Source organism: Streptomyces sp. NPDC057287, from assembly GCF_042667905.1.
Classification (GTDB): Bacteria; Actinomycetota; Actinomycetes; order Streptomycetales; family Streptomycetaceae; genus Streptomyces.
In genome coordinates this window covers 409782-467452 of sequence record NZ_JBHUYV010000001.1, presented here as the reverse complement: position 1 = coordinate 467452, position 57671 = coordinate 409782, and the positions used below count along the sequence as shown (strand labels likewise).

45 protein-coding genes and 1 pseudogene (1 of these 46 only partly in view) are annotated in these 57671 nt (G+C 72.8%); 16 read left to right on the top strand and 30 right to left on the bottom strand.

Annotation, left to right across the window (positions count from 1 at the left end):
- From ACFUNE_RS02005 to ACFUNE_RS01960, 10 genes are all read right to left on the bottom strand, one after another.
- On the bottom strand, positions 1 to 729 hold the 5' portion of the coding sequence (locus tag ACFUNE_RS02005) for a helix-turn-helix domain-containing protein (RefSeq protein ID WP_383561193.1). It extends 234 nt beyond the left edge of the window; only the first 729 of its 963 coding nucleotides appear in the window; its start codon is at positions 727 to 729; its stop codon lies beyond the left edge, outside the window.
- Between the two features lie 474 nt (positions 730 to 1203).
- Positions 1204 to 2388 (bottom strand): cytochrome P450, encoded by a 1185-nt coding sequence (locus tag ACFUNE_RS02000; RefSeq protein WP_383561680.1) that lies wholly within the window; start codon positions 2386 to 2388, stop codon positions 1204 to 1206.
- Entirely contained in the window at positions 2286 to 3647 is a 1362-nt protein-coding gene (locus ACFUNE_RS01995) for a cytochrome P450 (protein ID WP_383561191.1), read from the bottom strand. The genes ACFUNE_RS02000 and ACFUNE_RS01995 overlap by 103 nt, the downstream gene beginning before the upstream one ends.
- On the bottom strand, positions 3644 to 4243 hold the full coding sequence (locus tag ACFUNE_RS01990) for an ATP/GTP-binding protein (RefSeq protein WP_383561189.1): 600 nt from the start codon (positions 4241 to 4243) through the stop codon (positions 3644 to 3646). The genes ACFUNE_RS01995 and ACFUNE_RS01990 overlap by 4 nt, the downstream gene beginning before the upstream one ends.
- Complete coding sequence (locus ACFUNE_RS01985) at positions 4221 to 4571, bottom strand: DUF742 domain-containing protein (RefSeq protein ID WP_383561187.1); 351 nt, start codon at positions 4569 to 4571, stop codon at positions 4221 to 4223. Before ACFUNE_RS01985 ends, ACFUNE_RS01990 begins: the two co-directional genes overlap by 23 nt.
- On the bottom strand, positions 4568 to 4990 hold the full coding sequence (locus tag ACFUNE_RS01980; protein WP_383561185.1) for a roadblock/LC7 domain-containing protein: 423 nt from the start codon (positions 4988 to 4990) through the stop codon (positions 4568 to 4570). Before ACFUNE_RS01980 ends, ACFUNE_RS01985 begins: the two co-directional genes overlap by 4 nt.
- Positions 4987 to 6453, bottom strand: a complete 1467-nt coding sequence (locus tag ACFUNE_RS01975; protein WP_383561183.1) for an ATP-binding protein — start codon at positions 6451 to 6453, stop codon at positions 4987 to 4989. The genes ACFUNE_RS01980 and ACFUNE_RS01975 overlap by 4 nt, the downstream gene beginning before the upstream one ends.
- Positions 6454 to 6952: 499 nt before the next feature.
- Complete coding sequence (locus tag ACFUNE_RS01970) at positions 6953 to 7912, bottom strand: cation diffusion facilitator family transporter (protein ID WP_383561181.1); 960 nt, start codon at positions 7910 to 7912, stop codon at positions 6953 to 6955.
- Positions 7913 to 7941: 29 nt separating this feature from the next.
- A complete protein-coding gene (gene tesB, locus ACFUNE_RS01965) occupies positions 7942 to 8817 on the bottom strand; it encodes an acyl-CoA thioesterase II (RefSeq protein WP_383561179.1) in 876 nt (291 codons plus the stop codon).
- 21 nt (positions 8818 to 8838) lie between these two features.
- Positions 8839 to 9996 carry an acyl-CoA dehydrogenase family protein gene (locus ACFUNE_RS01960; protein WP_031092198.1) on the bottom strand — a complete coding sequence of 386 codons (1158 nt, stop codon included), beginning with the start codon at positions 9994 to 9996 and terminating at the stop codon, positions 8839 to 8841.
- Between the two features lie 277 nt (positions 9997 to 10273).
- Between ACFUNE_RS01960 and ACFUNE_RS01955 the strand changes: the two genes are divergently transcribed.
- Positions 10274 to 10711, top strand: coding sequence for an Asp23/Gls24 family envelope stress response protein (locus ACFUNE_RS01955; protein ID WP_383561176.1), 438 nt, complete (start codon positions 10274 to 10276; stop codon positions 10709 to 10711).
- A 51-nt stretch (positions 10712 to 10762) separates the two neighbouring features.
- Here the strand turns inward: ACFUNE_RS01955 and ACFUNE_RS01950 are convergent, their stop codons facing one another.
- The 8 genes and pseudogenes from ACFUNE_RS01950 to ACFUNE_RS01915 form a co-directional block, all read right to left on the bottom strand.
- Positions 10763 to 13090, bottom strand: coding sequence for a glycoside hydrolase family 3 N-terminal domain-containing protein (locus ACFUNE_RS01950; RefSeq protein WP_383561174.1), 2328 nt, complete (start codon positions 13088 to 13090; stop codon positions 10763 to 10765).
- A 27-nt stretch (positions 13091 to 13117) separates the two neighbouring features.
- Positions 13118 to 15052 carry a cellulase family glycosylhydrolase gene (locus ACFUNE_RS01945; protein ID WP_383561172.1) on the bottom strand — a complete coding sequence of 645 codons (1935 nt, stop codon included), beginning with the start codon at positions 15050 to 15052 and terminating at the stop codon, positions 13118 to 13120.
- A gap of 52 nt (positions 15053 to 15104) precedes the next feature.
- Positions 15105 to 16106, bottom strand: coding sequence for a LacI family DNA-binding transcriptional regulator (locus ACFUNE_RS01940; RefSeq protein ID WP_383561678.1), 1002 nt, complete (start codon positions 16104 to 16106; stop codon positions 15105 to 15107).
- Positions 16107 to 16153: 47 nt separating this feature from the next.
- Positions 16154 to 16981, bottom strand: a complete 828-nt coding sequence (locus ACFUNE_RS01935) for a carbohydrate ABC transporter permease (RefSeq protein WP_383561170.1) — start codon at positions 16979 to 16981, stop codon at positions 16154 to 16156.
- A gap of 13 nt (positions 16982 to 16994) precedes the next feature.
- Positions 16995 to 17936 carry a carbohydrate ABC transporter permease gene (locus ACFUNE_RS01930; protein ID WP_383561169.1) on the bottom strand — a complete coding sequence of 314 codons (942 nt, stop codon included), beginning with the start codon at positions 17934 to 17936 and terminating at the stop codon, positions 16995 to 16997.
- A 31-nt stretch (positions 17937 to 17967) separates the two neighbouring features.
- Complete coding sequence (locus ACFUNE_RS01925) at positions 17968 to 19260, bottom strand: ABC transporter substrate-binding protein (RefSeq protein WP_383561167.1); 1293 nt, start codon at positions 19258 to 19260, stop codon at positions 17968 to 17970.
- Between the two features lie 455 nt (positions 19261 to 19715).
- Positions 19716 to 19844: pseudogene (locus tag ACFUNE_RS01920) on the bottom strand (DNA-binding protein); the annotation flags it as partial.
- A gap of 19 nt (positions 19845 to 19863) precedes the next feature.
- Entirely contained in the window at positions 19864 to 20481 is a 618-nt protein-coding gene (locus ACFUNE_RS01915; protein ID WP_383561165.1) for a TetR/AcrR family transcriptional regulator, read from the bottom strand.
- A 154-nt stretch (positions 20482 to 20635) separates the two neighbouring features.
- Here ACFUNE_RS01915 and ACFUNE_RS01910 point away from each other — a divergent pair, with 154 nt between their 5' ends.
- The 4 genes from ACFUNE_RS01910 (at position 20636) to ACFUNE_RS01895 (ending at position 25556) form a co-directional block, all read left to right on the top strand.
- The gene (locus tag ACFUNE_RS01910) at positions 20636 to 21208 is read left to right on the top strand and encodes a hypothetical protein (RefSeq protein ID WP_383561163.1); all 573 of its coding nucleotides are present in this window, start codon (positions 20636 to 20638) and stop codon (positions 21206 to 21208) included.
- Positions 21209 to 21294: 86 nt separating this feature from the next.
- Positions 21295 to 21789 (top strand): hypothetical protein, encoded by a 495-nt coding sequence (locus tag ACFUNE_RS01905; RefSeq protein ID WP_383561160.1) that lies wholly within the window; start codon positions 21295 to 21297, stop codon positions 21787 to 21789.
- Positions 21790 to 21899: 110 nt separating this feature from the next.
- Positions 21900 to 22382: a hypothetical protein gene (locus ACFUNE_RS01900; RefSeq protein ID WP_383561158.1), complete on the top strand. Its 483-nt coding sequence runs from the start codon at positions 21900 to 21902 to the stop codon at positions 22380 to 22382.
- Positions 22383 to 22664: 282 nt separating this feature from the next.
- Positions 22665 to 25556 (top strand): BTAD domain-containing putative transcriptional regulator, encoded by a 2892-nt coding sequence (locus ACFUNE_RS01895; RefSeq protein ID WP_383561156.1) that lies wholly within the window; start codon positions 22665 to 22667, stop codon positions 25554 to 25556.
- 93 nt (positions 25557 to 25649) lie between these two features.
- On the opposite strand, the gene ACFUNE_RS01890 is transcribed toward ACFUNE_RS01895, so the two are convergent.
- On the bottom strand, positions 25650 to 26225 hold the full coding sequence (locus ACFUNE_RS01890) for a M23 family metallopeptidase (RefSeq protein ID WP_383561154.1): 576 nt from the start codon (positions 26223 to 26225) through the stop codon (positions 25650 to 25652).
- Between the two features lie 114 nt (positions 26226 to 26339).
- Positions 26340 to 27797: a PucR family transcriptional regulator ligand-binding domain-containing protein gene (locus ACFUNE_RS01885; RefSeq protein ID WP_383561152.1), complete on the bottom strand. Its 1458-nt coding sequence runs from the start codon at positions 27795 to 27797 to the stop codon at positions 26340 to 26342.
- Between the two features lie 115 nt (positions 27798 to 27912).
- Between ACFUNE_RS01885 and ACFUNE_RS01880 the strand changes: the two genes are divergently transcribed.
- The 7 genes from ACFUNE_RS01880 to ACFUNE_RS01850 all read left to right on the top strand — a co-directional run bounded on the left by ACFUNE_RS01880 (position 27913) and on the right by ACFUNE_RS01850 (position 39223).
- Positions 27913 to 29376 carry a sodium:solute symporter gene (locus ACFUNE_RS01880; protein WP_383561150.1) on the top strand — a complete coding sequence of 488 codons (1464 nt, stop codon included), beginning with the start codon at positions 27913 to 27915 and terminating at the stop codon, positions 29374 to 29376.
- 97 nt (positions 29377 to 29473) lie between these two features.
- Positions 29474 to 30442, top strand: coding sequence for an agmatinase (gene speB / locus ACFUNE_RS01875; RefSeq protein ID WP_383561148.1), 969 nt, complete (start codon positions 29474 to 29476; stop codon positions 30440 to 30442).
- On the top strand, positions 30439 to 32121 hold the full coding sequence (locus ACFUNE_RS01870) for a thiamine pyrophosphate-binding protein (RefSeq protein ID WP_383561146.1): 1683 nt from the start codon (positions 30439 to 30441) through the stop codon (positions 32119 to 32121). Before speB ends, ACFUNE_RS01870 begins: the two co-directional genes overlap by 4 nt.
- 216 nt (positions 32122 to 32337) lie before the next feature.
- On the top strand, positions 32338 to 33222 hold the full coding sequence (locus ACFUNE_RS01865) for a serine hydrolase (RefSeq protein WP_383561144.1): 885 nt from the start codon (positions 32338 to 32340) through the stop codon (positions 33220 to 33222).
- 148 nt (positions 33223 to 33370) lie between these two features.
- Entirely contained in the window at positions 33371 to 37126 is a 3756-nt protein-coding gene (locus ACFUNE_RS01860) for an ABC transporter ATP-binding protein (RefSeq protein WP_383561142.1), read from the top strand.
- Between the two features lie 94 nt (positions 37127 to 37220).
- Positions 37221 to 37664, top strand: coding sequence for a hypothetical protein (locus tag ACFUNE_RS01855; protein ID WP_383561140.1), 444 nt, complete (start codon positions 37221 to 37223; stop codon positions 37662 to 37664).
- A gap of 77 nt (positions 37665 to 37741) precedes the next feature.
- Positions 37742 to 39223 carry a S28 family serine protease gene (locus ACFUNE_RS01850; protein WP_383561138.1) on the top strand — a complete coding sequence of 494 codons (1482 nt, stop codon included), beginning with the start codon at positions 37742 to 37744 and terminating at the stop codon, positions 39221 to 39223.
- Between the two features lie 73 nt (positions 39224 to 39296).
- On the opposite strand, the gene ACFUNE_RS01845 is transcribed toward ACFUNE_RS01850, so the two are convergent.
- Entirely contained in the window at positions 39297 to 41135 is a 1839-nt protein-coding gene (locus ACFUNE_RS01845) for a glycoside hydrolase family 3 protein (RefSeq protein WP_383561136.1), read from the bottom strand.
- A 148-nt stretch (positions 41136 to 41283) separates the two neighbouring features.
- The gene (locus ACFUNE_RS01840; protein WP_383561134.1) at positions 41284 to 42234 is read right to left on the bottom strand and encodes a LysR family transcriptional regulator; all 951 of its coding nucleotides are present in this window, start codon (positions 42232 to 42234) and stop codon (positions 41284 to 41286) included.
- A gap of 98 nt (positions 42235 to 42332) precedes the next feature.
- On the opposite strand from ACFUNE_RS01840, the gene ACFUNE_RS01835 reads away from it, so the two are divergent.
- Complete coding sequence (locus ACFUNE_RS01835; RefSeq protein ID WP_383561132.1) at positions 42333 to 43235, top strand: EamA family transporter; 903 nt, start codon at positions 42333 to 42335, stop codon at positions 43233 to 43235.
- A gap of 1 nt (position 43236) precedes the next feature.
- Here ACFUNE_RS01835 and ACFUNE_RS01830 read toward each other — a convergent pair whose 3' ends face one another.
- The 7 genes from ACFUNE_RS01830 to ACFUNE_RS01800 all read right to left on the bottom strand — a co-directional run bounded on the left by ACFUNE_RS01830 (position 43237) and on the right by ACFUNE_RS01800 (position 50965).
- A complete protein-coding gene (locus tag ACFUNE_RS01830; protein WP_383561130.1) occupies positions 43237 to 44025 on the bottom strand; it encodes a sugar phosphate isomerase/epimerase family protein in 789 nt (262 codons plus the stop codon).
- A 107-nt stretch (positions 44026 to 44132) separates the two neighbouring features.
- Positions 44133 to 44711 carry a GAF domain-containing protein gene (locus ACFUNE_RS01825; protein ID WP_383561676.1) on the bottom strand — a complete coding sequence of 193 codons (579 nt, stop codon included), beginning with the start codon at positions 44709 to 44711 and terminating at the stop codon, positions 44133 to 44135.
- A 4-nt stretch (positions 44712 to 44715) separates the two neighbouring features.
- Positions 44716 to 45597, bottom strand: coding sequence for a S8 family serine peptidase (locus ACFUNE_RS01820; protein WP_383561128.1), 882 nt, complete (start codon positions 45595 to 45597; stop codon positions 44716 to 44718).
- 3 nt (positions 45598 to 45600) lie between these two features.
- Positions 45601 to 48765 carry an adenylate/guanylate cyclase domain-containing protein gene (locus tag ACFUNE_RS01815; protein ID WP_383561126.1) on the bottom strand — a complete coding sequence of 1055 codons (3165 nt, stop codon included), beginning with the start codon at positions 48763 to 48765 and terminating at the stop codon, positions 45601 to 45603.
- Between the two features lie 141 nt (positions 48766 to 48906).
- Positions 48907 to 49152, bottom strand: a complete 246-nt coding sequence (locus tag ACFUNE_RS01810; protein ID WP_383561124.1) for an aroma-sacti cluster domain-containing protein — start codon at positions 49150 to 49152, stop codon at positions 48907 to 48909.
- Positions 49149 to 49883: an iron-containing redox enzyme family protein gene (locus tag ACFUNE_RS01805; RefSeq protein ID WP_383561122.1), complete on the bottom strand. Its 735-nt coding sequence runs from the start codon at positions 49881 to 49883 to the stop codon at positions 49149 to 49151. Before ACFUNE_RS01805 ends, ACFUNE_RS01810 begins: the two co-directional genes overlap by 4 nt.
- A complete protein-coding gene (locus ACFUNE_RS01800; RefSeq protein WP_383561120.1) occupies positions 49880 to 50965 on the bottom strand; it encodes a radical SAM protein in 1086 nt (361 codons plus the stop codon). The genes ACFUNE_RS01805 and ACFUNE_RS01800 overlap by 4 nt, the downstream gene beginning before the upstream one ends.
- A gap of 322 nt (positions 50966 to 51287) precedes the next feature.
- Between ACFUNE_RS01800 and ACFUNE_RS01795 the strand changes: the two genes are divergently transcribed.
- From ACFUNE_RS01795 to lanKC, 3 genes are all read left to right on the top strand, one after another.
- Positions 51288 to 51446 carry a hypothetical protein gene (locus tag ACFUNE_RS01795; RefSeq protein WP_198959660.1) on the top strand — a complete coding sequence of 53 codons (159 nt, stop codon included), beginning with the start codon at positions 51288 to 51290 and terminating at the stop codon, positions 51444 to 51446.
- A gap of 240 nt (positions 51447 to 51686) precedes the next feature.
- Positions 51687 to 53066, top strand: a complete 1380-nt coding sequence (locus ACFUNE_RS01790) for an MFS transporter (protein ID WP_383561117.1) — start codon at positions 51687 to 51689, stop codon at positions 53064 to 53066.
- A 73-nt stretch (positions 53067 to 53139) separates the two neighbouring features.
- The gene (lanKC, locus tag ACFUNE_RS01785) at positions 53140 to 55725 is read left to right on the top strand and encodes a class III lanthionine synthetase LanKC (protein WP_383561115.1); all 2586 of its coding nucleotides are present in this window, start codon (positions 53140 to 53142) and stop codon (positions 55723 to 55725) included.
- On the opposite strand, the gene ACFUNE_RS01780 is transcribed toward lanKC, so the two are convergent.
- Positions 55709 to 57595, bottom strand: coding sequence for a BTAD domain-containing putative transcriptional regulator (locus ACFUNE_RS01780; protein WP_383561113.1), 1887 nt, complete (start codon positions 57593 to 57595; stop codon positions 55709 to 55711). The genes lanKC and ACFUNE_RS01780 overlap by 17 nt on opposite strands.
- Positions 57596 to 57671 lie beyond the last annotated feature (76 nt).

Sequence of the window (57671 nt, the reverse complement as noted above, 5' to 3'; positions counted from 1 at the left end):
GCGCACCGAGATGCCGTGCGCGGCGGCGATCCGTGCGGCGGACAGGTCGGTATCGGCCAGGTGCGCGCGCATGTACCGCGTGATCCGCAGGCCCAGCGTGGCCTCCAGCGGTGCCGCGGCCAGCTCCTGGCTCCCGAGCTGGGTCGCCACGACGGCACGGACGAGTTCGACGCTGGGTTCCGCGACGGCGTCCGCGTACGGGCCGCTGCGCAGCCCCTCGTCGGCGATCAGCCGGGAGAAGTACGAGGACGCGAGGCGTGCCAGCGGATTGCCGGAGCCGAGCGTGACCGCGGTGACGTCCCGGAGCGCCCGCTCGGGCAGCGCGAGCGCCGCGCGGGGGAACCGGAGGAACTGGTGGTCCACTCCCTCACCGAAGAGGAGCGTGTAGGGGGTGACCGTGTCGTAGAGGGCGAAGTCCCCGGGCCGCAGCAGAGCCTGGCGGTCGTTCTGCACCACCAGGCTGGTGCCTGTCACCTGCAGGCCCAGGAAGACGGCCGGCTCCTCGTCCTCCCGTGCCAGGCGCGGGGTCCGCCGTATGGTCATCGAGGTCGCTCGCGCCGAGCAGATGGCCAGGGGTCCGGCGGTGTCCAGCCCGATGTGGACCGCGAGGTTCTCGGGCGGCAGGTGGTGGTCGATGTCGATCCGCACGAGGGACTCCCACACCGCGCTCCGGATCGTCTCCTCACGATCCCGCGCGGGTATGTCCCTGGTGTCCAGGACCGAGCTCACCGGAAGGGCCTTCGCCGGTCCGGGTGGCGAGGCGCACCAGGTCCGTACGCCGCACCAGGACCGTACGGTTCGCCGGAACCACACGGTGCGTCAGGAAAAGCCTCGGCCCGTCTCTCCATGATCCCTCCTGGACACGCATGACCCGGGCAACAGGATGGCAGGGTTCCGCTACCCCGCGCAATGTTGTGGGGGGAACTCCGGCCTCGGTGCGCCGTCATCGGCCGGGTGCGCGCCGGCGACGCCCGGTGGAGCGATCGCCTCCCCGGCCTTGCGCTGCTGACAAAGTTCCGTGCACGACCGGCACAGTGCGTACCCCCTGTCCGGCCTAGGGTCTGTCGGGCAGGCCGCAGCCGGACCGGAGACGGTACGGCCGCGGCGTCGTGGCCGGCCCCGGAGGCGGGCCACAGCTCACGATGCGGCTCCGCTCCACCGGTAACGGGGGTGTGGAGCGCAGCCGCATGGAGCACCACCCGGTCAGGCCGTGGCGGGGCGGCCCAGCGTGACATCTATGCGCTGGGATCCGTTGACGATGAACGACTCGACCTGGGGGAGGTCCGCCGCCGGGGACGCCAGGGCGAGGTCCGGATACCGGGCGAACAGGGTGGTCAGGGCCACATCGGCCTCCAGCCGCGCGAGCGGGGCCCCGAGGCAGAAGTGGACGCCGTATCCGAACGCCAGGTGCTCCCTGCCGAACCGGTCGATGTCGAACCGGTCGGCGTCCGGGCCGTGCTGGGCCGGCTCCCGGCCCGCCGCGGCGTAGGACGCGAGGATCGCTTCACCCCGGGTGATGCGCTGACCGTCCGGGAGGTCGATGTCCTCGACGGCGTAGCGCAGGGGCAGGTGGGCCACGCTCGGCTCCCAGCGCAGGGTCTCCTCGATGACGTCGTTCCAGCGCTTCGCACCGCCCCCGGTGACCTGCTGGAGCTGCTCGGGGTGTTCCAGCAGGGCGCGGACCGCGTTGCCGATGAGGTTGACGGTGGTCTCGAAGCCGGCGCTGATGATGAGCAGCAGTGTGTCGGTCAGCTCGGCTTCGCTCAGACGGGTGCCGTCCTCGTCGCGGGTGGCGATCAGGACGCTGGTCAGGTCGTCCCCGGGGTTCTGCCGCTTGCTCGCGATGAGGCCGCCCAGCATCTGCTGGAGCCCCGCGAAGTTCGACGCGGCGTCCTCGATGGTCGTGTCGAAGACCCTCTCGACCAACTGGGCCATGCGCGGCCGGAGTTCCTCCGGCAGCCCGAACAGATGGCAGATGACCTGCATGGGCAGCGGGTGGGCGTACGAGCCGCGCAGGTCCACCGCGCCGTCGGGCCGGAGCGCCACGTCGTCCAGCAGCCGATCGGCGATCTCCTGGATGACCGGCCTGAGCGCCTCGATGCGGCGCGCGGTGAACGCGGGGGTGATGAGTTTGCGCAGGCGGCGGTGGTCCTGCCCCGCGGCGGTGAACATGTTGGAGACCGCCACCCAGGTGTAGACCCACATGTCCGGGGTGATCTCGCCACGCTGCCAGACGTCCCAGGCGCGGGGGTCCTTGGTCACGCGGTCGTCGGTCAGGAGCTCCTTCAGGAGCGAGTGGCTGCTGACGGCCCAGGCGTCCAGGGGGCCGGGGAGTACGACCCGGGTCGCAGGTCCGCGCTCGCGGAGGAGAACGGACTCTCCGTGGATGTCGCGGCCGGCGGGGTCGAGGACGAGGGGCTGCTCCATGGGGTGACTCCAGTTTTCTGCGGCGTGATGGGACCGAAGCGGGCCGGGAGGTGCGCCAGTGCGCGGTGGAAGGGGCCGGGGCGCCATTGCAGGCTCTCGCGGGGCACGGCGAGTTCGAGGTCCCCGAGGTGGCTGGTGAGCCTCTCGATCGCGGTGATCGCGATGAGCAGGGCGGGCTGCTTGACGGGGCAGGCGTGCGGCCCGGAGGACCAGGCGAGGTGCGCGCCGCCGTCGGTGCGCTCGCCGCCGTCGTGGCCCTCGTGGCCGTCCGGGGTGGTGTTCGCCGCGTGGTACGAGATGAGCACGAGGCTGTCGGCGGGGATCCAGGTGCTGCCGATCTGCATGTTGCGGCGCGGGTAGTGCGCGCTGTAGTTCGCCATCGGCGGCTCGTGGCGCAGCACGTCGTTGATGGCGTCGCGGGCGGTGCGGGCGCCGTTGGAGAGGCTGCTGTAGTAGTCCGGATTGGACAGCATGCGCGACAGGGCGTTCGAGATCAGGTTCGTGGTCGGTTCCTGCCCCGCGGCCATCGTGAGAATCACCTGGTGGGCGAGTTCCTCCGGTGCCAGACCGGCGGGGTGGTCCATGAACCAGCTCGTCAGATCCTCGCCGCGCTCCTGCACCTTGAGCGCGATGAGTTCGTCCATGTACCGGCCGAAGTCCTCGTTCGCCTTGATGGCGTGCTCGGGTTCGGACTCGAACAGGCCGCCCATGGCGGCCACCAGGCGGGGTCCGTCCTCGGGCGGCATGCCGAACATCGCGTTGAACAGCACCAGCGGCAGCGGCCGGGCGTACTGGCCGACCAGGTCGACCTCACCCGTGTCCGCGAAGTCCTTGATCAGACCGTCCGCGATCTCCGCGACCTGTCCGCGCAGGTCGTGCGGCTCGATCCGGCTGAAGCTGTCGGTGATGACCGACCGGTAACGGCGGTGCGCGGCGCCGTCGTTGAACAAGGCGTTGGGCCGCCACCCCATCATCGGCTTCACCGGCGAGTCGGCCGGGAGCCCGCTCTCCCAGGCCCGCGGGTCCTTCGACCAGACGACGGGGTCGTTGAGTACGGCGAGAGCGGCGTCGCGGTCGGTCACCAGATAGCCGCTGACGCCCGGCGACACCTCGACGGGGGCGACCGGCCCGAACGCGCGCAGGCGGGCGTAGACGCGACCGGGATCCGCGGCGAAGTCGGGGCCGTGCAGGGGGACTGCCAGGGGCAGATAGGCGCTCATGAGGCTTCCAGGACGGGGTGGGCGGTGAGCAGGTGGGTCACCAGCGCGATCAGTACGTCCACGGCCGACGTCGTCTCGCGGGCGTCGCAGACCACCAGCGGGGTGTGCGGCTCCAGGTCCAGGTGGTCGCGGAGCACCTCGGGAGGGTGGTCGGGCGAGTCGGGGAAGGTGTTGACGGCCACGGCGTAGGACAGGCCCTGCTGCTCGATCATGTCGATGACGTCGAACGAGTCGTCGAGACGGCGGGTGTCCACCAGGACCACCGCGCCCAGGGCTCCGCGTGCGATGTCCTCCCAGAGCGGCTTGAACCTCTTCTGGCCCGGGGTGCCGAACAGGTAGAGGACCAGATCACCGGGCAGTGTCCTGCGGCCGAAGTCGATGGCGACCGTGGTGGTGGCCTTGTCCCGCACACCGGCGAGATCGTCGACCGTGGCACCGGCCTGGGTCATGACCTCCTCGGTGTGCAGCGGGGCGGTCTCGGAGAGCGTGTTGATCAGCGTCGTCTTCCCGACGCCGAAGGGCCCGGTCACCACGATCTTCACCAGCGTCTGCTCGTCGCTGTCGAGGAAGGTGTTATCGGATACTGCGGAGTCCATCGAGCACCTTCTCTAGCAGCTGGGGATCGTGCGCCTTCGCTTCGGGAATGGGGGCGCGGGCGTGCAGGTGCGAGCTGTCGACGAGGTCCGCGACGAGGACGCGGACCAGGCTCACCGGCAGTACCAGGCGGGCGGCGACCTCGACGAGCGCCAGCGGGCCGCCCTGGAGGAGTTCGACCAGCCGGCGCTGCGCGTGCGTCAGGTCGTCCAGGGCGGTGACGCCGGTGGACGACAGCAGGGTCAGGCGGTCCAGCGTGTTGCGCGTCGGCTGGACGCGGTCGGTGGCCAGGAACGACGGCACGAGCCGCCGGCGGGGTGCCGGCGTCATCCCCGGGCCCGAGCAGGCGAGTTCATCACCTTGTCACCGAGCTTCGAGACCTGCACCTGCATGGCGTGGGCGATGACGCCCATGTCCACGGTCGGCTGTGCGAAGACCGCCATGACCGTGTTGTCGCCCGCGGGGATCAGGAAGGCGAACCCGTAGTTCGTGCTGACCACCACCTGGTGCAGTACGGGGCTCTCCTCCTGCCCCGCCAGCTTCCTGACCAGCTCCTTGCAGGCGCCCTGGACGGCCGACGCCATGGCGGAGGCGCCCTCCCCGGCCTCCCGGGTGAGGGCCTGGGTGGCGCCCTGGATCATCCCGTCGCCGGAGAGGACCAGAGCGTGCAGGACCCCGGGCACCTCCAGGAGCGGCGTGAGCACCCAGGACATGTCCCTGAGAAGGGGGCGCTTGGGAACGACGGTCATGACTGCGTGCCTTCTTCCTGGTCGGTGTGCGCGTCCTCGAATCCGCGCATGGTGCCGGTCTGCCAGGCGCCCCACGTCTCGGCCGCCTGGTCCGGGCTGATCGCATGCGCCGGGTCCGGGCCCTGCCGATCGGCCCGGTCCGTGTCCGCGGTGGCCCGCTGGCGTCGCCGCCGCGGCAGCTCGACGGCGCCGCCGGGCCCGGCGGCCGGAGCCGGCGCGGGGCTCTCCTGCCTGGGCGGCTCCGGCTTGCGCAGGGCGGGGGACATGGCGGACATGGGCTGGGCCACCTCATCCATCAGCATCAGCAGGTGATCGGGGATGAACGCCACGGCCCGCACGCCGCCGTACGACGAGGGCTTGTCCACCGTGACCGTGAAACCGAACTGCTGCACCAGACGGCCGATCGTGGCGAACCCCGCGCGCGGCGGATCTCCCAGATGGGTCAGCAGGACGCCCTGCTGACTGGAGAGCATGCGTGCGGCGAACTCACGCTCCTCGTCCGTCATGCCCACGCCGGGGTCGTCGATCACGACGCACGCCCCTGCCTGCACCTGGTGCAGGCTGACGTCGACGGGCCGCGTGCCCTGAGGGGTGTGGTGCACCGCGTTGGCGAGCAGCTCGGCGACGATCACGGCGAGCGGCTCCACCGCTCTGGCCACCACCCCGACCGGGTCGGAGAGCTGGCTGGTGATCTGGACGCGCTGGTAGCCCGCGATGCGGGACTGGGCTCCGGCAACGATGTCACCCAGGTGGGAGTCGCTCCGTGTCAGCCCCGGCCAGGCCCCGCAGAGCACGCCGGTCGCCTGGATCTGCCGGAGGTTCTCCTCGTTCGTGCGGTCCATCGAGACCAGGCGTTTGGCGATCTCCGGGTCGTCGAAGGCGAACTGCGCCTCCTCGATCATCTCCTGGAGGCGGTAGGACTTGGCCTGGATGTCGGCGGTGGTGTCCCGCAGCACGGCCTGGGCGCCGGCGTCGACCCGCTGCTCGGTGTCGACGACGACCTGGGCGACCTGGTTCAGGGCGCGTTCCAGGAGGGTCCCGACCTCGGTGTGGGCGAGCGCCGGGTCCTGCGTTCCGGGGACGGGGACATGACGGTGCCTCAGGTGCGTGACGAGGGCCGGCAGCCGGGTGTCGACGAAGTACGCCAGCTCCCCGGCTGTCCGGCCGCCCTGCTGCTCGGCGCCGAGCCTGGCGCGCTCGGCCTCCTGCACCTCGGTGAGGAGGGCGGATTCCATGGACCGGTAGCGGGCCTCCGCGGCCTGGGCCGCAGCATGTGCGCCGGTCCGCGCGTCGGCCTCCAGGGCCTGGTACCTGCCGGCGGCGGCCCGTGCTTCGGCGCGAACCTCCGCACGCAGTGCCGCGTTCGACCGGCGTGTGCGGAGGTGGAGGAGTGCCAGGGCGAGCGCGACGGCCGTCATGGCCAGCGCCAGTACCCAGGGACCGGCCTCCGATATGTCCGTCATCAAAAGGTCCTCGGTGGTGGGGGGATGCGCCTGCCCGCGTGCGGCCAGGGCTGGTTGAGGCGACCTCAGCAAGGACATCGGTTCATGACCGCAGATGCAATGAATCTACTGATCATGGCTGGAATTCGAGCCTCCGGATGATGTGAATCCGTACATGAGGTACGTCAAAGATCGACATGCAAGATAAAAAGGCAAATAACTGAATGCGGGGGTGCCGACTGTTCGGGATCGGCTGAAAGATGGCCCTTTGGGGGGCTGTGGCCCCAGGGCTGCCGCGGTGCGTGGCCACAGGTACGGCTGGGCGGCCAACAGGCCTCGGGCCGGGCGGGCTTCGGCGTGGCAGTGCGTGAGGTCGATCACCGGCATGAGGGCGTCAGGTGGGCCTGAACGCTGTCGCGGTGTAGCCCGTTCTGCCACCGAATGCCCTGCCGCACACGGCCCTGGCCAGATCCGGCCGGTAGCGGACAGTGGCCCCGGAGCCGGCTGCCCGCGCCCCGCCTCAGTCGCCGGAGCGCGCCGCGGCCCGCTGCGCGCGCCCCGGTGTCGGGTCCAGGTACACGCGCCGGATCGACGGATAACGCTCCCGCAGCTGCTCCTCCGCCTCCTCGCACGCCCACTCGATCTGCGCGGCAGTCGAGGCGTCCCGGAAGTCGACCTTCGCGGCGACCAGCATCTCCGAAGGCCCCTGGATCAGCGTGGTCAGCTCCAGCACCTCGACGATGTGCGGCACGGACAGCAGCTCCTCGCGCACCCCGGTCCGCATCTCCGCCGGCAGCGGCCTGCCGATCAGCAGCTGGGCGTTGGACCGGCAGAGCACCCACGCCACGTACACCAGCAGTACGCCGATGAGGACCGAGGCGATGCCGTCCCAGACCCCGGAGCCGGAGAGCTGCCCGCCGAGCAGGCCTCCGGCCGCCAGCAGCAGCCCGGCCAGGGCGGCCGAGTCCTCCATCACCACGGCCTTGACCGCGGTGTCGGGGGTCCGGCGCAGATATCGCTGCGCGGGCACCCGGAGCCGTGCGGCCTCACCGCGCACCTGCCGGATCCCCGTACGCAGCGAGAAGCCCTCCAGCAGGAAGGCGACCGCGAGCACGAGGTACGAGACGAGCGGATCGCCCAGCTCCTCACCCCGCATCAGGGTGTGGATGCCGTCGTACAGGGAGAACACCGCGCCGCCGACGAACGTGGCGACGGCCGCGAGCATCGCCCAGATGTACCGCTCGGGGCCGTAGCCCAGCGGATGGTCCTCGTCGGCGGGCTTCTCGCTCCGCTTGAGCGCGGTGAGGAGCATGACCTCGGTGACGGTGTCGGCGACCGAGTGCGCGGCCTCGGAGAGCATCGCGCTCGAACCGCTGATCAGTCCCGCCACCAGCTTCGCCACGGCGATGCCGAGATTGGCGGCCGCCGCGACGACGACGGTGAACGTGGACTCGCTGTCGCCGGACCGGTCGTCACTCATGCTGCGCAGTATGTCCGAATGTGCGGACTTCAGTCCCTCGGGACGCGGACCAGGCCCTCCTGGATGACCGTGATGGCCAGCTTGCCGTCGGCCGTCCAGATCCTGGCCTGGCCGAGGCCGCGCCCGCCGGACGCGGAGGGCGACTCCTGGTCGTACAGCAGCCACTCGTCCGCCCGGAAGGGGCGGTGGAACCACATCGCGTGGTCCAGGCTGGCGCCCACCACGTCGCCGACCGACCAGCCGCCGCGCCCGTGGGCGAGCAGCACCGAGTCGAGCAGCGTCATGTCGGAGACGTACGTCGCCATGCAGACGTGCAGCAGCGGGTCGTCGGCCAGCTTGCCGTGCGTCCTGAACCAGACCTGGGAGCGCGGCTCGCGCGGTTCACCCGCGGTGGCGAACGGCGGGGCGTCCACGTAGCGCAGGTCGACCGCGGCCCGGGCCTCCAGCAGCCGGTCGACCATGCGCGGGTCCGTGAAGCGGTCCGCGTACCGGGGCAGCATCTGCGCCGCCGTCGGCAGGGTCTCCGGGTCCGGCGCGGAGGGCATGACCGCCTGGTGGTCCATGCCTTCCTCGTGCACCTGGAACGACGCCGAGAGGTGGAAGATCGGCTTGCCGTGCTGGACGGCGACGACCCGGCGGGTGGTGAAGGACCGCCCGTCGCGGATCCGGTCCACGCTGTAGACGATCGGCGCGCCCGGGTCCCCGGGGCGCAGGAAGTACGCGTGCAGGGAGTGGGCACCCCGGTCGTCGGGGACCGTGCGCCCGGCGGCGACCAGGGCCTGTGCCGCGACCTGGCCGCCGAAGACGCGGGGCACGACCGCCGAACGGCTCATGCCCCGGAAGATGTCCTGCTCGATCCGCTCGAGGTCGAGCAGATCGAGCAGGGAGTCAAGTGCTTCGCTCATGGAGGAGAAACGTAGCCGTTCTCAGAGACCCATGGACTTGGCGATGATCGACTTCATGACCTCGCTGGTGCCGCCGTAGATGCGGTTGACCCGGTTGTCCGTGTAGAGACGGGCGATCGGGTACTCGTTCATGAAGCCGTAGCCGCCGTGCAGCTGGAGGCAGCGGTCGATCACGCGGTGCGCGACCTCGGTGCAGAACAGCTTCGCGGAGGCGGCCTCGGCGGGGGTGAGCTCGCCGGCGTCCAGGGCCTCGATGGCGCGGTCGCAGACGGCCTCGGCCGCGTCGACCTCGGCCTTGCAGGCGGCCAGCTCGAACTTGGTGTTCTGGAACGAGGCGACGGTCTTGCCGAAGACCGTGCGGTCCTGCGTGTACTGCTGGGCGAACCGCACGGCGGCGGCTGCCTGCGCGTACGCGCCGACGGCGATGCCCAGACGCTCCTGCGGGAGGTTCTGGCCGAGGTAGGAGAAGCCCTTGTTCTCCTCGCCCAGCAGGTCGTCGACGGGCACCTTGACGTCCACGAAGGCCAGCTCGGCGGTGTCGGAGACCTTCAGGCCCAGCTTGTCGAGCTTGCGGCCGACCGAGTAGCCCTCGGACTTGGTGTCGACCACCAGGAGCGAGATGCCGTGACGGCGGTCGTCGGCCTTGGGGGCGTCCGTGCGGGCGCAGACGATGACCTTGTCCGCGTGCACACCACCGGTGATGAAGGTCTTGGCGCCGTTGAGGACGTAGTGCGTGCCGTCCTCGGAGAGCTTGGCGGTGGTCTTCATGCCGGCCAGGTCCGAACCGGTGCCCGGCTCGGTCATGGCTATCGCGTACATGGACTTGCCGGAGACGAAGTCCGGGAGCCAGCGCTTCTTCTGCTCCTCGGTGGCGTACGCCTTGAGGTACGGCAGGCAGAGCAGGACGTGCACGCCGGAGCCGCCGAAGGAGATGCCCGCGCGGGCGGTCTCCTCGTACAGGACGGCCTCGAACTTGAAGGACTCCTCGCCCGCGCCGCCGTACTCCTCGGGCACCTCGATGCCGAAGATGCCCAGCTCGGCGAGCTTGTAGTAGAAGTCGCGGGGCGCCTGGCCCGCCGCGAACCACTCGTCGTAGACGGGTACGACCTCGGCCTCGATGAAGGCGCGGATGGTCTCCCGGAACGCCTCGTGGTCCTCGTTGTAAACCGTACGGCGCACGGGATGCCTCCTGATGTCAGCTTCAGCTTCGGTCGCAGTGGCTAAGCGCTTGCTCAGTCCTGGTCAAAAGTTACCCGGCGGTCACGGTGGCTGTCCAGGGTGATGCTGCGCACGCCCGGCTCCCGGGCGGACATCACCGGCGGCCGGTCGCGGAGCGTGGCCGGGGCGAGCGCTGCGTATGCCTCGATGGCGGGGGACGGCGGTCAGGCGCACAGTGAAGTGAGGAGCCGGCGAGGAAGCGAGCAGCCTCGCCGCATCAACTCTCTGTGAGGCAGTCATGGCTGAATTCGAGACCTCGGGCGGAAGTTCGGGTGAGAAGACGCGTGGCAGGACCACCATCGCCGACGGAGTGGTGGCCACCATCGCCGGAATCGCCATCCGGGAGACCGAGGGCGTGCACTCGGTGGGCCGGGGAGCGTCCAAGGCGATGGGCGCGGTGGCGGGACGCGTGGGCGGGTCCTCCGGCGGCGGACGTGGTGTGAAGGTGGAGGTGGGGGAGAAGCAGACGGCGGTCGACGTCGACATCGAGGTCGAGTACGGCATCCCGATCCATGAACTCGCCGACAAGGTCAGGACCCATGTGACCGACGCGGTGGAGACGATGACGGGTCTGGAGGTCGTCGAGATCAACATCAACGTCTTCGACGTCCACATCCCGGGCGACGACGACGATGACGACGAGGACGACGGCAGGTCCTCCGCACGCGTGCAGTGAGCGGTCCGGCCGTCCCGGGGTCGCCGCCCGGGGCCCGGCCGGCCGGGGATCTCACCGGGCCGGTGCCGTCACCACCAGCCGGGCGGCGTCGGTGCGGTGCGAGGAGGGCCCCGTCTCGATCGCGAACTCGCCCGGTTCCACGGCCCACGCGTGGGCGTGCGTGAACGAGGCCAGGGTCGCCGCGCCGATGAGGAAGGCGACCTCGGCGCTCTCGCCGGGCGCCAGGTCGACCTGGAGGAAACCGCGCAGCTCGCGCACGCGGGGCCACGAGGTCCCGCCGGACACCCGGCGCACGTAGAGCTGCACCGTCTCCCGCACCGGCCGGCCGCCGGTGTTGGCGACGGCGACCACGCAGCTGAGCGGGGGCACTCCGCCCTCCGCCGGCCCGTCCAGTCCGTCCGCCGCCACGGACGCCCGGGACAGCCGGGGCGTGCCGTACTCGACCGTCGTACAGGCGAGCCCGTGGCCGAACGAAAACCGCGCCGTGGCCCGCTGATCGACGTACCCCCGGTAGCCGTGGTCCTTTCCGTTGTAGAACACGGGCAGCTGGGCCGCCGAGCGGGGCACGGAGACGGGCAGCCGCCCCTGCGGCTGTGCCGCTCCGAACAGCACGTCCGCGACCGCTCTTCCGCCCCACGGCCCGGGATACCAGGCGCTCAGCACCGCCGCCGCCCGGCCGGTGAGGTCGTCCAGGGCGTGCGGCCGGCCCTGGACCAGCACCACGACCACCGGGGTCCCGGTCGCGGCGACGGCGTCCAGGAGCGCCGACTGGCCTTCGGGCAGTCCCAGTTCCGCCAGGTCGACGCCCTCGCCGCAGGTCATCTCCACCGGGTTGCCCGCGGCCACGACAGCCGCCCCGTTGGCGTCGAAACGCGTGTCCGGCTCGCGCGCGCTCGATCCCCCGAGCACCAGCACCGCCACATCCGCCGCGGAGGCGAGCGCCACCGCCTCCGGCAGGCCCGACAGGTCTCCGCCCACCAGCCCGCATCCCCGGGCGTACGTGACGCCGGTGCCCCCGGGAGCCGCCGCCCGGATCCCGGCGAGCACGCCTGCGCCCGTACCCGGCCGCTGCGGCGCCGTGTAGTCGCCGATCTGCTGCGGAACGGAATCGGCGTTCGGCCCGAGGACCGCGACGGTCCCGATCCGGCGGCCGCCGATCGGCAGCGTCACCCCGTCGTGCGCGAGAAGGGTGACGGATTCGCGGGCGATGCGCTCGCTCAAAACCTCCAGGCGCCCGGGGACCGGGGGCCGCGCGGTGGTGTACGGGCTCTCGAAGAGGCCGAGGCGGAACTTCAGCGCCAGGACGCGCCCCACCGCCGTGTCGAGCGCGGACTCGTCGACCAGGCCCCGCCGGACCGCCTCAGCCAGCCGTGGGTAGCAGTCGTCCCACAGGCTCAGATCGGTCCCGGCCCGCAGCGCCATGGCCCCGGCCGCCACCGGATCGCCCGCCATCCGCACCAGCCGGTCGATCGCGAGCCCGTCGGCCATCACCAGCCCGCCGAAGCCCCACCGCTCCCGGAGCACCTCCGTCAGCAGATGACGGTTCGCCGCGCACGGGACGCCGTCGAACTCGTTGTAGGCGGCCATGACGCCCGCGGCTCCGGCCCGTACGCCCGCCAGCGCCGCCACCAGATGGATCTCGTGCAGCTCCCTCACGCCCAGCTCGGTGGCCGCGCTGTTACGGCCGCCGACCGTGGCCCCCTGTCCGGCGAAGTGCTTGAGGACGACGGCCGCGCGGTCCGGCCCGATGCGCTCCCCGGCCGGCCCCTGCACCCCACGCACCAGCGCCTCGGTGAACCGGGCAGCCAGATAGGGGTCCTCCCCGAAGCACTCCTCCGCGCGGCCCCAGCGCGGATCGCGCACCAGGTCGAGCGCGGAGACCAGCGCCACATGGCCGCCGCGGGAACGGAGCTGCGAGGCCGCGAGCGCCGCCGCCTCCTCGTACAGCTCCGGATTCCAGGTGGCGCCGACCGCCAGGTTCACCGGCAGCACGGTCCCGTCCAGGGCCTGCATGCCGTGCGGCATCTCCTCGACCAGCAGGACGGGGATGCCGAGCCGGGTGTTCTCGACGACGTGCCGCTGAACGGCGTCGGAGACCCGTGCCCCGTCCGCCGCACCGATCCCGGTCTCCGCCGTCACACCCGACCAGGGGTCGGCGCGCTGGAGCCCGTACAGCGCGCCCATCCCGTCCCAGGCGGCCACCTCCGCACGGAACGCGTCCGTCAGCCGGTGCCCGGACGGGGTGCGCTCGTACGCGTCCCACCCGTACATCCGCTGGTTGACCTGGCCCACCTTCTCGGTGAGCGTCATCCGCGACAGCAGGTCGCGCACCCGGTCGGCGACGGGCACAACGGGGTCGCGGAACAACGGCTCGGACATCGGGTGGCTCCTCAGGGGTCGGGGCGGTCAGCGCAGTTCGAGCACGCGCACCCCGTACGGGGCGAGGATCACGTCCCGCACCGGGTCGCCGCCGGTCAGCTCGCGCAGTACCCCGTCCGCCGACGGGCGCACCGTCAGCTCCTCGGCGGACTGGCTCACCAGCCACACGAAACGCGTGCCGTCCTCCCGGACCAGCGTGTCGGCGCTCACGTACGGCGTCCCGACCGTGACCGGCCGTGCGGCACCGGCGAGTTCGGCGAGCGCCGCGTACAGCCGGTGGGTCTGCTCCGGGTTGGCACGGGCCGTGCGGGCGGCCATGTGCTCCAGCGGATAGGTGGCCAGCACGGTGCGGCCCGCGCCCGTCTCGTACCGCAGGAGCGCGGGGCGGCCGTGCGCGTCGGTGGCCACGACCCGCGCGCCGTCAGGGACGACCGGCAGATAGGCGCGGCTGTCCTCGTTGCCCGCGACCGGGAAGGTCAGGACCTCGCCCGCCGCTATCGAGCCGAAGTCCTCGGTGAACGTCATCTCCAGGACGTCGTCCTCGATCGGCTCGGCGACCCCGTAGGACAGCTGGAGCTCGACCCCGAACAGTCCGTCGAGGTCGTGGAACCACGGGCCGCGCGTCGTCGGGTACTCGCCCGAGCAGAACGACAGGTAGACCGTGGCCCCCTCCTTCGCCCGGCGCTCCAGCGCGCGGCGGGTGCGGGTGGTCAGCTGCCGGGTCGAGGGCAGCAGGTACAGCGAGGCGTCGTCCGGCAGCCCGTCCGCCTCCCGGGCGAACGCGACCGGCAGATCGGCGCCCCGCGCCGCCACGTACCCCTGGTGCAGCGAGGTGAAGATCAGCGGGCGGTCGGCGGGCCGGCTGTACGGGTAGCCGCGCTCCAGGAAGGCGGGGACGACGAGGGCCGCGTCCGCGTCGGTGCGGTGGCAGCGCGGGAAGTCGACCTGGTCCAGGACCTTCGCGAAGGCCGCCAGTTCGCGCAGCGGCTCCTTCGGCCGTCCGGAGCTGTCGGTGATCCCGAAGTGCATCTCGAAGGGGTGGTGGTCGTACGGCGACTGCTCCCACAGGTCGTCGTAGTCCGTGTTGTTCCACGCCATCCAGCCGGTGGCACCGCCCAGCAGCGAGTTGTGCAGGGTCTGCCGGTAGAAGATCCCGGCGTTCGCGGCCGAGACCGTGTCCGTCGAGAGCCCGAACTCCTCCAGGACGACCGGCTGGCCGGTGACCGCGGCGAGCTCGCACTCGAACGCGGCCCGGTAGTGCTGGCGCGGCCGGTCCGTGTCCGAGCGGTAGACGTGCGGCCCGACGAAGTCGACGTACTCGGCGGTCTCCCGCAGGGAGAAGCCGTTGTCGCGGCCGGTCACCTCGATGCCCCACGCGCCGTCGCCGAGCGACACCGGCTGGGTGCCGCCCGCCGCGCGCACGGCGTCGCACATGAACTGCGCCCAGGCGGTGACCACGTCGCTGGACGGGGGGTCGACCTGGTAGATCCGGCCGTACCCGGGCATCTCGTTGGTGATCAGCCAGCCGGTGACCGCCGGGTGGTCCTTGAAACGGCGGGTCATCTGCGAGACGAACCACGCCTGCCGGCCGACGAGCCACACGTCCTCGTACAGGTCCCGGTCACCGCGCCAGGCCGGGTCCCAGTTCTCGCCCGACATGTGGCCGACGATGAAGGTGGGGACCGTGCCCATGCCCTGCTCGTGGTGGGCGTCCAGGAAGTCGCGGAAGCGGTCGCAGAGTTCCTCGTCGATGCGCCCGGGCTCGGGGTGGAAGTCGGGCCAGTAGAAGAAGGACCGGGTCATGTTCAGGCCGTGCTCCCTGAGCACGGCCAGCTCCTCGCGCACCGTCTCCGGCTCGTAGTTCCGCCACATCAGCGGACCGCCGGTGCGTGACCAGAAGTTGGCGCCGAGCCACGGGAGGACGGCGGAGTCGTGGGTGAGCTGGGCGCTGTGGCGTCGCATGGTGTTTCCGGGTCCTCTTCGATGTGCGGGTGGTGCCGGGTGGTGCGGCGGTTCAGGTCGGGGGTGCCAGCGGGCCGGTCGACTCGCGTACGACCAGACGTGGGCGGCCGTCGAGCACGGGCGGAGGCACGTCCTCCCCGCACCCGGCGAGCAGGGTGCGGGCGGCGGCGGCACCGACGCGCTGCACCTGCTGGTCGACGGTGGTGAGCCGGGGGTGGACCCAGCGGCCGAGCGAGAGGTTGTCGTAGCCGACGACGGACAGGTCGTCGGGCACCCGGAGCCCCGCGCGCTGCGCCGTGCCGATGCCGCAGACGGCCATGGAGTCGTTGGGGAACACCAGGGCCGTCGGCCGGCCGGGCAGCGCGAGCAGCTCCTCGGTGACCTCCACGGCGGCCCGCTCGGTGAAGTCGCTGTGCCGTACGGCCACGGGGCTCAGCCCTGCCTCGGCCAGCGCCTCCTCGAACGCGCTCAGGCGCAACCGGGTGTGCAGGAGTTCGGCCGGGCCCGCGATGTAGGCGACGCGCCGGTGCCCGAGCTCCAGCAGGTGGGCGACCGCCTCCTTTATGCCCGCGCCCTGCTGCCCGAGCCCTACCCGGGGCACGGGTGATCCGGGGTCCGGGGCGCCCAGCAGGACGGCGGGCAGCCCGAGGCCCCGGAGCAGCTCCGGGCGCGGGTCGTCGGCGCGGGCGTCCGTCAGCACGGCGCCGTCGATACGGCCCTCCGCTACGAGACGCTCGTACAGCGCGTTCTCCTGCGCCATGTCGGCGACCAGGTGGAGCAGCAGACCGTAGCCGCGCGGGGCGAGTTCGCCCTCCAGACCGGTGATCAGCTCGCTGAAGTGCGGGTCGGAGCCGAGCACGTCGGTGGGCCGCCGGACGACGAGCGCGATCGTGCGGGTACGGGCCCGGCGCAGTGCCGTCGCCGAGGCGCTGGGGGACCAGCCCAGCTCGGTGGCCGCGTCCATGACCCGGCGGCGGGTGGCCTCCGAGATCCGGCCGGTGCCGTTGACGGCCTGGGAGACCGCCGCGGTCGAGACCCCGGCCGCGGCCGCCACGGCCTTGATCGTGGGGCGTACGACGGCACGTGCTTCCTGGGACTGGTTCACATCTTCACCGCTCCGCTGACGAGGGCCTGCTGCATCCGCTTCTGGAGCACGGTGTAGACCACCCAGACCGGGACGAGAGTCAGCACCGTGCCCGCCGTAAGGATGCCGTAGTCCGTGCCCGTCAGGGACTTCAGCGTGGGCAGGGCGACCTGCACCGTCCGGAGATCGGGGTCGGGGCCGATGATGACGAGCGAGTAGAGGTACTCGTTCCAGAAGGTCAGGAAGTTCAGCAGCAGGATCGTCGCGATCCCCGGCATGCACATCGGTGTGTACACGTGCCGCAGGACGGCGAAGGTGGACGCGCCGTCCATGCGCGCCGCCTCCTCCATCTCGCGCGGGATGGTCCGCATGAACTGCACCAGGATGACGACGGAGAGCGGCATCGCCGTGGCGGGCAGGAACAGCACCATGAACGCGCGGGTGTGGAACAGCCCGGTCGCGGCCGCCAGCAGGAACGTCGGGAAGAGCGCGGCGAACGTGGGCACCAGGAAGCCCAGCGAGAACACCCGCTCCACCAGGGCTCCGAGCCGCCCCTCGGTGCGGGCGATGGCGAAGGCGGCCGGTATCGCCAGCGCCAGGGTCAGGACCAGCGCCAGCACGGTGACGAGCAGCGAGTTGACGACGGCCGGACCGAGGTGGGCCGAGGTGAACGACTCGGTGAAGTTGGTGGTGGAGAGCGACGTGGGCAGGGAGAAGGGGCTCCCGAAGATCTGGTCGTTCGTCTTGAACGCCGAGACCAGCAGGTAGTAGAGGGGGACGACCAGCAGCACCATGTACAGCCAGGCGAAGATGTGCGCCGGCAGCCAGGACCTTCCGAACTTCATGGGACCGCTCCGATCAGTAGTTCTGGCGGAAGACGCGACGGATGGTCAGCAGCCCGGCCAGACCGACCAGGAAGAGGACGACACCGACGGTCTGGCTGTAGCCGAGGTCGGCCGCGATGAACGCCTTCTGGTACACGAGGAAGGACAACGTCGTCGACGAGCTTCCCGGTCCGCCCTGCGTGAGCAGCAGGACGTTCTGCGCGGAGCCGAACAGCGTCCAGAGGAACTGCAGCATCGTCACGACGCCCACGAAGTCGCGGATGACGGGGAAGTGGATGCGCCACATGGCCCGCCAGTGCCCGGCGCCGTCGAGCTGAGCGGCCTCGCCGATCTCGTCCGGCACGCTGCCGAGGCGGGCCGCGAAGAGCACGGCGGTGAACCCGACGCCGCTCCACACGTCGAGGAGGATGAGGGAGGCGAGCGCGGTGGAGGGCGAGGCGAGCCAGGCGTCGGTCATCGAGCCGAGCCCCACCTTGTCCAGCGCCCCGTTGAGCAGGCCGTCCGGGGAGAGGACCGCGTAGAACACCATCGCCTTGGCGGGGGTGGAGATCAGCCCGGGGATGAAGAGCAGGTACCTCAGGACGCGGTGGCCCGGCGGCTTCTGCGCCACGTAGTACCCGAGCATGTACGCCCCGACGATCATCAGGGGCACGGCCACGGCGAGCTGTACGGCGGTGTTGCGCACCGCGTCCCAGAAGACCGGGTCGTCCAGGACCGCGCTGATGTTGCCGGTGCCGGCGAAGGAGACCGGCTGGAGCATGCCGGGCCAGTGCAGGGCGGCGATCACGAAGATGGCGACCAGCGGGCCGACCATGAAGACCAGGTACCAGACCAGCGCGGGTACGGCCAGGACGACCCCGCCCTGGGTGCGGCGCTTCGTGGTGGGGGTGGACGGAGGGGGAGTGACCGGCCCGCGGACCGAGGCGCCGCCCGGGGCGGACGAGAGCATCGTCATGGAGGACTCGCAGAAGGCTCGGGCGCGCGGATCAGGCCGTGCGGTAGGCGGATTCCAGGGCGGAGCGCACGGACGCGGCGCTCGTACCCCGGGTGAAGGCGGTGCTGGTCGCGGTGATCAGCGGCTGGGTGGCGGTCGGCGGGACGTACAGGTCGGGCAGGAGCGCCTGGCCGACCCGGTCGCCGAGCTGCTGGGCCTCGGCCACCAGCGGGAAGTCCCTGCTGACCGTGTCGGTCACCAGCGCCATGTCCCTGCCGCTCTCGGTGATGAAGCGCGACACGATGTCGGGGCGGTACATGAAGCGGAGGAACTTCTCGACGGACGACAGCTTCTTGACTCCGTTGGGGCTGACCCAGAAGCCGATGAGGGTGTACGAGCGAAGGATCGTCGGCTTCTCGTGGGCGGCGCCCGGCGCGAGCGGCCAGCCGCCGATCTCGGTGTGCCCGGCCGTCTTCGCGGGGACCTTCGCCAGCGCGGAGGACATCGCGGACTGGATGGCGGCCGCCTCCGTGTTGTACTGCGTGGTCATCGTGTCGGACGTCAGCCCCTGCGCCTTGTCGGCGAAGACACCGGCATCCCGCAGGGACACGAAGTAGTCGATGCCCTCGCGGGCTCCTCGGCTTCCGCTGAAGTCGCCGGTCGTGTAGACCTTCCGGGCCTCCTCGGGAGTGAGGAAGGTCTGGATGATCTGGGCGAGCAGCTTCTGCCCGGTCCAGTCGTTGCCTCCGACGGTGACGGGGGCGATGCCCTTGGCCCGCAGCTTCCGCGCGGCGCCGATGAGCTGGTCCCCGGTGGTGGGGACGGAGCCGATGCCGGCCCGGTCGAGCAGGTGGGTGTTGAAGGCCACCGGCCAGTTGGTGGCGAAATAGGGGAAGGCGCGCAGCCTTCCCTTGTCGTCGGTCCACTCCGTCAGGGCGGCGGGCAGGACGCGTCCGCGCAGCCCCCAGTCGTCGAGGTAGCCCTTGACGTCGACGGTGGCACCGACGTCGGTCCAGGCGAGCGTCTTGTCGTACAGGTTGACCATGACCACGTCCGGCTCCTTACGGGCCAGCCGGGAGGTCTCGTACACCTGGGGGAGGTCGTCGCCGTTGACGAGGTTCTTGACCCGGAGCCCCGGGTTCTCCTTCTCGAACGCCTTGACGGCGGCGGTGTACGTGGGTGAGCCCGGCGCGGTGGTACCGAGCTGGGTGTGGACGACGAGCGTGCCGGGGTCGGAATCGGCCGAGGCGAGCGTGGAGCAGCCGGACATTGCGGGCAGCGCGGTAGCGGCGGCGAGGCCGGAACCAGCGGCAAGGAAACCGCGCCGACTCAGGGGTGAGCGCACAGCGGGATGTCTCCAACCAGGACGTTAACCGGGGGTGGTTAATCGATGTACCAGCGGGTTGCGAGAAACCTAGGGGCGGTTGCGGGAATGGTCAACCCCCGGTTGCGCATGCTGGAAGAGCCGACATTTCGGGCGGTTCGTCCGCGGGGTGAAGGCGAGGCCGGACAGCCGCTGGGGCATTCCCAACGGCTCTACTGGAAGGGGTGCTTCGGAGCAGTTGAAGGGGTGCTCGTCACGCCGACCATGGACGCCTCCGCCGGCCACTGCAGCGCAGCCCTCGCCTTTGCCGCGGTACGCCGCCGTGGTGCCGTGGACCGCCGCACCGGCATGGCGCGCGAGGCGCGAGTGTCTTTCGGCGAGGAGCGGCAGGCGCGGGCGGGCAGGGTCGAACTCCGCGACGTGACGGCGCGCGGTGTGCCTCGCTCCGTCGGCCGGCTCGGGCGGCGGTTGTCGGCTCAGACGGCCACGAGGCGTACGCGATCCCCGCAGAGTCTGGTCATGTCGTCGATGTCCGAGGTGGGCATGACCACCGGGCGGTGCTGCCGCAGTGCCGGCTCGGCGACCACGGCGTCAATGGCGTACCTGCCGGCGGTCGGAGGGCGGTCAGGCCTCCGGGCGCCGTTCCGGCGCGGGAGTCGGGCCGACACGCGCGTCGAGGATCCCCTCGACCCCGTGCAGGAAGGTCTCGGACACCAGGACCGGGTCGAAGAGGCAGCCGGCTGCCATGGCGCCGTCCCGGAGCATGACGAGGTGCCGGGCCGCCGGTTCGGCGGGTGCGTAGCCGGTCTGCGCGAGCAGGTCCGTGACGGTGTTCAGGAACCACTGCCGGTGGGCCAGGACGGCCCGGTGGATCGGGTGTGCGGGGTCGGGGTATTCGGCCACCGCGTTCAGGAAGGCGCAGCCCCGGAATCCGGGGGACCGGATGCCCTCGGTGATGGAACCGGCGACGGCCCGGACCTTGTCGGCCGCCGACGGGCTGCTCGCCACGGCGGCCTCGATCTGGCCCCGGATCCCCTGGTCGGCCTGGTCGAGGTACGCGAGGACGAGCTCTTCCTTGCCGGAGAAGTGCCTGTACAGCGTGGCCCGGGTGACCTTCGCCTCCGCGGTGATCCGGTCGATGCCGACGGAGTGGATCCCCTCCGCGTAGAAGATCCGCGTCGCTGTGCCGAGCAGTCGCGCTCGCGCTTCGGACGTGATGCCACCTTCTGGACTCCGGCTCATGTCACCAGGCTACCAAGCCGCTGAGGTAGAACGTTCGGTCTTGACAGGGGCGCATCGGACGCCTGTAATACGAAGAGACCGAACGTTCTCCCTCATGCAGCATCGCGATGGCTCGCCCGTTCCGCGTCGCTGCCCCGTCATCGAAAGGCACCTCGTGAACACCGACACCGTCACCCTCGTCAGCACCACGTCCTCCGGCGTTCCCGCCACCCTGCGGAAGCTGTACTTCGGGCGCTTCGCGTTCGCCGCCGTCTGGGCCGGTCTCCTGTTCGCCACCGCCGACACCCTGGGCCCGCTGAGTGTGGCGCTCCTGGTGGTCTACCCCCTGTTGGACGTGGTGGCCGCGATCATCGACGTCCGGTCCGCGAAGGCCAACGGAGCTTCGGCGCCCGCCCTCCACGTGAACATCGCCGTCAGCTCGCTGGCCGTCATCGGCCTGGCGGTCGCCGCCATGTCCGGCATCCCGGACGTCCTGCGGATCTGGGGAGCCTGGGCCGTCGTCTCCGGGCTCGTGCAGCTCGTCGCGGGTGCCGTCCGCCGGCAGCTGGGCGGCCAGTGGCCGATGATCATCAGCGGCGCCATCTCCGTCCTGGCCGGCACCTCGTTCATCACGCAGGCCGGCAGCGGCGAGCCGACTCTGGCGAACCTCGCGGGATACGCCTTCCTCGGCGGCGTGTTCTTCCTCGTCTCGGCACTCCGGCTGAACCGCGACCGTCGCTCCGCCTGAATAGTGGTCGCCCCCCCCCACCGACCGGAAGACAGGCGGAGCCGTGACGGCTTCTCATGTGAGGTCCGGAGCGGGAACCTTGGGGCATGAACGTTTTTCACGGCGGTGACGGCCGGCACCTCAGGCTGTCCAACAGCGGCACCGCGGTCTTCGTGGACGTGATGATGCTCGCCGCGTCCACCCTGGCCCGCGAACCGTGGGACTTCCGCTTCGCCGCTCTGCTGACGCTCCAGGACCAGAACGTGATGGGGCGTGGGGTGGTCGGCTTCGACCTGGCGGAGCTCGACTGGGGGGACACGCCGCAGGAGCGGGACGCCGCCAAGAACTTCCTGCTGCGCGTCCTCGATCTGGCCCTGACCCGCCACCGGTGGGAGGAGCTGACGTACGAGCCGCCCCACGCCGAGGGGTACCTGCGTACGTACCGGGCGATGGTGGAGGAGTTCGCCCCTGCGACCGCGCGAAGCGACGCGGGCGTCCTGCCCGGTGCGGAGGAGGCCGCGACGGCCTCGTGCGTACGCCACCGGGTGCTGGGCGCGCTGCCGTTCTGGGAGGCGTGCGTGTTCTGCACCGCCGGGGTGTGAGAGCGGTGTCCACGTCCTGCCCGCCGGCGGGCGGGGGCCGGGGCCGGGGGTCCGCCCCTGGGCGTGCGGCCGCATGCCTCCGGGCCACCGCTCATGCATACGCTGCACGGATGGGTGACATGTACGCAGTTGATCTCGCGCTGAACCTCCGCACCACGGTGCCGGGCGCGTTCGTGGACGAGCTGAGGTGGCACCTCGGCACCACTTGCGGTGCGGGCAGCGGGCCCTCCGGAGCGACGGCAGGTGGTCCCGCCGGGGAAGTGGCCGTGTCGGACGACGTGTTCCCCCTCCTCGCCGAGCGCGGGCCGGCGGCGCGCATCGGCGGCCTGCTGACCGGTGAGCTGCACCGGGCAGGCGCGGGGTGGGCTCTCACCGCACGCCAGGAGGTGCACGCGGAGTCGCTCACCGACCTCGATCCGCTTCTGGAGCAGTTGGCGCGGCACTCCGCCACCGAGGGCGTGATCGGGCAGATCCGGTTCTACGAGGACCATGTGCCGGAGCTGTTGATCAGCGAGTCGCGGAGCCTGGTGCGGTTGTCCCTCAGACCTGACGGGAGCGGCGCCGCATCGCCGTATCCGCACGGGCGGGCGTAGGCGGGGCCACCTCGGCCTCATCCCTCCTCGTCGGCGGGCAGGGAGGACGGGGGTGCCTGAGGCCACGCGCGTTCATCCGGTCTGGTGTGACGGCCTTGCCACGGGGCGCCGTCAGCCCCGGCGCGGGGACGGGATCCCGTGCGGCTCCTGTATCGGCGCGCAGCCCCGCAGCGACCGGTCGCGCGGCCGGATCGAGTGGGTGCCGTCACCCGGAATTCACATCGACGGTCTTCGAACATCGTTACGCTGCACCGCAGTTGCCGACATTCACGGAGGCGCGCGGTGGGGGAGCCGACATTCGGGGTCCTGGGGCCGCTCCAGGTGAAGGCGCAGGGTGTTCCGGTACGGATCGGCGGGGCCAAGCCGCGGGCCGTACTGGCGACCCTGCTGCTCCAGCCGAACGGCTTCGTCTCGCTGGACCTGCTGACGGAGGTCCTCTGGCCCGGTGGCGCTCCCCGGTCCGCCGTCGCCAACGTGCGTACCTACGTACGGACGTTGCGGCGGCTGCTGCCCCCGGGTGCGGTCGCCGGGCTGCGCACCGAGCTCTCCGGTTACTCGCTGGACGTCGCACCCGGCGAGGTGGACATGCCGCTCTTCGAGCAGCGGCTCGCGGCGGCCCGTGCCTCCCGGGACCGCGGCGAGGACGCCGCCGCCCTGCGCGGTTACGAATCGGCCCTGGGGCTGTGGCGCGGCGGGGTGCTCCAGGACGTGCCCTCCAGCGTGGTGTGGGACCCGGCCATCACGCGCATGGACGGGCTGCGGTCGGTCGCGGCCGACGAGTGCCTGGAGCTGCGGCTCCGGCTCGGGGACTACGCCCACCTGGTCTCCGGGCTGCGGTCACGGCTGGCCGAGAGCCCCCTGCGCGAGGACCTGTGGCGCATGCTCGTGCACGCGCTGCACGACGCGGGCCGCGGCGCCGAGGCACGGTCCGCGTACGCCGAGGCGGAGCAGGTGATCGCCGCCGAGCTCGGGATCGAGCCGAGCGCGTCGCTGCGGGCCATCGGCGCCGAGGTCAACGGCTATGTCGGCCGCCGCCGCGCGGCGGTGCCCGCTCCCGTCCGCCAGCTGCCGATGGACATCCCCGACTTCACCGGCCGCGCCGTCGAGGTCGCCGACCTGGAGGAGCTGCTGTCCACCGCCGGCCGGCAGCCCGTGGTCGCGGCGGTGTCGGGACCGCCGGGTGCCGGGAAGTCCACGCTGGCCGTGCACGTCGCCCACCGGGTGCGTGACGCGTTCCCCGACGGCCAGCTCTTCGTCGACCTGGCCGGGACGAGCGAATGCCCCCGTGAGCCGGCGGACGTCCTCGCCGAGATGCTGCGCGGCCTCGGAGTCATCGACAGCGCCATACCCGCCGAGACGGGTGAACGAGCCGCGATGTTCCGTTCCCGGCTGGCCCAGCGGCGCTTCCTCGTCGTGCTCGACGACGCCCTGGGCAGTGCGCAGGTGAGCCCGCTGCTCCCGGGCACCGGCGGCTCGGCGGTACTGGTCAGCTCGCGGCGCCGGATGCCCGGACTGCCGGCGCACGCGTGCCCGCTCGGACTGATGCGGCGCGAGGACGCCCGCGCCCTGTTCGGGGCCATCGTCGGCGCGGACCGGGTGCGCCGGGAGGGTGCCGACGCCGACCGTGTCCTCGCCGAGTGCGGATCGCTGCCGCTGGCGGTACGGATCGCGGCCGCGCGGCTGGTGAACCGGCCCGGGTGGAGCGTCGGCACACTGGCCGACTCGCTGCGTGACGAGCGCGGGCGTCTCGGTGCGGTCCGCCCCGGTGAGCTGGAGGTGCGCGCGGGCGCCGAACTCGGCTACCGCCACCTGCCCGAGCCCGCCGCCCACGCCTTCCGTACGTTCGGCGACCTGCCGGACGACGCCGTCCCGGGATGGCTCGTCGCCGTCGCGACGGGGGGCGACGGCGAGGCAGCCGGGGGCCTGGAGACCCTGCTCGACGAACACCTCGTCGAAGTCGTGGGCAGGGACGATCTCGGTCTGAACCGCTACCGCATGCACGACCTGCTGCGTGCCTACGCCCGGGAACTGGCCCTGACGGACAATCAGGAGCTCCGCCTGCGCCGCCGCCTCCGGGTCATCGACGCCCTCGTCGCCCTCGCCCGCTCCGCCAACGCCGCCATGCCCACCCGCTTCCTCGGTGTCCTGGGCGAACCCGGCGTGCGGGGCCTGCCGGACGGGCCGGTGCGCGCTGTCGCCCCCACGGTGCGCGCCCGGCCGGTGGACTGGTTCGAGAGCGAGCACCGCAACCTCGTCGCCGCCGTCGACGCCGCCGTCCGGCTCGGGCGGACCGACCGGGCGGCCGACCTCGCGATCGAACTGGCGGGCTTCTTCGACATGCGCGGCTACTACGGGGACTGGCTGCGGACCCACCGGCTCGTGCTCGACGCCATGCCGCGTCACGACGACGTCCGGGCGGCGGCCCTGCTGCGCAACCTCGGCCAGCTCCATCTCTACCAGGACCGGTACGCGGACGCGCTCGCGTCCTTCGACCGGGCCCGTGCGCTCTTCGCCGGGCTCGGCCACCCGACGGGGGAGGCGGTCGCCGCGGTGGGGTCCGGCTCGGTCCACCGGGTCGTGGGCGATCTCGGCACCGCGCTGGCGACGTTCACCGACGCCCTCCGGGACTTCGCCGCGGCGGGCGACCGGCACGGCGAGGCGGTGGCACGCAACGCGATCGCCTCCGTCTGGCTGGAGCGCAAGGACCCGGAGACCGCGGCCGGGTGGCTGCGCGGCGCCCTGGAGCTGTCCCGCGCCGTCGGGGACGGGCACCGCGAGGCACAGGTGCGCCGCAGGGTCGCCGTCCTGCACGAGCTGCGGGGCGAACCGCGGGCGGCGCGCGGTGAACTGGAGCGCGCCCTCGGCATCTTCGACGAGCTGGCCGACCTGCACTGCGCGGCGTACGTGCAGCAGAGCATCGCGGAACTCTGCCTGCGCCAGGGCGACGCGGGCGAGGCCTCGGCGCTGCTGATCGGGGCACTCGCCGTGCAGCAGCAGCTCGGGGACCGCCGCGCCGAGGCCCGGGTGGCCTGCCTGCTGGGCGAGTTGCACGACGCGACCGGCCGCAAGCAGACCGCGCGGCACTACTTCCGCCGCTCCCTGGCGACCTGGCACCGGCTGGACGTGCCCGACGAGGCGGGCCTCGTGGACGCCAAGCTGCGCGCGATGCGCTGAGCCGGGGCGTGGGGGACGGACGCGGGCGCGACCGCCGTCGCACCCGCGTCCCGCACGGAGGTCACCGGGTGCCCGGCGGCACCCGGCGGCGCGTCAGCATCTGTTGTTGCTCACCTGGTTGCGCTTGAGGTAGTCGCTCCAGGTCACACCCTGGACGACCGCGACGACGACCGCCCCGTCGAGCTTCTGCTCGTAGTGCAGGTGGGGCGAGAGGTCGTAGAGGGCGGACGTGTTGCCCACTTCGCCGATCTTCTGCCCCACGCCGACGGTGTCGCCCGCCTGCACCGAACGCGTCTGCAGATGGGCGTAACGCGTCTGCCAGCCGCCCCCGTGGCCGATGACTATCGTGTTCCCGTACCCACTGGTCGTGGAGTAGTACGAGTCCAGGACCGTGCCGCCGGCGCTGGCGAACACCCTGCGCCCGGTGTCGTCCGGGTTGCCGTTCGCGTCGTAGTGGTTCCAGTCGATGGAGTGGGCGGGGCTGTGCCCCGACCAGTTGCTGCCGAGCCACGTCTGGTTGCACTCGAACGGCATCTTGAAGGCGGGTCTGGCGGCCACGGCGGCCTCCGACGCGTTCACGATCGGTGCCGCGACCGCGACCGGACCGGTGACCATGACGGCCGCGACCGCGCTCAGGGTGGTCAGGGCGCGGCGAACATTCCTGTGCATGGTTCTCCCCTTGTCGTCGGATGACACGGGGATTCAAGGAGGCGGGCATACACGGCGGATACATTCCGTCCGCCGAGGCACCTGCGATCGGGGCGTACGCCCCGGGGAGCGGGTCTACGCGCGGGAGCGCAGCGCGAACCACAGCTCCGTGCGTACGTCCATGTCGTCCAGGTCCACGTCCAGCAGCGCCGCGCAGCGGGCGATGCGCTGGCGGACGGTGTTGCGGTGGACCTTGAGGGCCACCGCCGTGCGGTCCCAGCTGCCGTGGAGGCTCAGCCAGCAGCGCAGCGTCTCGGCCAGGGGGCCGGTGAGGGGGGCCAGGAGCGCGCGGGCGTGGGCCTCGGCCTCCGCGTGGGGGATCAGGGCGGTGAAGCCGGTGCCCGGACGGTGCGTGCTCAGAGGAGTACGGGTGGCCTCCGCGTGGCCCAGGGCGCGAGCCGCCTGCGCGTCCGCGTCGGGCAGGGCGGTGACCGGGGCCGGTTCCGAGACGCCGAGGGTCCAGCCGGGCTGCGGGGGCACCGCCCGGTGGGGGCCGGGGAGCAGGATCCGTACGGTCGCGCGGTCCACGTCCGACAGGGCGGAGCCCAGTGCCGCGCCGAGCGCCCCGGCGTTCAGCGCGTCGGCCGGGGAGCCGTCGGCCCGGCGGGCGTGGACCACCGACCAGGAGTCGCCGTTGCCCAGGAGCGGGGCCACGTCCTCGGGGGCCGCGCCCAGCAGCAGCCGCACGAGCGCCGCCGAGCGCCCGGCGGCGTCCGCGCCCTGGTGCGGCGCGGTGAGCAGGGAGAGGAGCACGACGGCGATCCCAGCGACGGTGTGGTCGCCGACGTCGCGCCGGGGCGTCGCCAGGGCGAGGGCCAGCCCCTGCCCCCCGCCGAGCGCGTACGCGAACAGGTGGGTCCCGCCCCGGGTCTCGGCGGCCGAGGAGGGGCTCGGCTTCCGGCCGGGGGAGGCGGCGGGGGCGACCACCCGGGCGAGGCGGGCCAGCGCCGTCTGCACGTCCGGTGCCGTACGGCCGCCCGCCGCGTGCAGGACCCCGCCGTCCGCCGTGAGCAGCGCGACCCGGCCCTCGAGCTGCACGGCGAGCTGGCGCAGCACCGCCGGTACCGGGTCGGGGCGGGCCGCCGCCGTCGCCAGGGCCTGCTGGGCCCGGGTCACCCGGCGCAGCTCGCGGTGGCGCGCCTCGGCCATGAGCCGCCACACCGCCCGGGCGATCGCGGCGAAGCGGGTCTCCGGCGGGACCTCCAGAAGCGGCAGCCCGTGCCGGTCGCACGCCTCGACCAGGGCCGCCGGAACCGTGTCGTGCACCGGTGCCACCCCGAAGCCCAGCGCCGCCGCCCCCGCCTGGACGATCCGGGCCACATAGGTGTCCGGGTCCGCGAGCTGGACCCCTGCGGTCAGCAGCAGCTCACCGCCGAGCAGATACGGATAGGGGTCGGCCATCTCCGAGGTGTGCACCCAGAGCAGCTCCGCGTGGTCCGGGCCGGCGATCCGGCGCAGCCCGAGCTCCTCCCTGCCGAGCAGTTCGGCCAGGGGGATGGGAGGGGCGGGGGGTCCGGCGGGGGAGTCGGGCATGGATGGTCCGTCCACTGGGCGGAGTGAGGATGGAGGAAACGTACACTTCAGCGGCGGCTTCCGGCCACCTACCGTCTTCGAGAACCTGTTGAACGCGTGGAACGGAGGGAAGCCCATGGCTGTCGACTACGCCGTGATCGTCGTCTACCTGCTCGGCATGCTCGCCATGGGCTGGTGGGGCATGCGCCGCGCCAAGTCCAAGAGCGAGTTCCTGGTCGCAGGACGGCGCCTCGGCCCCTGGATGTACTCCGGCACCATGGCCGCGATCGTCCTCGGCGGTGCCTCGACGATCGGCGGCGTGGGCCTCGGCTACCAGTACGGGCTCTCCGGCGCGTGGATGGTCTTCACGATCGGCCTCGGGCTGCTCGCGCTGTCCGTCTTCTTCTCCGCCCGCATCGCCCGGCTGAAGGTCTACACCGTCTCCGAGATGCTCGACCTCCGCTACGGCGGCCGGGCCGGTGTCATCTCCGGTGTCGTCATGTGGGCGTACACCCTGATGCTCGCGGTCACCTCGACCATCGCCTACGCCACCATCTTCGACGTCCTCTTCGACGTGAACAGGACCGTCGCGATCATCCTGGGCGGCACCATCGTCGTCGCGTACTCGACGCTCGGCGGCATGTGGTCGATCACGATCACCGACATGGTGCAGTTCGTCGTCAAGACGATCGGTGTCCTGCTCCTCCTCCTGCCGATCGCGGTCGTCAAGGCGGGCGGCTTCAGCGAGATGAAGGCGAAGCTGCCCACGGAGTACTTCGACCCGCTGGGCATCGGCGGCGAGACGATCTTCACGTACGTCCTGATCTACACCTTCGGCATGCTGATCGGCCAGGACATCTGGCAGCGCGTGTTCACCGCCCGCAGCGACCGGACGGCACGCTGGGGCGGAACCGTCGCCGGTACGTACTGCCTGGTGTACGCGGTCGCCGGAGCCGTCATCGGCACCGCGGCCAAGGTGATGTACCCGACGCTGCCCAGCGCGGACGCGGCCTTCGCGACGATCGTGAAGGACGAACTGCCGGTCGGCGTCCGCGGGCTGGTGCTCGCCGCCGCGCTCGCCGCGGTCATGTCCACCTCCTCCGGTGCGCTGATCGCCTGCGCGACCGTGGCCAACAACGACATCTGGTCGCGGCTCCGGGGCGCGGTCGCCAAGGGCGACGGCGAGGAACGTGACGAGGTGAAGGGCAACCGGGCCTTCATCCTCATCATGGGCGTCGCCGTCATCGTGATCGCCATCGCGCTCAACAACGTCGTCGAGGCGCTGACCGTCGCCTACAACCTGCTCGTCGGCGGGCTGCTGGTGCCGATCCTCGGCGGGCTGCTCTGGCGCCGGGGCACGGCGGCGGGCGCACTGGCCGCCGTGGTGGTCGGCGGTGGCGCGGTGATCGGGCTGATGGCGGGGTACGGAATCCTCGCCAACGAGCCCGTCTACTACGGGCTGCTCGCCTCGCTCGCGGTGTACGTCATCGTCTCCCTGGCGACGAAGCCGACCGACGCGGCCGTGCTGACCGCGTGGCGCGAACGGCTGGCGGGGCGCGGGACCGAGGAGACGGCCACCCCGGACCCGGTCGGCGTCTGACCGGCCACCGAAGCAGGGGCCCGAACGGCCCCTGGCAGACTGAAACCGTATGAACGCCCACAAGGCGTGCATGGCTGAACGAAAGGCACCCGCACCCATGAGCAGCAACGAGACGCCGCGCGGCCCCGTCGACTCCTCCCGCGTCCCGCGGTACGCCGGACCCGCGACGTTCGCCCGGCTGCCGCGGCTCGACGAGGTCGGCTCCGCCGACATCGCCGTCGTCGGCGTGCCCTTCGACACCGGCGTCTCCTACCGCCCCGGTGCCCGTTTCGGCGGCAACGCGATCCGCGAGGCCTCGCGCCTCCTGCGCCCCTACAACCCGGCGCAGGACGCCTCGCCCTTCGCGCTCGCCCAGGTCGCCGACGCGGGTGACATCGCCGTGAACCCCTTCGACATCAACGAGGCCGTCGAGACCGTCGAGGCCGCGGCCGACGACCTCCTCTCCACCGGCGCGCGGCTTATGACGCTCGGCGGCGACCACACCATCGCGCTGCCCCTGCTGCGTTCCGTCGCCAAGAAGCACGGCCCCGTCGCCCTGCTCCACTTCGACGCCCACCTGGACACCTGGGACACCTACTTCGGCGCCGAGTACACCCACGGCACCCCGTTCCGCCGGGCCGTCGAGGAGGGCATCCTCGACACGGAGGCGCTGTCCCACGTCGGCACCCGCGGCCCGCTGTACGGCAAGCAGGACCTCACCGACGACGCCAAGATGGGCTTCGGCATCGTCACCTCCGCCGACGTCATGCGGCGCGGCGTCGACGAGATCGCCGACCAGTTGCGGCAGCGCATCGGTGACCGGCCGCTCTACATCTCCATCGACATCGACGTGCTCGACCCGGCGCACGCCCCCGGCACCGGGACCCCCGAGGCCGGCGGCCTCACCTCGCGCGAGCTCCTGGAGATCGTGCGCGGGCTCTCCTCCTGCAACCTGGTCTCGGCCGACCTCGTCGAGGTCGCCCCGGCGTACGATCACGCGGAGATCACCTCCGTCGCCGCCTCGCACACCGCGTACGAGCTGACGACGATCATGTCCCGCCAGATCGCGGAAGGCCGCACCAAGTGAGCCACGACCACGACGACCGGCCGCAGCTCACCGCCGCGCAGGCGGAGGCGGCGCTGAACCCGCCCCCCGGCCGCAACGGCGGCGACCTGGTCGTCGAGACCCTCCAGGGCCTCGGCGCCACCACGGTGTTCGGGCTGCCCGGCCAGCACGCGCTCGGCATGTTCGACGCGCTCCGCCGCTCCTCGCTCTCGTACGTCGGCCTGCGCGTCGAGAACAACGCGGGCTTCGCCGCCGACGCCTACGGCCGGATCACCGGCGAGGTGGCGCCCCTGCTGCTCTCCACCGGCCCGGGCGCCCTGACCTCACTGGCGGCGCTCCAGGAGGCGGCCGCCGCCTCCGCGCCCGTGCTGGCGATCTCCAGCCAGATCCCCACCGCCGGACTCGGCGGCGGACGCCACGGCTACCTCCACGAGCTCCGCGACCAGAAGGCGTCCTTCCGGGACGTCGTGAAGTCCGTGCACACCGTGCGCACGGCGTCGCAGGTCCCCTCCGCGATCGCCGCCGCCTGGGAGTCCGCGCTGACCGCCCCGCACGGGCCGGTCTGGGTCGAGATCCCGCAGGACGTGCTGCTCGCCGAGACCACGCTGCCCGTGGTCAGCGCGCTGGACGCCACCCCGCGTGAGCTGTACCCGCGCCCCGAGCTGACCGTCGCCGCGGCCCACCTGCTGTCGAAGGCCGAGCGTCCCGCGATCATCGCGGGCGGTGGAGTCGTACGGTCCGACGCGGCCGGCAAGCTGCTCGCGCTCGCGGAGAAGATCGACGCTCCGGTCGTCACCACCTTCGGCGGCAAGGGCGCCTTCCCCTGGGAGCACCCGCTCTCGCTCCAGTCGTGGCTGGAGGACCGGTACACCACGGACTTCCTGGAGTCCGCGGACGTCCTGCTCGTCGTCGGCTCGGGACTGGGGGAGCTCTCCTCGAACTACCACACGTTCGCCCCGCGCGGCCGCGTCATCCAGATCGAGGCCGACGCGGGGAAGCTGGAGTCCAACCACCCCGCGCTCGGCATCCACTCCGACGCCCGCGAGGCGCTCGCCGGCCTCCTGGACGCGGTGGAGCCGCGGAAGGACGACACCGCGGCGGAGCGCGTCCGGGAGGTGCTGGAGCGGGTCCGTGAGCGGATCGCGGCCCAGGACCTCACGCTGGAGCAGCGGGTGATCGCCTCCGTCCGCGAGGCGCTCCCCGACACGTCGCCCAGCTTCTGGGACATGACGATCCTCGCCTACTGGGCCTGGTCCGCCTTCGACGCCCGCCACCCGAACACGATGCACTCGGCGCAGGGCGCGGGCGGTCTCGGCTACGGCTTCCCGGCCGCCATCGGTGCCGCCGCGGCCGACCGGACCAGGCCGGTCCTCGCGGTCTCCGGCGACGGCGGCGCGATGTACTCGATCGCCGAGCTCGCCACCGTGCGGCAGTACGACCTGCCCGTCACCTGGCTGATCGTCGACGACGGGGGCTACGGCATCCTGCGGGAGTACATGACGGGCGCGTTCGGCGAGGCCACGGCGACCGAGCTCTCCCGCCCGGACTTCGTCGCCCTCGCCGAGTCCTTCGGCGTCCCCGCGGTCCGTACGACCCCGGAGAGCCTGACCGCCGACCTCGGCAAGGCCCTCGCGGCCCCCGGCCCGTCGGTGGTGGTGCTCCCCGCGCTGCTGAAGATGTTCGAGCCGACGCACCTGTAGGCGGAACGCGGACGCCGGGGGCGGCCGGTCCGGGCGGGGGGAAGAGCGTGGCTTCGGTCACCCCGTCCGGCCCGGAGGCCCCGTCTCCCGGGCGCGGCGCCGGGGGCGGTCCGGGGCCTGTGCCCTGGGCCACAGCCCGTTCCGCCGGTATCTGCGCATCATGCTCCGGGTGCCCCGCAGGGCGCGACCACGAGACGCGACCGCGCGGAGGCCGGCATGACCCATCGACGTATGTCCCGGCACTCCCGGGCCGTGTTCTGCGCCGCTCTGGCCGGCGGCGTACTCGCCCCGGCGGCTGCGACCGCGGCGGCGTCCCCCGCCGCCGCGTCCCCCGCTGCCGCCCCGTCCCCCGCCGTCTCCTGCGCCTCGGGCCGGGCCGGTCTCGCCGCGGAACTGTCCAGGGACATCACCGCGGCCCTCAAGGGGCACAAGTCCACCACCGCCCTGGCGGTGCAGGACCATCGGACCCGCACGACGTGCACGCTGCGGCCCACCCAGCGGGTGGACTCGGCGAGCGTGGTCAAGGTCACGGTCCTCGCCGCACTGCTCTGGGACGCGCAGCGGACGGACCGGCCGCTCACCCCGCGCGAGGGCAAGCTGTCCACGGCCATGATCACCAAGTCGGACAACGACGCGACCAGTGAGCTGTGGGACCAGCTGGGCCCCGCGAAGATCAAGGGCTTCCTCGGGGCGGCGGGTATGACCCGCACGTCGCCGGGGGCCGGGGGTGCCTGGGGGCTCACCCAGATCACCGCCCAGGACGAACAGCGTCTGCTCTCCCTGGTGACGGCCAGGAACAAGGTCCTCGACGACCGCTCGCGGACCTTCGTCCTGGACCGGATGCGCAAGGTCGTACCGGACCAGCGCTGGGGCGTTCCGGCCGGCGCGCCGGGGGACGCGACGGTCCAGCTCAAGAACGGCTGGCTGGAGCGGTCCACCCACGGCTGGCGTGTGCACAGCGTCGGAGCGTTCAGCGGCAAGGGCCACGACTACGTGATCACCGTCCTCACGCAGGACAACAGGACGATGGACGACGGCATCGACACCATCCAGGCCGTCTCCCGGGCCGTCCACAAGGACATCGGGCCCGCCACCGGCTGAGGGACCGCGCGTCCACACCCCCCCGGCCGGTCCTAGGACCACCAGCCCCCCGGCTCCGCCCATCGGCCGAGAATTGTTGCGGAAGGATGAAATCCGCCGCCGGCCGCGTTGGTGACATGCGGTAGGTCAGGCGGGGCGACGGGGACATATGGAGGCACGGGTGGCGGGCGCGGAGCAGCAGGGCGCGGAGCAGCAGGGGTGGGGCAGGCGGCTGGGCGGATACGCCTGGCGCTACCGCCGGAACGTGGTGCTGGCGCTGGGCTCGTCGCTCGCGGGCATGGGCGTGATGGCGCTCGTCCCGCTCATCACCAAGGTGATCATCGACGACGTCGTCGGCAGCCACACCCGCTCCCTCGGCGTGTGGACGGGCCTGCTCATCGGTGCGGCCCTGATCGTCTACGCCGCCACGTTCGTCCGCCGCTACTACGGCGGCCGGCTCGCCCTCGACGTCCAGCACGACCTGCGGACCGAGATGTACGACACCCTCACCCGGCTCGACGGGAAGCGCCAGGACGAGCTCTCCACCGGGCAGGTCGTCGGGCGTGCCACCAGCGACCTGCAGCTGATCCAGGGCCTTCTCTTCATGCTCCCGATGACCATCGGGAACGTCCTGCTCTTCGTCATCTCCCTGGTGATCATGGCGTGGCTCTCGCTGCCACTGACCCTCGTCGCCCTCGCCGTCGCCCCCGCCCTCTGGTTCATCGCCCGCCGCTCCAAGGCCCGCCTCTTCCCCGCCACCTGGTACGCCCAGAGCCAGGCCGCGGCCGTGGCCGGCGTGGTGGACGGGGCCGTCTCCGGCGTCCGGGTCGTGAAGGGCTTCGGCCAGGAGGAGCAGGAGACCGGCAAGCTCCGTGAGGTCAGCCGCAGGCTCTTCGCCGGCCGGCTGCGCACGATCCGGCTGAACTCCCGCTACACCCCGGCGCTCCAGGCCGTCCCCTCGCTCGGCCAGGTCGCGATGCTGGCCCTCGGCGGATGGCTCGCGACCAGGGGCGAGATCACGCTCGGCACGTTCGTCGCCTTCTCCACCTACCTCGCCCAGCTCGTCGGCCCGGTCCGGATGCTCGCCATGGTCCTCACGGTCGGCCAGCAGGCCAGGGCCGGTGTGGAGCGGGTCCTGGAGCTGATCGACACCGAGCCCTCCATGCAGGACGGCACAAAGAGGCTTCCCGCCGACGCGCCCGCGAGCGTCGAGTTCGACGACGTCCGCTTCGGCTACGACGAGGACCGCCCGGTCCTCGACGGCTTCTCCCTCATCATCGAACCGGGCGAGACCGTGGCCGTCGTCGGAGCCTCCGGCAGCGGCAAGTCCACCGTCTCGCTCCTGCTGCCCCGCTTCTACGACGTGTCGCACGGCGCCGTCCTGGTCGGCGGCCACGACGTCCGGGAGCTCACCCAGGACTCGCTGCGGGCCGCCATCGGCCTCGTACCGGAGGACAGCTTCCTCTTCTCCGAGTCCGTCGGCGCCAACATCGCCTACGGCCGGCCGGGCGCCACCCAGGAGCAGATCGAGCGGGCCGCGCGCGCCGCCCAGGCGCACGGCTTCATCTCGGCGCTGCCCGAGGGGTACGACACCAAGGTCGGGGAGCACGGGCTCACCCTCTCCGGAGGGCAGCGCCAGCGTGTCGCGCTGGCCCGCGCCCTCCTCACCGACCCCCGCCTGCTGCTCCTCGACGACGCCACCTCCGCCGTCGACGCACGTGTCGAGCACGAGATCCACGAGGTCCTGGCCCAGGTCATGGAGGGCCGCACCACCCTGCTGATAGCCCACCGCCGGTCCACCCTCGGCCTCGCCGACCGTATCGCCGTCCTCGACCAGGGACGGCTCGCCGACATCGGCACGCACGCCGAGCTGGAGCGCCGCTCGGCGCTCTACCGCCGGCTGCTCACCGACCCGGACGAGATGGGCGGCACCTCCCCGGGGCACCAGCCGGTCACGGCCGGCGTGCCCGAGGACGACCGGGCCCTCCAGGATGAGCTGGACGCCGAGTTCGACGCCGAGCGCGGTGTCACCCCCGGCCTGTGGATCCGCAAGGAGGAGCAGCGGGACGCGGCGGCCGCCGGCATGCCCGCCACCCCCGAGCTCCTCGCCCAGGTCGAGGCGCTTCCCCCGGCCACCGACGCCCCCGCCATCGACGAGGCGAGCGCGGTGCGCCCGGAGAAGTCGTACGGCCTGCGCAGGCTGCTGCACGGCTTCGGCCTCCCCCTGCTCGTGAGTCTGGGGCTGGTGGCCGTCGACGCGGGCATGGGCCTGCTCCTGCCCGTGCTGATCCGGCACGGGATCGACGACGGCGTCACCAAGTTGGCGCTCGGCGCCGTCTGGGCGGCGGCCGCCCTCGGCCTGCTCGCCGTCCTCGTGCAGTGGGCGGCCCAGATCGGTGAGACCCGGATGACGGGCCGCACTGGCGAGCGCGTGCTGTACTCCCTGCGCCTCAAGATCTTCGCGCAGCTCCAGCGGCTCGGCCTCGACTACTACGAGCGCGAGCTGACCGGCCGGATCATGACCCGGATGACGACCGACGTCGACGCGCTGTCCACGTTCCTGCAGACCGGCCTGGTCACCGCCTTCGTCTCCGTCGTGACCTTCTTCGGCATCACGGTGGTGCTGCTCGTCCTCGACGTCCAGCTGGCCCTGGTCGTCTTCGCGACCCTGCCGCTGCTGGTCGTCGGCACGTTCTTCTTCCGCCGCAGGAGCGTCAAGGCGTACGAGCTCGCGCGGACCCGCATCAGCGTCGTCAACGCCGATCTCCAGGAGTCCGTCTCCGGGCTGCGGATCGTGCAGGCCTTCCGGCGCGAGCGCGACGGGGCCGAGCGCTTCGCGGCGCGCAGCGACCACTACCGCCAGGCAAGGGTGCGCGGGCAGTGGCTGATCTCGGTCTACTTCCCGTTCGTGCAGCTGCTGGCCTCGGTGGCGGCGGCGGCCGTGCTGATCGTCGGCGCGGGCCGCGTCGACAACGGCACACTGACCACGGGCGCGCTGGTCGCCTACCTGCTCTACATCGACCTGTTCTTCGCCCCCGTGCAGCAGCTCTCCCAGGTCTTCGACGGCTACCAGCAGGCCAGCGTCTCCCTCGGCCGGATCCAGGAGCTCCTGCGGGAGCCGACCTCCACGGCCGACCACGACGAGCCGCAGGACGTGACGTCGCTTCGCGGGGAGATCGCGTTCGAGGGCGTGTCGTTCGCGTACACCGGCGAGGAGGAGGCCCTCACCGGCATCGACCTGCGGATCCCGGCGGGCCAGACGGTCGCCTTCGTCGGCGAGACGGGGGCGGGCAAGTCCACCCTGGTCAAGCTCGTCGCCCGCTTCTACGACCCGACGAGCGGGCGGGTCACGGCCGACGGCACGGACCTGCGCCGGCTCGACAGGACGGCGTACCGCCACCGGCTCGGAGTCGTGCCGCAGGAGTCCTACCTCTTCGAGGGGACGGTCCGGGACGCCATCGCCTACGGACTGCCGGAAGCCACCGACGCGCAGGTGGAGGCGGCGGCCAGGGCGGTCGGCGCGCACGACATGATCGCCACGCTGGAGGACGGCTATCTGCACGAGGTGGCCGAGCGGGGCCGGAACCTCTCCGCCGGCCAGCGTCAGCTGATCGCGCTCGCCCGCGCCGAGCTGGTCGACCCGGACATCCTGCTGCTCGACGAGGCGACCGCCTCCCTCGACCTGGCCAGTGAGGCCCAGGTCAACCAGGCCACCGACCGGCTGGCGGGCCGGCGCACCACGCTGGTGGTCGCCCACCGGCTGACGACGGCCGCGCGCGCGGACCGGGTCGTGGTGATGGACCGGGGCAGGGTCGCCGAGGACGGCACCCACGACGAGCTGCTGGCCAGGGACGGCGCGTACGCCCGGCTGTGGCGCACCTTCATAGGGGAGGGCATAGGCGAGGACACCCCGGCAGGCGTATGACCTCGTTCCGCAACCTGAGGACGCTCTTCCCGCGTCGTACACCCATGCGCACGTGTGTCCGGTGTGGGCCGACGTGTTCGATGGAGCGATCGGGATGGATGGGGTGGACGGTGTGGTGAGACCGCAGAGGTCGTCGGGACGGGCGGGGCGTTCGAGGGGCCGGCGCGCGGTGGTGGCCCTCCTCGTCCTGCCGCTGCTCGGGGCCCTCGGGCTCGTGACGGGCCCCACCGGGTCGGCCCCCGCGCACGCGGCGTCGGCCTGCTCCGGGCGGCTGGTCAAGACGGTGGCCTTCTCCACCGGTTCGCTGCGCGTCTACAAGAGCCGCGCCTACGCGTGCGCCGTCACGGTCGCCAAGAAGCCGGGGGCACGGCGGGCGATGCGGGTCTCGCTGCAGCCGAGGGGAGGACACGCGGTCGCCGACAGCGGCCGTTTCACCCGGCTGGCCGGCCCGGTCACGGCGCACGCGCTGAACCGCTGTGTCCGCGCCTCCGGTTCGGTCGGGGGATCCTCCGGCTCCACGGGATGGATCCTGTGCTGACACGCGAGTGGGTCTGGCGTGGCAGGTGTTGCCCCCGCTAGGTTCACGGCGACTGTCGTGAATCAAGGGGAGGGTGCATGCGCAAGGCGCTCAGAGGCGTTCTGTCGCTCGCGGTGCTCATAGGCACAGTGAGTGCGACCGGAGCCTCGACCGGTGCGGCCACCGCCGCGGAACCGGCCGCGAAGCAGAGCAGCTCGACCAGCAGCAGCAAGAGCAGCAGCGAGGACATCAAGGACCGCATCCTGGCCATCCCGGGAATGAGCCTGATCGAGGAGAAGCCGTACCCCGGGTACCGCTACTTCGTCCTCGAATACACCCAGCCGGTCGACCACAGGCACCCGTCCAAGGGGACCTTCGAGCAGCGGCTCACGCTCCTGCACAAGGACACGACCCGGCCCACGGTCTTCTTCACCAGCGGCTACAACGTCTCGACCAACCCCAGCCGCAGCGAGCCGACGCAGATCATCGACGGCAACCAGGTCTCCCTGGAGTACCGCTTCTTCACCCCGTCCCGCCCGGCCCCCGCCGACTGGTCGAAGCTCGACATCTGGCAGGCCGCCAGCGACCAGCACCGCGTCTTCAAGGCGCTGAAGAAGATCTACTCGGAGAACTGGCTCACCACGGGCGGGTCCAAGGGCGGCATGACGGCCACCTACTTCGAGCGCTTCTACCCGAAGGACATGGACGGCGTCGTCGCCTACGTCGCCCCCAACGACGTGGTCAACGACGAGGATTCGGCGTACGACCGGTTCTTCGCACGCGTCGGGACCAAGGAGTGCCGGGACCGGCTGAGCGGTGTGCAGCGCGAGGCGCTCGTCCGACGTGAGCCGCTGGAGAAGAAGTACGAGGCGTACGCCGCCGAGAACGGCTACACCTTCAACACGGTCGGCACGCTCGACAAGGCGTACGAGGCCGTCGTCATGGACTACGTCTGGGCGTTCTGGCAGTACAGCCTGGTCGCCGACTGCGAGAGCATCCCGGCCGACGCCACGACCGCCACCGACCAGGAGATCTGGGACTCCGTCGACGGCATCTCGGGCTTCTCCGCCTACGCCGACCAGGGCCTGGAGACCTACACGCCGTACTACTACCAGGCCGGCACCCAGCTCGGCTCGCCCGACATCCGGCAGCCCTGGCTGGGCGACCTCAGCCGCTACGGCTACCAGCCGCCGCGCAGCTTCGTCCCCCGCTCCATCCCGATGAAGTTCCAGCACTCGGCCATGCGCGACGTGGACAGCTGGGTCAGGAACAACGCCCGGCGGATGATGTACGTCTACGGCGGGAACGACCCGTGGGGCGCCGAGCCCTTCCGCCTCGGCAGGGGCGCCAGGGACAGCTACGTCTACACCGTCCCCGGCGGCAACCACGGCTCCAAGGTCGCCGGCCTCGTCGCAGACGAGAAGGCGAACGCCACCGCGGCCATCCTGCGCTGGGCCGGGGTCGCGCCCGCGGCCGTCGAGGCCGACCCGGCGAAGGCCGAGCCCCTCGCGAAGTTCGACGCCCGCCTCGACAAGCGGGACGACGAACTCCAGCGGAACCGGGGCACGCTGAGGCCGTAACCCGGGCCGCGGCAAGCAGACGGGCCGGGTCCGCCGGGTGTGCTCACACCCGGCGGACCCGGCCCGGCCTGTCTCAGGACCTGTACGACAGGCCGTAGCCGACCGGGTACAGCGCCTGCGCGGGGGCGTCCGCCCGTTGTACGGGCACCGGGAGCCGGCCCCGCGGTTCCGCCCGGCCCGCGATCACCCGGGCGGCCGCCCGGAGTTCCACATCGGTCCAGGAGTACGCGGCCAGGCTCGCGGCGTACCCCGTCCCGGCCAGCTGGGCGATGTCGTACGGATTCCGGATCGCCAGCGTGATCACCGGGACGCCGGTCGCCACGAGCGCGCTGACCAGGGTGCGCTGCGTGCTGGTCGCCGTGACGTTGTACGTTCCCACGACCACCGCGTCCTTGCCCTGTGCCGCGGCCACCGCCTCCGCGATCTTCGCCTGGGTCGGGGCCGTGCCGGTGGACAGCGCGGTCGCCGCGTAGCCCAGCTCCGTGAAGGCTCCGGCGAGGGTGGTCGTCGGGGGCCCCGTCGTGCCGGAGGGGGAGGCGGGATCGGCTCCGACCACCAGCACGTTCCTGTGGGAACGGCGGGAGAGGGGCAGCAGCGAACCGGCGTTGGCGAGCAGCGTCGTCGTACGCTCGGCGATCCTGTCCGCGTCGGCGAGGTGGGACCGGATGCCGACCGTGCGGTCGACGCCCCGGTGGGTGACGTACGGGTCCCGGAACAGCCCCAGCCTCGTCTTCAGCCGCAGGATGCGCAGAATCGATTCCTCGATGCGGGCCTCGCTGATCTCGCCGCTCCGCACCGCGTTCAGGACGGCGTTCCAGGCGACCTTGAGGTCCGGCGGGTTCAGCAACTGGTCGACGCCGGCCAGCAGGGCGAGGACGGGGACGCGCTCGTCGCCGTACTTCGTGCGGACTCCCTCCATCCCCAGGGCGTCGGTGACCACCACACCGTCGTAGCCGAGCTCCTCGCGCAGGATGCCGGTGAGGATCGGGTGCGACAGGGTGGCCGGGTCCTCCGACGGGTCCAGGGCGGGCACCACGATGTGGGCCGTCATGATCGAGTCGATCCCGGCGGCGACGGCCGCCCGGAACGGCGGGGCGTCCAGCTCGGCCCACTGCTCGCGGGTGTGGCTGATGACGGGCAGGCCGGTGTGGCTGTCGGTGCTGGTGTCCCCGTGGCCCGGGAAGTGCTTGGCGGTGGAAGCGACGCCGGAGCTCTGATAGCCCTTCACCTGCGCCGTGACCATCCCGGCGACCGACTCCGGGTCGGAGCCGAAGGAGCGTACGCCGATGACGGGGTTGGCCGGGTTGACGTTGACGTCTGCGTCCGGCGCGTAGTTCTGGTTGATCCCCAGGGCCGCGAGCTCGGCGCCCGCGATCCGGCCCGCCGTCCGCGCGTCGGTCCGTGAACCGCCCGCGCCCAGCGCCATCGCGCCGGGCAGCAGCGTCGCGGGCTCGCCCACGCGGCACACGATGCCGTGTTCCTGGTCCGTGGAGACGAGGAGCGGCACGGGCGTGGGCCCCGCGAGCCCGGCCCGCTGGATGCCGTTGGAGAGGTCGGCGATCTGGTGCGGGTCGCGGGTGTTGTGCGCCCAGGCGAAGTAGATGATGCCGCCGACGTGGTACGTGGAGATCAGCTCGGTGGCGTCGCGGACCCCGATCTCCTTGAGATTGGCGTCGATGTCCGCCTGGTCGGGCTCGGTGGCGGAGTGGCCGTACACCCGCATCACGAAGAGCTGGCCGACCTTCTCCTCCAGGCTCATCCGGGCGATGAGCCGCTTGAGGCGACTGTCGGGGGACGTGCGGGACGCGGCTGCCTGCGCGGTGCCGGGGAGGGCGGCGACGCCGGTTGCCGCGGCCGCGGCGGTCGCCGCGGTGGCGGTGAGGAGGGTGCGTCTGGAGGTGCGGTGGTGCACGTGAGCCCCTTCCGGTGCTGAAAGAAACTTCCAAGAAGGTACGGATATATGGAAAGTAACTACCAGTCAAGAGGGCCGCCCGAGAATGCCCGGGACACGCGGGGCGCCGGGTGGACATGCCCGGACATGGGTGCTGTGGCCAGGAGGGTCAGGCCGAAGTGGAGTCCGGGGCCGGGGCGTCGCGGCACCCGGTTTCGCCGAGCACCTCGGCGGACGCCCTCCGCAGCGCCGACACCGCCGCGATGATCGCGGGCCGTCGCGCCGCCTCCGTCCGCCACAGCGCGTACAGCCGCCGCACCGGCACGGGGTCCAGCCGCACCGCGACCACGCCCGCCGGGAGCGGCCCCCTGCCCAGCCGCGGGATCATCGCCACGCCGAGTCCGGCCGCGACCAGGGCGAGCTGGGTGTGGTTCTCCTCGGCACGGTGCCGGATGTCCGGCTCGTACCCGGCCGCCCGCAGCGTCCGCACGAGCCAGTCGTGGCACACCGTGCCGGGCGGCTGGCACACCCACCGCTCCGTCGCCAGCTCCTCCCGGCGCACCGCCTCACGGCCCGCGAGCGGGTGCCCCTCCGGCACCAGCAGATCGCACCGGTCCTCGCCGATCTCCGCCTGCGCGACGCCCTCCGGTGCGGGCAGGGGGCTGATGTCCCAGTCGTGGGCCACCGCGAGATCGGTCACGCCCTTCGCCACCAGGTCGACCGAGAGGTGCGGATCGACCTCGGTGAGCCGCGCGTCCAGCCCCGGGTGCTCCCGTCCCAGTTCCGCCAGCACCCCCGGCAGCAGCCCGCGCGCGGCGGAGGCGAACGCGGCGATGGTCAGCCGTCCCGTCGGCTGCCCCCGACGCTGTTCGAGCGTCGTCTCGGCCTGCTCCACGATCGCCAGCAACTGCTGCGCGGTGGAGGCCAGATGGATCGCTTCCTCGGTGAGCGCCACCCCGCGCCCACGCCGTTCGAGCAGCGTCGTACGGGTCTCGCGCTCCAGCTTGGTGATCTGCTGCGAGACCGCCGAGGCGGTGTAGCCGAGCGCCGCCGCCGCACCCGCGACCGAGCCGTGGACGGAGACGGCGTGCAGGGCGCGCAGCCGGGACAGGTCGAGCACCGGAACCTCCGAGGAAGTGGAAGCATGAGCAGCGCTTAATCCAACCATGAAGAAATCCGCGCTGGTGCTACATGGTCCCGGCGTCGGATGCTCGGTCCATGCGTCCCCTCCACATCGCCCTGGCCGCGCTGGTCGCCGCCGTCTGGGGTGTGAACTTCGTCGTCATCGAGCTGGGCCTCGCCCACTTCCCGCCCCTGCTCTTCTCCGCCCTGCGCTTCCTCGTCGCCGCGCTGCCCGCCGTGTTCCTCGTCGGCCGGCCCACGGTGGCATGGAAGTGGATCCTCGGTGTCGGCCTCGCGCTGGGAGTGGCCAAGTTCGGACTGCTCTTCATCGGGATGGACCAGGGGATGCCCGCCGGGCTCTCCTCGCTCGTCCTCCAGGTCCAGGCCGTCTTCACCGCCGTGTTCGCCGCCCTGTTCCTGTCCGAGCGGCCGGGCCGGCGACGGGTCCTGGGGATGGGGGTCGCCCTTGCCGGTATCGGGGTCGCCGCCGTCGACGAGGGCATGGGCGGGCCCGTGCTCGCCTTCGTCCTGGTCGTCCTGGCCGCGGCGTGCTGGGGCGTGTCCAACGTGCTCACCCGCAAGGCGGCCCCGCGGGACTCCCTCAACTTCATGGTGTGGGTCTCGACCGTCCCCGTGCTGCCGCTGCTCGCCCTCTCCCTGCTCTTCGAGGGCTGGGAGAGGGACGCCGAGGCCCTGGCCTCGCTCGACTGGACCGGTGCGGGAACCGTCGTCTACGTCGCCTGGATCTCCACCGTCTTCGGCTTCGGCGCCTGGGGCTTCCTGCTCCGCCACCACCCGGCCTCGTCGGTCGCCCCGTTCACCCTGCTGGTGCCCGTCTTCGGCATGTCCTCGGCCGCGCTCCTCCTCGGCGAGGAGATCGGCCCCCTGCGGTGGTGCGCGGCGGCGCTGCTGGTCGGCGGGGTGGCACTGACCTCCCTGACCGGCCCCCGTCGTGCCGCCGCACCCCCCGTACAGGTGATCAAGGAGGCGCGGGTCTGACCTACTGCTTCGGAGCGCCGAGCCCCAGCAGGTACTCCCGTCCTGCGGCCAGCAGATCCGGCAGCCCGGCCGCCTCCGGGTACCAGCGCTTCTCGTACTCCCAGCAGACCCACCCGTCCGATGCGGGCGTGTCCAGGCACTCCTTCAGCGGCAGCGTCCCGGCACCGAGCGCCAGCGGGGTGGTGTCCTCGGCGGAGGCGATGTCCTTCACCTGTACGTATCCGAGGTGCGGGGCCAGCACCGCGTGGGTGGCCGCGGGCTCCTCGCCGGCCAGCCAGGTGTGCATGACGTCCCAGATCGCGCCGATCTGCCCGTGCCCGACCGTGCCCACGACCCGTGCCACGTCGGCTCCGGCCCGGTGCGAGTCATGGGTCTCCAGGAGGATCCGCACGCCCAGTTCGGCGGCGTGCGGCGCGGCTGCCCCCAGCCGCCGGGCGGCGATGGCGTCCGCCTCCGCGGCGTCCTGGTCCCCGCCGCCGGGGAACACCCTGACGTACGGGGCGCCCAGGTCGCGGGCCAGCTCCACCAGGTCGGCGAGCGCCGCGAGCACCGGCCCGTCCTCGCCCTCGGACGCCACCCTCACATATCCGGCGACGGTGAGGATCTCGACCCCGCCCCGCTTGAACTCCTCGACGACGGCGGCCCGTTCGAGCGCGGTGAGGCCGGGGTGGACCGGCTCCTCGGGATGGGCGCGCAGCTCCACCCCGTGGTACCCGTTCCCGGCGGCGAGGCGCACCACGTCCGCCACGGGCATCCCGGGGACTCCGAGGGTCGAGAAAGCGAGTTTCACGGTGTGTCCTTCCACAGGGGGCCGGCGCGGGAACTGCCCGGCTCTCTCCCGGCTCCTGCCCTTCGGACCCGGCCGTCACTCCCGCGCGACGCCCAGCGTACGGGCGCTCAGCCGGTGCCCCGCAGCAGCCGCTCCAGGCTGCCGAGCAGCTGCAACGCGTCCTCCCGCCGCTCACCCTCCAGCGCCCGCCCCCCGGTGCCCGGCTGCGCGGCGAGCACCCGCAGAGCGGCCGCCGCCTGCCGGGCGAACATCGCCAGCAGGTCCAGTTCGCGGACGTCCGACCGGGTCTGGGGGGAGGGGTCCAGCACCTCCAGCACCCCGAGGACGCGCGCGTCGCTGATCAGCGGGGCGGCCATCAAGGCGTCCGGGACGTACTCCGTGGACTCCGCCAGTGAGCGGTCGAAGGACGTGTTCCGGCTCAGGTCGTCGACGATCATCGGCTCGCCCGAGGTCGCCACCCAGCCGGCGATGCCGCGCCCCGCGGGGAACCGGCGCCCCACCAGGAACTCCTCGCCCTCCCCGGAGACCGCCTGGAAGACCAGCTCGTCCGCCTCCTCGTCCAGCAGGCAGACGGAGCTCGCCGCCGCCCCGAAGATGGCGCGCGCCACGTCGACGACCGACTGGAGCAGCTCGTGGCGGGCTGCGTCACCCGGGCCGGGCGCGGGGAAGGACGCCGGAGGGAGCATGGCGTCAGTTCTCGGAGTCGTCACGGGTATCTCCTGCCGCAGTGGAGGGACGCGGGTCCGCGTGCACGTTGGCCGCGGACAGATAGAGGGCGTTCTTGAGCTGAAAGGCCGTCATGCTGGGATGCCCGGAGAGGACCCGGGCACAGAGCCCCGCGACGTACGGGGTGGCGAAGCTGTTCCCGGTGGTGCGGATCGTCGTGCCGCCCAGCCACGGCACCGACACGTTCTGCCCCGGCCCGAAGAACTCCACCGGCGGCTCCGGGTTGTACAGGTGCAGCTCGTCGTCCTCCTGGTGGCTGCCCACGGAGATCACCGAGGCGAACCGCCAGGGGAAGCTCTCCACCGGGGTGTTGTGCGCCGACGCGACGATCACCGTACGGCCGAAGTAGGCCTGGTCGGCCAGCCCGTGCAGCTCGGCTGCGAAACGGGCCCGGGTGGTCGACAGGCTCAGGTTCACCACGTCGAAGCGCTGCTCCACGGCCCACCGGAGCCCGGCCATCAGGACGTCACCGGTGCCGGAGAAGCGCTCGCCCAGCACCCGCACGCTGTGGATCTCGCAGTCGGGGGCGGTGCGGCGGATGATCCCCGCGCAGGCCGTGCCGTGCCCGCAGGTGTCCCCGGTGTCCGTCGGCTCGACCGTGATCGCCCCGCTCTCCGGGTCCTTGACCACCACCCACGAACTCTCCACCGGGCCCACCAGCGGGTGGTCGAGCTCCACGCCCGAATCCACCACGCACACCCGCACGCCGCGCCCCGTCGCCTGCTTCGCGGGCAGGCCGCCCGGCGGCCCCACGTCCGCGGGCACCGGTACGTCATCGGGGCCGCGTCCGCGCAGGCTCCAGGTGAGCCCCTGCCCCGGCACCGTGCCTGTTCCTGCCGTTCCCATCGGTCAGCTCCTCTCCGTCGTGATGACCATGGCCTCGTCCGGCACGCAGCCGGCGGCCAGCCGGGCCCCCGGCAGATGCCCCTTGCTCACGAAGTGCTCCCGCGCCGCACGCGCCGAGGCCAGAGCGGGAGCCCGCCGGCCCAGGGCGAACAGGGTGCGGGCCCGGTCCAGCTCCGCCGTCGCCCGGACCAGCGGGGAGTCCGTGAGCAGCGACGCCCGCACGGCCCGGTCCGCGTGGCCGGCGGCCTCCACCGGACGTCCGCCCGCGGCGGCCAGCCGGGCCCGCAGCCCGTTCAGGTCGACGGCGTCCGCATGGCTCAGCTCCGCCGCCTCCCCGACCCCCGCGATCCAGGCGGCCGCCCGCCCTGTCCGGCCCCCGTCGAGCTCGATCCGGGCCGCGTCCAGTGCCACGGCGGTCCGCAGACCGCCCGCGTCGGCGTGCCGGGCCGCCTCGTCGGCCCTCACCAGCAGTTCCAGTGCCGCGGTGCCGTGTCCGAGCAGCGCCTCCACGGCGGCCCCGAACACCGGCAGGAACACCTCCGCCTCGGCGAACCGCAGCTTCCCCGCGAGCTCCTGGGCCTCGGAGAGGCAGGAACGTGCTTCGCGGGGCCGGTCCTGGAGCGCGTACAGCACCGCCAGAGGGCAGTTCAGGGTGAGCCGGACGGTGGGGCGGCCCTCGCCGTGCGCGGCCAGCAGCGCGCGGCAGCGGGCCACCGCCTCGGGGGCGGGCACCGGACCGCGCCAGAGGGAGATGCCGATGGCTCCGAGGGCGCCGGCCCGTTCCGGTTCGGCCCCCGCCAGGACCGCCTGCTCCAGTGCACACGCCTGATCGCGTTCCGCCTCCTCGTGGCGGCCGGCCTGCTGGAGGTGCTGGGCCAGCCTCAGGTGGGACCTGGCCCGGCCGACCGCGTCCCCGGCCGCCTCGAAGACCGGCAGCACCGCCCGCGCCGTGGCGGTGAGCCCGGGGCCGGGGCCCGAGGGATCCAGCACGGCGAGCGCGAGCCTGGCGTGCGCGGACTCCACCGACGCCGAGTCCAGTTCGCCGACCCGGCGCAGCAGAGCGGCCCCGCTCCCGGTCTGCCCGAGGGCCACCCGGACCTCACCGAGTCTGCGGACCGAGCCCGCGTCGTCCGGGTCCAGCTCGACCGCCCGCTCCAGCAGGTCGTCCGCCCACGTGAGGTCGGACCGTGACGCGGCCTGGGCTCCGGCGCGGCCCAGCGCGGCGGCCGCGCGGCCGCGCAACTGCAGGGTCCTGTCGTCGAGCAGCCCGAGCTCGGCCCGGTAGCGGCAGGCACGTTCGAGATGGCCCCCGACGGCGCCGTCCCCGGCCCGCAGCACCCTGGGCAGTTCGGCCGCCCAGGCGTGGCGGTCGGCCTTGGCGCGTTTGGACAGCGACGCGTACGTCACCTCGTGCACCAGCCCGCTGCTGAACCGGTAGGCCGCCGGACCCGCCCCGGGCGCCGGTTCCACCAGCCGCCGCCCGGTCAGCGCCGCCAGCACCTCCTCGATACGCCCCAGATGGTGCGCCCGCTCGGCGGAGGACACCTCGACCACCGCGGGGGCCCGCCGCTCCGCCAGCCGCGCGGACGTCTCCAGCAGGAGGAGCTCCACCGCGGTGAACTCGCGGCCGACCACGGCGGCGAGATCGACCACGGTCCGCTCCGTCCGGGCCAGTGCCCCGATCCGGGCACCGAGCAGGGCCTGGAGCGTGGGCGGCAGTCCGGCGCCGGGCCCGTCCGCGGCGAGGGCGTCACCCCGGCCGCCGACCAGCAGCTGTTCCAGATGGAGCGGATTGCCCTCGGCGCGGGACAGGAGCCGCTCGTCCACCGGCCCCGCGCCGCCGTCGAGCCGTACCAGCAGGTCGGCCAGGCGGACGCTCTCCTCGCGGGGCAGCCCCGTGAGCTGGAGGCAGCCCTCGGTGTCGGCGGTCCCGTCCGGGCGGCCCACACAGACCATCAGCACACCGGCCGGCCCCGAGCCGTCCGCCAGCCGTTCCAGCGTGCGCATCAGCAGGGGTGCCGCCTCGTGCGTGTCGTCGAGCACCAGCACGAAGGGCCGATGCCGGGCGGCCCGGCCCAGCGTCGTGGTCAGGGCGGCGCACAGGTCCTCGAACGGGGCGTTCGGCGTACCGTCGCGCAGCACGCCCGCGGAGAGCAGGGCCATGGCGTCGTCGGCCGCCGTGCCGGACCGCGGAGCGCGGCCCTCCGACGGTCCCGGGGCGGCGGCGAGGTCCGGCAGGCCGCGCAGGGCGTCGGCGAGGGGGGTCAGCGTGCCCTGGTCGCCGTGCGCGCGGCACCGGCCGGCGCCGTGGGCGAGGGCTCCCGAGGCCGAGCGCCGTGCCAGCCACTCCCGGATCAGCCGGGTCTTTCCGATGCCGGGCTCACCGGCGACGCGCAACAGACCGGCCCGCCCCTCGCGCACGGTGTCCGACAGTGCCGCGTCCAGCGCGCCCTGCTCGGCGTGGCGTCCGACGAAGGGCACGTCGAAGCGGCGCAGCAGCGCCGGATCGTCCGCGCCCAGGGCCAGCAGCCGGTAGGCCTCCACGCTGTCCTGCTTGCCCTTCAGCCGGAGCGGTCCGGTGGGTTCGGCGGAGACCGTGGGCCCGGCGGCGAGCAGGGTGTCCGGACCGATGAGGATCTCGCCGGCGCCGGCGTGCTGCTCCAGTCGCGCGGCGATGTTGACGGTCTCTCCCGACACCAGGGCCTGCCGGGCCGTCGCATCGCCACCGGCCACCACCTGACCGGTGTTGACGCCGATCCGGGTCGCCAGCGTGATGCCGAGCGTGGTGCGCAGCTCCTCGTTGAGCGCGGCCAATGCGTCCCGCATGCCGAGCGCCGCGGCCAGCGCACGCCGGGCGTCGTCCTCCCGGACCACCGGCACACCGAACACCGCCATCACGGCATCGCCGATGAACTTCTCCGGAGTGCCGCCCCGTGCCACGATCTGCGCGCTCATCGCCTCGAAGTACCGCAGGGTCACCGTGCGCAGGGTCTCCGGGTCCAGTACGCCCGACAGGGCGGTGGAGCCGACGAGGTCGCAGAAGAGCACCGTCACCGGCTTGCGTTCGTCCTCCCCGGGAGTGGCGGCAGCGGCGGCGCACGGCGTCCCGCAGGACGAGCAGAACCTGGCGTCCTCCGGCAGGTCCTGGCGGCACGTGGGGCAGTTCATGACGATCCCTTCTCTGCGGGGGCGGGGCGGGGGCGGGCTGCGCTGCCGGGTGGGCAGGGCCGGGTGCGTACCGGCCCTGCCCACCCGGGGCCGCGGCGTCCGCCCCGGACCCCGGGGCCGGCCGGACCGCGCTGGAACGGCTCAGAACAGGGCGCCGCCGGCGATCTCGCCGTGTGCCCTGACCTCGGGTTCCACCGCGTCCAGCCGGCTCTTGATGTCCAGCAGCACGGTGAGTTCCTCCTCCGTGAGCTGGCTGAGCACGAGCCGCTGCTCGTCGGTGAGCATGTCCACCGGCAGGCCGGCCTCGTGCAACGCGGCCGGCAGCACGGGCGGTTCACCGTCCCCGGGTGTCCCGGGGAGGCCGCTGCTGTCGGATGGTCCTGTCATGGGGTGACTCCCGTCGGTGAGAGAGGTCCGGCCCTCCGCGGCAGCGGCGCCGCCGCGGAGCGCCCGAGCCGGACGAACAGCCTGGTGAGCGCGGAGAGGGAGTGCAGGGCGCTGACCGTCACGTCGGACTCCTGGCCGCGGGTCAGCGGCAGCCGGTCCAGCAGCGCGTACAGCTCGTCCAGGTGGCCCGTGTCCAACGCCGCGTGCTCCCGCACCGTCCGCAGCGCTGCCTCGGGCAGACCGGTCGTGCGCGCGATGCGGGAGGTGAGGCCGGCGGCGGGCGCGTACCCCTCCAGCACCGCGATGTAGCCGAGCAAGGCCACCGGGTGGTGGTGCTCGATCCAGTAGTACTGGGAGCCGGCGAGAGCGGCCACGACCGGCGCGGGCATCGGGGCGAGGGCGTCGGCGGGCAGCGAACCCGACGCCCGGATGTCCTCCAGCAGCCAGACGTCGTGGCCCTCCTCCTCCCGGATGTGCTCGCGGAGGTACGCCGCCAGGGGACCGGCCAGCGGATCGCCGCAGACGTCCAGCTGCACGGCCCGCTCCAGGGCGCGTTCCATCAGCGGAACCGAGGCCCGCACCACGGCGTGCATGGCGCACAGATAGCGCCGGTAGCGCGGCAGCAGCTCCTCCTCGCGCCACATGTGCCCCATCGCGTCGTGCAGTTCCGCGTCCAGCAGCCCCAGGGTGACCCGCAGCCGTGTCGAGGAGCTCGGCCCGGCGGCGCTCACCGGGAACCGCCCGCGGCGGTCAGGCGGGCCGTGACCAGAGGCGCGTACGCGGCGCAGCCGTGATGCCGTACGACACCCACCGGCCCCTCCGCCGCCCCGCGGTGGGCCGCGGCCAGGTCCAGCAGCGCGCCCGCGGCCCCCGCCGCCACCGCGTCCGCCCCGGCGGCCACCCTGGCGTCGGAACCCAGGGCCCGGCAGCCGTCGCAGTAGGAGGCGCCCCGGGAGGGGACACCGGAGCGCGCGGCCAGATGGGCGGGGCCGACCGTGCGGATCATGCGCAGCACGGGCGACTCCAGGGCCCGTCGGCGTACGGCCGCCCAGTCGTCGGTGGCGACGTGCCCGAGGCGCAGGTGGGCGGGGGCGGGCCGCCGGTCCACGGTGTCCTGGTTGCAGCAGGCGAGCACCGTCCCGTCGAAGGCGACCACCGGCCAGGCGGCCATGGAGCAGGGGGAGACCTCGCCCTCCTCCGGGCCGGTGCGGCCGGACGCCGCCCAGGAGGCCGCCCGGCCGAACGGCCGCACCTCGTTGACCAGTGAGGGGACCTGACCGCCGAACTCCTCGTCCACGGCGCGGGTGATGTCCGCGAGGTAGGGGTCGCCCGCCCCCGTCCCGGTGAGGTGGAAGCTCACCGCCACACCCGTCTCCCGCACCCGGTGCACGGCGCGGAACACGTCGGCGCGGGGGATCTCCCGCTCGTGGTGGGCGTCGAGGCTGGCGGAGAAGTGGTCGACGCCCCTGATCGCGCGCAGGACCGGCGGCGGGATCTCCCGGGAGCGGGCGAAGAACATGCCGCTGAGCAGCGCCGTACGTGAACCGGCGGCGCGGGCCCGGGCGCTCAGCTCCTCGACGAGCGCGGGCAGCAGCAGCGGTTCGCCCCCGGTCAGCATCACCACGTCGGGGCGGTCCGCCCGGGTGAACGAGGAGACGAAGCGCACCAGATGGCCGGCGTCGGGCTCCTCCCGCGTGGCCAGGGTCGATCCGGTCGAGCAGTGGGCGCAGCTCAGGGGGCAGCGCCGGGTGAGGCCGAGCAGCAGACCGGCGGCCGGGAAGGGCCGCCGTCCGACGAGTTCGACGAGTTCCATGCGGGGCCGCCTCCTTCAGAGGGCCGGGGCGCGTCAGGCGCGTTCCCAGGTTCCGGCTCACCGGTTCGGTGGCGGTCCACGGCCGGTTCAGGAGCGGTATGGCCCCAGGCCACCGGCCCCGCGGGACCCGGCCGGGCGGCCCTGTCCGGGCCGCGCACAGGCTCCCAACTGGCCGGATACCACTGCCATACCGCTGCCGAAGCGTCTCCCAGGCCGGCCCTCCTAACTTTCTCGGCAACGGCAGGCAACAGTCCGCCGCACCGGACGGCGGGACATCCCGCCGGCGCCGGGCCAGTGCAGTCACGAGTGGACGGAGACCACCATGTCCGAGAACACCCAGCCCGTCGCCGACGACAACAACGACGAGACCCCCGAGGTCGAGGCGCACTCCGTGCTGGACCTCCAGGAGACGGCCAACAAGGAGATCGAGGCCCCGGGCGGCAGCTGCGTCAGCGTGATCAGCGTCGTCCTGGCGGACTGACCGGGGCTCACCGGGGCGGCGCCACGGAGGACGGGGGCAGGACCTCCCGCCGTGGCGCCCGGCCGGCCGGTGATGTGGGGCGGTTCCGTCGCGACGGAGCCGCCCCGCCGTCGCTTCCGTCGCGACGGAGCCCCCCGCCGTCGCTTCCGCGGCCCGGACGGGCCCGCACCCTCGTCGCGACCCGCACTGTCCCCGGGGGTTCACGATGACCACCACCCGCACTGTCCCCGGGAGTTCACGATGACCACGCCGCTGCGCGGCAACAGGGATTTCCGGCTGCTCTGGCTGAGCGGCCTCTTCGCGGTCCTGGGCGGGCAGATGAGTTCCCTCGCCCTTCCGCTGCTGGTGCTCAAGGAGACCGGATCGGCGGTGCAGGCCGGAGCCGTCGGGACGGTGTCCGTGGGAGCCGTGCTGATCACGATGCTGCCCGGCGGGGTGATGGCCGACCGCGTCGAACGCCGCCGGCTGATGCGGATCTGCGACGTCGGCAGCCTGATCGTCGTCACCGCCCTCACCGCGGCCATCTGGTCCGGACACGTCCCCATGACACTCGTCCCGCTCTGCGCGGCGGCGGGCGCGGTGATCGGCAGCGTCTACGGGCCCGCCGTCTTCGGCCTCATGCGCGCGGTCGTCCCGGCCGACCAGATGGGCACCGCCACCGCGCGGCTCCAGGCGCGCACCCAGACCGCCCGGCTCGTCGGACCCCTCGTCGGGGGAGCGCTCTTCGGCATCCACCCGGCCCTCCCGTTCGCGGCCGAGGCACTGGGCCTGCTCCTGTCGACCGTCTGCGTGGCCCTCGTACGCACCCGCTCCCGGGCCAGGGCGAAGGCGGGCGCCGTGTTCAGCCGGCGCGAGCTCCTGGCGGGCCTGACCTTCCTGTGGGGCCTGCCCTACCTCCGTACGGTCCTCCTCGTGTTCGGCCTGGGCATGAACTTCGCGTTCGGGGCACTCACCTTCACCGCTCTGACCGCGTTCTCCGACGGGGGCACGTCGGGCGTCGGCGGCGGCTTCGTCCTCACCTGTGTCTCCGCCGGGGCGCTGTCCGGGGCGCTGCTCGCGCCGCGGATCAAACCCGCCCGGCACTCCCGGGTCCTGATCGTCGCCACCTGCTGGACCTGTGTGGCGGCTGCCGGGGTGATGGCCTGGGTCAGCCGGCCGGTGGTGGCCGGGATCATGTGCGCGCTCACCATGTGCCTGTCGACGATCGCCAGCATCGGATTCCTCTCGAAGCTCCTGGTCGTGACCCCGGAGGAGCGGGTGGGCCGGGTGCAGAGCGCGGCGGGCTTCCTGTCCTCCATGGTCCAGCCGTTCGGGCCGCTGGCAGGAGGCGCCCTGCTGACCACGTTCGGTGCCCGCTGGGCCTTCGCCCTGACCGGCTGCGTGCTGGCCGTCTCCGCCCTCGTGGTCACCTTCGCCCGCTCGGCGCGGACGGAGCCCTCCCCGGCCGGGGAGGGGGAGCCCACCGGCCCGCCGGAGCCCGGCATCAGGACAGCGACCGAGCCCGGCATCAGGACAGGCATCAAGACAGCGACCGAGCCCGGCACCGAGACAGGCACGGAGACCGCGGCGGGCCCGGCCCGCGCACCGGCCGGCGCGGAACCCGCCGTCACCGGGGACTGATCCGCGAACCGGGGCCTGCCGCCCACCGCCACCGTCCGCCGTCCCCGCGGGCATCGAGAAGAGGGAGCCGAGCGTGCCAGGCAACCAGGAAACCCAGCTGTACTGCCTCGCCGACCGTACGTACTTCGACACCCCGGCCCGGCTGCCCGACGAGGAGTCGCGGTACCGGCTCGACACCGACCCGCCCCCGGCGGGCTGGCGCCGCGAGGCCGTGGGCCTGTGGACCTCGCTGGTGCCCGAGCACGTCGAACCCGCCGAGCAGGGCTGGAAGATCCATGTGTCCACCGTCCCCGGTGAGGCCGAGGCCACCCTGCGGGACACCGCCCGGATCTGCGTCCGCCACGGTGTGCCCTTCAAATTCCTGCGCAGCGAGAAGGCGTTGCTGCTGGTGGCGGGCAAGCACATGAACCGCAGCGGCGCGGGCAAGTTCATCGCGGCCTACCCGCCCGACGAGACCGTGTTCCTCGCCCTGGCCGACGAACTGTCCCGGACCCTGGCGGGACGCAGCGGCCCCTACATCCTCAGCGACCTGCGCATCGGCGACGCACCGGTCTACACGCGCTACGGCGCCTACGTCCCCCGCTGGTGCGACGACGCCGGGGGCCGCCGGGTCCTCGCCCTGCGGGACCCGTCCGGGAAGCTCGTCCCCGACGAGCGCGGCGTGGTGTTCAGGGTGCCCTCGTGGGTCGAGGTCCCCGAAGCCCTGCGCCCGCACCTCGCGGCACGCGCCGCCGCCCGCGACGACTCCTTCCCGTACACGGTCACCGGGGCCCTCCAGTTCTCCAACGCCGGAGGGATCTACCTCGCCGAGGACCGGGACACGGGGCGGCGCGTGGTGCTGCGCGAGGCGCGGCCGCACTGCGGCCTCGACGGCGCGGGCGACGACGCCGTCACACGCCTGCGCCGCGAGCACCGGGCGCTGACCGCGCTGGCCGGACTGGACTGCGTACCCGAGGTGTACGGGGTGCGGACCGTGTGGGAGCACCACTTCCTCATCGAGGAGTACATCGAGGGGAACACCCTGCTGGAGGAGATCGTCGCCCGCTTCGCCCTCGTACGCGGGGCGGACTCGGCGGACGAACTCGCCCCGTACGTCGCGTGGACCGATGCGGTGACCGGTCAGCTCACCCGGGCGCTGGAGGCGATCCACGCGCGCGGCCTGCGCTTCGGCGACCTGCACCCCTCCAACATCATCGTCCGGCCCGACGGCCGGATCGCGCTCGTCGACTTCGAGTACGCCACCGCCCTCGACGACCCCGACACCCCGCTGGCCGGTGGCCAGGGCCTCCAGGCTCCCCAGGGAACCCCCGGGGTGGAGGCCGACGCCTACGCGCTCTGGGCGACCTGGCTCTCCATGCTGATGCCCGTCATGGAGATGGCCGGGCTCGAAAGGGCGAAGGCCCTCACCCTGGAGCGCTGGGCCCGCAGGCGGTACGCGCTGCCGGCCGGGGCGGGGCCCCGCCGCCCCGGACTGCTGAGCGGCATGGACGCCTCACGGCGGCGGGAGGCCGAGGTGGCCGCCCTGTTCGAGGGGCCGGAGGTCGACTGGGCGGGGATACGCACCCGGCTCCTCGCCGGTATCCACGCCGGGGCCACACCCGGACGGGCGGACCGCCTCTTCCCGGGCGGCCCCGATCTCTTCTCGACCGGCGGGACCGATCTCGCGAACGGCGCGGCCGGCGTCCTGTACGCGCTGCACCGGGCGGGCGCCCCCGTCCCCGGGGAGTGGACCGACTGGCTCGCGGCGGCGGCGCTGCGCAGGGATCCCGCCGGGGCCGGCGGACTCTACGACGGGCTGCCCGGCGCGGCGTTGGTGCTCTCCCTCCTGGGCCGCACCGAGCAGGGACGGGAGGTGTGGGAGCGCGCGACGTCCGCCGCGCCGGCGGCTTCGGCGGATCTGCTCACCGGACGCGCGGGCACCGGGCTCGCCGCACTCCGCATGGCCCGGCTGAACGGCGCCGACCCCGACCCCCGGCTCGTCGACAGCGCCCTGCGCACCGCCCGGGACCTGGACCGGCTGGTGCGGGGCGAACACGTGGACGGCATGAAGCCGCCGGAGTCGGCCGGGCTGCTGCGCGGTCTGAGCGGAGCCGCTCTCCTCCTCCTGGAGCTGCACGCCCTGACCGGTGAGGACTGGCTGCGCCGGGCCGCCCGCGCCGCTCTGGGCCGGGAGGCCGGACACCTGGTCACCATGGACGACGGCTCGCTCCAGGTGAAGGACGGCCGGCGCCACCTCCTCTATCTCGGCCAGGGCAGCTCAGGGGTCGCGCTGGTCGCGCAGGCGTACACCGCCCGGTACGAGGACGAGGCACTGAGCGCCCTGATCCCGGGCGTGGCCCAGGGCTGTGCCATGGAATTCGTCCGCGAACCGGGGCTGTTCACCGGGCGGGCGGGCCTCGCCGCGGCGGCGGGCCAGCTCGACCCCGCGAGCCGGACCGGGCCCGGGGTCATGGCCTCCGTACGCAATCTCGCCTGGCACCTCGTCGCCGACGAGGACGGGCTGCTCGTCCCGGGCGCGACGCTGCGGCGCTTCTCCGCCGACCTCGGCACGGGGGCTGCGGGGCTGCTGCTCGCCCTGCACTTCCTGTCCGGGGCCCGGGAGACGGCCGACGGTGGGCGTCCCCCGGGTCTGCTGGACCTGCTCACCCTCGGCCGATGAGGCGGGAAGCACCGCTCCCGAAGGGGAGCGGTGCTTCCCGCACGCCGGCCGCACCGGAGCCCGCCGACTCCTCGCGGGCGTACAGACGGAGCAGGCGCGGCACCTCGTACAGCGCGGCGTGGGCGGTGACCTCACCCGCGGGGGAGGTCACCGCACCCGTGTCCATGAGCGCCTCGACCGCGCGTATGGTGCCCCGCTCGTCGCGGTCCAGCGCCGCCATCGCCCGCTCCAGGGTGAAGCCGCCGTCCCCCGCGAGCCCCGCGAGCCGGACCAGCGCCCCCCGGTTGCCGGCGCTCAGGTCCCGCCAGCCCGCGGCGAGTCGGGAGCGGACGGACACGTCTCCGGCCACCAGTTCGTCCAGGGCCGCCGTCGGATCGCCGAGCCGGTCCGCGTACTCCGCCAGCGGAAGGTGCCGCAGCACCGCCAGCCGCATCCCGCTCACCGCCACCGCCAGCGGCAGGCCTCCGCAGGCCCGCACGATGCGCAGCGCCGCCGGCCGGTCCGTTCGCAGCCGGTCCTCGCCGATCAGCGTCCCCAGCAGCTCCAGCGCCTCGTCGTCCTCCGGAGCCTCCAGGGCCGTCCGGTGCACGGCGTCCAGCCCGGCCAGCTGACCGCGGGCGGTGAGCACGAACGAGCACCGGCCCGACCGGGGCAGCAGCCCGCGCACGGACGCCTCGTCGGCCACGTCGTCCAGCACGACCAGCGCCCGGTGCCGCGACAGCCAGTCCTGCCAGGCGTTCTCGGCCTGCGCTTCGTCCGGCCGGCTCGGCCCGCCCACGTCGCACAGCCGCCCCAGCTCGTCCAGCATGTCGTTCCGGGAGCGTGCCGCACCGTCCTCCCTGCGGGCCCGGACGTGGACGCGCCCGTCGGGGAAACCGTCCGCGAGCAGGTGGGCCGCCCGGACGGCCAGCGCGGACTTCCCCACCCCGGCAGGGCCGGAGACGATCAGCACGGAGCCGTCCGCGCCGCCCGACACGGCGAGCAGCCGCGCCAGTTCGTCGTCGCGGCCGGTGAAGTGCCTGCTGTCCGCCGGCAGCGACACACCGCAGGCGGCGTTGCGGGGAGCGGCGGGGCGGGACGTCCGGCCGCCACCGAGCATCGCCCGGTAGAGGGCCGCCATCGTCGGGCTGGGTTCCAGACCCAGCTCCCTGGCGAGCAGCTGGCGGTAGTCGTCGTACACCGCCAGCGCCTCCGCCTGCCGCCCGGTCTGGTGCAGCGAGTTCATCCACGCCGCCCGGAGCCGCTCCCGGAACGGGTGACGCTCCACCAGGTCCCGCAGGCCGTCCAGCGCCGAGCCCGCCCGGCCCGTCTCGATCTCGGCCTCGGCCCAGTCCTCGTAGACCGTCAGACAGCGGGCCTCCAGCCGCTCGGCCTCCTCGGCCACGCCGGCGGAGTCCCGGAGGTCGTGCAGCGGCGGACGCTCCCCCCACAGGTCCAGGGCCTCGCGGAGCAGCCGGGCGGCGGTGCGCAGGTCCCCCCGCTCCCCGGCCGCCCGGCCCGCCCGGGCCAGCGTCCGGAAGCGCAGGGTGTCGAGCTCGCCCTCCTCCACCCGCAGCCGGTAGCCGCCGCAGTCGTGCACGACCCGGTTCCGGTCGTCGCCGTCCACGGCTCCGAACAGCGCACGGGCGGCGCTGACATAGACCTGCAGGTTCTTGCGCGCGGTCCGCGGCGGCCCCTCCGGCCACACCACGTCGGTCAGCACGTCGACCGGCACGGGGGTGTTGGGACGGGACAGGAGCGTAGCCAGGACCAGCCGCTGTTTCCGTGGTCCGAGCGGCAGCGGCCTGCCGTCGATCACCGCCGACAGCGGCCCGAGCAGTGAGAAGTACACCGCGCCGGCGGAGCCGGGGCGAACGGAGGATGGGGGCATCAGCGGGCCTCCTGGCCGGGGGAGGGGCGACGAGCTGCCGTACACCGGTCGATCCTGCCGCGGGGCGGAACGGCGC

Bases quoted from the DNA above. Each gene is read 5' to 3' on its own strand.
- ACFUNE_RS01905 (WP_383561160.1), top strand. From the start codon at position 21,295: ATGAACGTTTTTCACGGCGGTGACGGCCGGCACCTCAGGCTGTCCAAC.
- ACFUNE_RS01835 (WP_383561132.1), top strand. From the start codon at position 42,333: ATGCGTCCCCTCCACATCGCCCTGGCCGCGCTGGTCGCCGCCGTCTGG.
- ACFUNE_RS01825 (WP_383561676.1), bottom strand. From the start codon at position 44,711: ATGCTCCCTCCGGCGTCCTTCCCCGCGCCCGGCCCGGGTGACGCAGCC.
- ACFUNE_RS01970 (WP_383561181.1), bottom strand. From the start codon at position 7,912: ATGAGTGACGACCGGTCCGGCGACAGCGAGTCCACGTTCACCGTCGTC.
- ACFUNE_RS01985 (WP_383561187.1), bottom strand. From the start codon at position 4,571: ATGACGCCGGCACCCCGCCGGCGGCTCGTGCCGTCGTTCCTGGCCACC.
- ACFUNE_RS01890 (WP_383561154.1), bottom strand. From the start codon at position 26,225: ATGCACAGGAATGTTCGCCGCGCCCTGACCACCCTGAGCGCGGTCGCG.
- ACFUNE_RS01820 (WP_383561128.1), bottom strand. From the start codon at position 45,597: ATGGGAACGGCAGGAACAGGCACGGTGCCGGGGCAGGGGCTCACCTGG.
- ACFUNE_RS01915 (WP_383561165.1), bottom strand. From the start codon at position 20,481: ATGAGCCGGAGTCCAGAAGGTGGCATCACGTCCGAAGCGCGAGCGCGA.
- ACFUNE_RS01945 (WP_383561172.1), bottom strand. From the start codon at position 15,052: ATGCGACGCCACAGCGCCCAGCTCACCCACGACTCCGCCGTCCTCCCG.
- ACFUNE_RS01790 (WP_383561117.1), top strand. From the start codon at position 51,687: ATGACCACGCCGCTGCGCGGCAACAGGGATTTCCGGCTGCTCTGGCTG.
- ACFUNE_RS01795 (WP_198959660.1), top strand. From the start codon at position 51,288: ATGTCCGAGAACACCCAGCCCGTCGCCGACGACAACAACGACGAGACC.
- ACFUNE_RS01855 (WP_383561140.1), top strand. From the start codon at position 37,221: ATGGATGGGGTGGACGGTGTGGTGAGACCGCAGAGGTCGTCGGGACGG.
- ACFUNE_RS01815 (WP_383561126.1), bottom strand. From the start codon at position 48,765: ATGAACTGCCCCACGTGCCGCCAGGACCTGCCGGAGGACGCCAGGTTC.
- tesB (WP_383561179.1), bottom strand. From the start codon at position 8,817: ATGAGCGAAGCACTTGACTCCCTGCTCGATCTGCTCGACCTCGAGCGG.
- ACFUNE_RS01885 (WP_383561152.1), bottom strand. From the start codon at position 27,797: ATGCCCGACTCCCCCGCCGGACCCCCCGCCCCTCCCATCCCCCTGGCC.
- ACFUNE_RS01860 (WP_383561142.1), top strand. From the start codon at position 33,371: ATGGAGGCACGGGTGGCGGGCGCGGAGCAGCAGGGCGCGGAGCAGCAG.
- ACFUNE_RS01955 (WP_383561176.1), top strand. From the start codon at position 10,274: ATGGCTGAATTCGAGACCTCGGGCGGAAGTTCGGGTGAGAAGACGCGT.
- ACFUNE_RS01810 (WP_383561124.1), bottom strand. From the start codon at position 49,152: ATGACAGGACCATCCGACAGCAGCGGCCTCCCCGGGACACCCGGGGAC.
- ACFUNE_RS01950 (WP_383561174.1), bottom strand. From the start codon at position 13,090: ATGTCCGAGCCGTTGTTCCGCGACCCCGTTGTGCCCGTCGCCGACCGG.
- ACFUNE_RS01900 (WP_383561158.1), top strand. From the start codon at position 21,900: ATGGGTGACATGTACGCAGTTGATCTCGCGCTGAACCTCCGCACCACG.
- ACFUNE_RS01975 (WP_383561183.1), bottom strand. From the start codon at position 6,453: ATGACGGACATATCGGAGGCCGGTCCCTGGGTACTGGCGCTGGCCATG.
- ACFUNE_RS01990 (WP_383561189.1), bottom strand. From the start codon at position 4,243: ATGGACTCCGCAGTATCCGATAACACCTTCCTCGACAGCGACGAGCAG.
- ACFUNE_RS01800 (WP_383561120.1), bottom strand. From the start codon at position 50,965: ATGGAACTCGTCGAACTCGTCGGACGGCGGCCCTTCCCGGCCGCCGGT.
- speB (WP_383561148.1), top strand. From the start codon at position 29,474: ATGAGCAGCAACGAGACGCCGCGCGGCCCCGTCGACTCCTCCCGCGTC.
- ACFUNE_RS01995 (WP_383561191.1), bottom strand. From the start codon at position 3,647: ATGAGCGCCTATCTGCCCCTGGCAGTCCCCCTGCACGGCCCCGACTTC.
- ACFUNE_RS01865 (WP_383561144.1), top strand. From the start codon at position 32,338: ATGACCCATCGACGTATGTCCCGGCACTCCCGGGCCGTGTTCTGCGCC.
- ACFUNE_RS01880 (WP_383561150.1), top strand. From the start codon at position 27,913: ATGGCTGTCGACTACGCCGTGATCGTCGTCTACCTGCTCGGCATGCTC.
- ACFUNE_RS01930 (WP_383561169.1), bottom strand. From the start codon at position 17,936: ATGACGATGCTCTCGTCCGCCCCGGGCGGCGCCTCGGTCCGCGGGCCG.
- ACFUNE_RS01780 (WP_383561113.1), bottom strand. From the start codon at position 57,595: ATGCCCCCATCCTCCGTTCGCCCCGGCTCCGCCGGCGCGGTGTACTTC.
- ACFUNE_RS01980 (WP_383561185.1), bottom strand. From the start codon at position 4,990: ATGACCGTCGTTCCCAAGCGCCCCCTTCTCAGGGACATGTCCTGGGTG.
- ACFUNE_RS01935 (WP_383561170.1), bottom strand. From the start codon at position 16,981: ATGAAGTTCGGAAGGTCCTGGCTGCCGGCGCACATCTTCGCCTGGCTG.
- ACFUNE_RS01850 (WP_383561138.1), top strand. From the start codon at position 37,742: ATGCGCAAGGCGCTCAGAGGCGTTCTGTCGCTCGCGGTGCTCATAGGC.